General features: G+C 66.8%; 41 protein-coding genes, 1 tRNA gene and 1 other RNA gene (1 of these 43 running past the window's edge). 9 read left to right on the top strand and 34 right to left on the bottom strand.

What is annotated here, in order from left to right:
- Together BMW72_RS00005 and BMW72_RS00010 are read left to right on the top strand one after the other, a co-directional pair.
- Positions 1-538, top strand: a 538-nt coding sequence (locus tag BMW72_RS00005) for a copper amine oxidase (protein WP_482764167.1), incomplete at its 5' end; no start/stop codon positions are given.
- A gap of 204 nt (positions 539-742) precedes the next feature.
- On the top strand, positions 743-1,411 hold the full coding sequence (locus BMW72_RS00010; RefSeq protein ID WP_166787751.1) for a DUF5134 domain-containing protein: 669 nt from the start codon (positions 743-745) through the stop codon (positions 1,409-1,411).
- Between the two features lie 211 nt (positions 1,412-1,622).
- On the opposite strand, the gene hisD is transcribed toward BMW72_RS00010, so the two are convergent.
- The 9 genes from hisD to BMW72_RS00055 form a co-directional block, all read right to left on the bottom strand.
- Positions 1,623-2,972, bottom strand: a complete 1,350-nt coding sequence (gene hisD / locus BMW72_RS00015; RefSeq protein ID WP_092106010.1) for a histidinol dehydrogenase — start codon at positions 2,970-2,972, stop codon at positions 1,623-1,625.
- A 172-nt stretch (positions 2,973-3,144) separates the two neighbouring features.
- Positions 3,145-4,047 (bottom strand): LysR family transcriptional regulator, encoded by a 903-nt coding sequence (locus BMW72_RS00020; RefSeq protein ID WP_092106012.1) that lies wholly within the window; start codon positions 4,045-4,047, stop codon positions 3,145-3,147.
- Between the two features lie 212 nt (positions 4,048-4,259).
- Positions 4,260-4,580, bottom strand: a complete 321-nt coding sequence (locus BMW72_RS00025) for a hypothetical protein (RefSeq protein ID WP_092106014.1) — start codon at positions 4,578-4,580, stop codon at positions 4,260-4,262.
- Between the two features lie 317 nt (positions 4,581-4,897).
- Entirely contained in the window at positions 4,898-5,923 is a 1,026-nt protein-coding gene (locus BMW72_RS00030) for a hypothetical protein (protein WP_134361496.1), read from the bottom strand.
- Positions 5,923-6,753, bottom strand: a complete 831-nt coding sequence (locus BMW72_RS00035) for an arsenate reductase/protein-tyrosine-phosphatase family protein (RefSeq protein ID WP_092106018.1) — start codon at positions 6,751-6,753, stop codon at positions 5,923-5,925. The genes BMW72_RS00030 and BMW72_RS00035 overlap by 1 nt, the downstream gene beginning before the upstream one ends.
- Positions 6,750-8,186: a tyrosine-protein kinase domain-containing protein gene (locus BMW72_RS00040; protein WP_092106020.1), complete on the bottom strand. Its 1,437-nt coding sequence runs from the start codon at positions 8,184-8,186 to the stop codon at positions 6,750-6,752. Before BMW72_RS00040 ends, BMW72_RS00035 begins: the two co-directional genes overlap by 4 nt.
- A gap of 107 nt (positions 8,187-8,293) precedes the next feature.
- A complete protein-coding gene (locus BMW72_RS00045; RefSeq protein WP_092106022.1) occupies positions 8,294-8,818 on the bottom strand; it encodes a hypothetical protein in 525 nt (174 codons plus the stop codon).
- 92 nt (positions 8,819-8,910) lie between these two features.
- A complete protein-coding gene (locus tag BMW72_RS00050; protein ID WP_092106024.1) occupies positions 8,911-10,701 on the bottom strand; it encodes a DUF4012 domain-containing protein in 1,791 nt (596 codons plus the stop codon).
- Between the two features lie 29 nt (positions 10,702-10,730).
- Complete coding sequence (locus tag BMW72_RS00055; protein WP_092106026.1) at positions 10,731-12,176, bottom strand: tyrosine-protein kinase domain-containing protein; 1,446 nt, start codon at positions 12,174-12,176, stop codon at positions 10,731-10,733.
- A 150-nt stretch (positions 12,177-12,326) separates the two neighbouring features.
- Between BMW72_RS00055 and BMW72_RS00060 the strand changes: the two genes are divergently transcribed.
- Entirely contained in the window at positions 12,327-13,196 is an 870-nt protein-coding gene (locus tag BMW72_RS00060) for a CPBP family glutamic-type intramembrane protease (RefSeq protein ID WP_166787752.1), read from the top strand.
- A gap of 210 nt (positions 13,197-13,406) precedes the next feature.
- Entirely contained in the window at positions 13,407-13,715 is a 309-nt protein-coding gene (locus BMW72_RS00065; protein WP_092106030.1) for a DUF7882 family protein, read from the top strand.
- A 215-nt stretch (positions 13,716-13,930) separates the two neighbouring features.
- On the opposite strand, the gene BMW72_RS00070 is transcribed toward BMW72_RS00065, so the two are convergent.
- The 6 genes from BMW72_RS00070 to BMW72_RS00095 form a co-directional block, all read right to left on the bottom strand.
- On the bottom strand, positions 13,931-14,470 hold the full coding sequence (locus BMW72_RS00070; protein ID WP_134450395.1) for an LPXTG cell wall anchor domain-containing protein: 540 nt from the start codon (positions 14,468-14,470) through the stop codon (positions 13,931-13,933).
- 208 nt (positions 14,471-14,678) lie between these two features.
- Positions 14,679-15,308 carry a thymidine kinase gene (locus BMW72_RS00075; protein WP_092106034.1) on the bottom strand — a complete coding sequence of 210 codons (630 nt, stop codon included), beginning with the start codon at positions 15,306-15,308 and terminating at the stop codon, positions 14,679-14,681.
- The gene (locus BMW72_RS00080) at positions 15,308-16,720 is read right to left on the bottom strand and encodes a hypothetical protein (protein WP_092106036.1); all 1,413 of its coding nucleotides are present in this window, start codon (positions 16,718-16,720) and stop codon (positions 15,308-15,310) included. Before BMW72_RS00080 ends, BMW72_RS00075 begins: the two co-directional genes overlap by 1 nt.
- Positions 16,717-17,970, bottom strand: a complete 1,254-nt coding sequence (locus tag BMW72_RS00085) for a sensor histidine kinase (RefSeq protein ID WP_134450396.1) — start codon at positions 17,968-17,970, stop codon at positions 16,717-16,719. Before BMW72_RS00085 ends, BMW72_RS00080 begins: the two co-directional genes overlap by 4 nt.
- Positions 17,971-18,191: 221 nt before the next feature.
- Positions 18,192-19,397: an Rv2578c family radical SAM protein gene (locus tag BMW72_RS00090; protein WP_092106041.1), complete on the bottom strand. Its 1,206-nt coding sequence runs from the start codon at positions 19,395-19,397 to the stop codon at positions 18,192-18,194.
- Between the two features lie 344 nt (positions 19,398-19,741).
- Positions 19,742-27,010 carry a fibronectin type III domain-containing protein gene (locus BMW72_RS00095; protein ID WP_134450397.1) on the bottom strand — a complete coding sequence of 2,423 codons (7,269 nt, stop codon included), beginning with the start codon at positions 27,008-27,010 and terminating at the stop codon, positions 19,742-19,744.
- Positions 27,011-27,257: 247 nt separating this feature from the next.
- On the opposite strand from BMW72_RS00095, the gene BMW72_RS00105 reads away from it, so the two are divergent.
- The 3 genes from BMW72_RS00105 to BMW72_RS00115 all read left to right on the top strand — a co-directional run bounded on the left by BMW72_RS00105 (position 27,258) and on the right by BMW72_RS00115 (position 28,253).
- Positions 27,258-27,503, top strand: a complete 246-nt coding sequence (locus BMW72_RS00105) for a hypothetical protein (protein WP_092106045.1) — start codon at positions 27,258-27,260, stop codon at positions 27,501-27,503.
- Between the two features lie 78 nt (positions 27,504-27,581).
- A complete protein-coding gene (locus BMW72_RS00110) occupies positions 27,582-27,956 on the top strand; it encodes a hypothetical protein (protein ID WP_134450398.1) in 375 nt (124 codons plus the stop codon).
- Positions 27,957-27,971: 15 nt separating this feature from the next.
- Complete coding sequence (locus BMW72_RS00115; protein ID WP_092106049.1) at positions 27,972-28,253, top strand: hypothetical protein; 282 nt, start codon at positions 27,972-27,974, stop codon at positions 28,251-28,253.
- Between the two features lie 57 nt (positions 28,254-28,310).
- Here BMW72_RS00115 and BMW72_RS00120 read toward each other — a convergent pair whose 3' ends face one another.
- Together BMW72_RS00120 and BMW72_RS00125 are read right to left on the bottom strand one after the other, a co-directional pair.
- Positions 28,311-28,619: a hypothetical protein gene (locus BMW72_RS00120; protein WP_092106051.1), complete on the bottom strand. Its 309-nt coding sequence runs from the start codon at positions 28,617-28,619 to the stop codon at positions 28,311-28,313.
- A 383-nt stretch (positions 28,620-29,002) separates the two neighbouring features.
- Complete coding sequence (locus tag BMW72_RS00125) at positions 29,003-30,481, bottom strand: malate:quinone oxidoreductase (RefSeq protein WP_092106053.1); 1,479 nt, start codon at positions 30,479-30,481, stop codon at positions 29,003-29,005.
- Between the two features lie 95 nt (positions 30,482-30,576).
- Between BMW72_RS00125 and BMW72_RS19445 the strand changes: the two genes are divergently transcribed.
- Entirely contained in the window at positions 30,577-31,290 is a 714-nt protein-coding gene (locus tag BMW72_RS19445) for a response regulator transcription factor (RefSeq protein ID WP_092106055.1), read from the top strand.
- A 71-nt stretch (positions 31,291-31,361) separates the two neighbouring features.
- Here BMW72_RS19445 and BMW72_RS00135 read toward each other — a convergent pair whose 3' ends face one another.
- The 11 genes from BMW72_RS00135 to ffs form a co-directional block, all read right to left on the bottom strand.
- The gene (locus tag BMW72_RS00135) at positions 31,362-32,531 is read right to left on the bottom strand and encodes a GGDEF domain-containing protein (protein ID WP_166787753.1); all 1,170 of its coding nucleotides are present in this window, start codon (positions 32,529-32,531) and stop codon (positions 31,362-31,364) included.
- A gap of 22 nt (positions 32,532-32,553) precedes the next feature.
- Positions 32,554-34,185, bottom strand: a complete 1,632-nt coding sequence (locus tag BMW72_RS00140; RefSeq protein ID WP_092106059.1) for a sensor histidine kinase — start codon at positions 34,183-34,185, stop codon at positions 32,554-32,556.
- Complete coding sequence (locus BMW72_RS00145) at positions 34,185-36,554, bottom strand: putative bifunctional diguanylate cyclase/phosphodiesterase (RefSeq protein WP_166787754.1); 2,370 nt, start codon at positions 36,552-36,554, stop codon at positions 34,185-34,187. Before BMW72_RS00145 ends, BMW72_RS00140 begins: the two co-directional genes overlap by 1 nt.
- 276 nt (positions 36,555-36,830) lie before the next feature.
- On the bottom strand, positions 36,831-37,901 hold the full coding sequence (locus tag BMW72_RS00150; RefSeq protein WP_092106064.1) for an aspartate-semialdehyde dehydrogenase: 1,071 nt from the start codon (positions 37,899-37,901) through the stop codon (positions 36,831-36,833).
- A 367-nt stretch (positions 37,902-38,268) separates the two neighbouring features.
- Entirely contained in the window at positions 38,269-39,546 is a 1,278-nt protein-coding gene (locus BMW72_RS00155; protein ID WP_092106066.1) for an aspartate kinase, read from the bottom strand.
- A 230-nt stretch (positions 39,547-39,776) separates the two neighbouring features.
- Entirely contained in the window at positions 39,777-40,376 is a 600-nt protein-coding gene (recR, locus tag BMW72_RS00160) for a recombination mediator RecR (protein ID WP_092106068.1), read from the bottom strand.
- 3 nt (positions 40,377-40,379) lie between these two features.
- Complete coding sequence (locus tag BMW72_RS00165; protein WP_092106767.1) at positions 40,380-43,076, bottom strand: DNA polymerase III subunit gamma and tau; 2,697 nt, start codon at positions 43,074-43,076, stop codon at positions 40,380-40,382.
- A gap of 248 nt (positions 43,077-43,324) precedes the next feature.
- Positions 43,325-44,575, bottom strand: a complete 1,251-nt coding sequence (locus BMW72_RS00170; protein ID WP_092106070.1) for an acetate/propionate family kinase — start codon at positions 44,573-44,575, stop codon at positions 43,325-43,327.
- On the bottom strand, positions 44,572-46,782 hold the full coding sequence (gene pta / locus BMW72_RS00175; RefSeq protein WP_092106770.1) for a phosphate acetyltransferase: 2,211 nt from the start codon (positions 46,780-46,782) through the stop codon (positions 44,572-44,574). The genes BMW72_RS00170 and pta overlap by 4 nt, the downstream gene beginning before the upstream one ends.
- A 71-nt stretch (positions 46,783-46,853) precedes the next feature.
- Positions 46,854-49,304 carry a phosphoketolase family protein gene (locus BMW72_RS00180; RefSeq protein ID WP_241983987.1) on the bottom strand — a complete coding sequence of 817 codons (2,451 nt, stop codon included), beginning with the start codon at positions 49,302-49,304 and terminating at the stop codon, positions 46,854-46,856.
- A gap of 359 nt (positions 49,305-49,663) precedes the next feature.
- An RNA gene (gene ffs / locus BMW72_RS00185) (signal recognition particle sRNA small type) lies at positions 49,664-49,760 on the bottom strand.
- 121 nt (positions 49,761-49,881) lie between these two features.
- On the opposite strand from ffs, the gene BMW72_RS00190 reads away from it, so the two are divergent.
- A tRNA-Ser gene (locus tag BMW72_RS00190) sits at positions 49,882-49,969 on the top strand.
- Between the two features lie 160 nt (positions 49,970-50,129).
- Here the strand turns inward: BMW72_RS00190 and BMW72_RS00195 are convergent.
- The 6 genes from BMW72_RS00195 to BMW72_RS00220 all read right to left on the bottom strand — a co-directional run.
- Positions 50,130-50,477, bottom strand: a complete 348-nt coding sequence (locus BMW72_RS00195; RefSeq protein WP_092106074.1) for a hypothetical protein — start codon at positions 50,475-50,477, stop codon at positions 50,130-50,132.
- Positions 50,477-51,523 carry a DUF6177 family protein gene (locus BMW72_RS00200; protein WP_092106076.1) on the bottom strand — a complete coding sequence of 349 codons (1,047 nt, stop codon included), beginning with the start codon at positions 51,521-51,523 and terminating at the stop codon, positions 50,477-50,479. Before BMW72_RS00200 ends, BMW72_RS00195 begins: the two co-directional genes overlap by 1 nt.
- Positions 51,524-51,648: 125 nt before the next feature.
- The gene (locus BMW72_RS00205) at positions 51,649-53,328 is read right to left on the bottom strand and encodes an ADP-ribosylglycohydrolase family protein (RefSeq protein ID WP_198411000.1); all 1,680 of its coding nucleotides are present in this window, start codon (positions 53,326-53,328) and stop codon (positions 51,649-51,651) included.
- Positions 53,328-54,227: a hypothetical protein gene (locus BMW72_RS00210; protein WP_092106078.1), complete on the bottom strand. Its 900-nt coding sequence runs from the start codon at positions 54,225-54,227 to the stop codon at positions 53,328-53,330. Before BMW72_RS00210 ends, BMW72_RS00205 begins: the two co-directional genes overlap by 1 nt.
- 63 nt (positions 54,228-54,290) lie before the next feature.
- On the bottom strand, positions 54,291-55,463 hold the full coding sequence (locus BMW72_RS00215) for a hypothetical protein (protein WP_092106080.1): 1,173 nt from the start codon (positions 55,461-55,463) through the stop codon (positions 54,291-54,293).
- Positions 55,464-55,556: 93 nt separating this feature from the next.
- Positions 55,557-57,671, bottom strand: partial view of a hypothetical protein gene (locus BMW72_RS00220; protein ID WP_092106082.1) — the 3' portion only. The gene runs 435 nt beyond the window's last position; the window shows 2,115 of its 2,550 coding nt (coding positions 436-2,550); the start codon falls outside the window, past its right edge; it ends in the stop codon at positions 55,557-55,559.

Genomic DNA, 57,671 nt, shown 5'->3' on the forward strand with positions numbered 1-57,671 from the left:
CCCCACCCTCACCGCGTTCCGTGCGGTTGATCGACTGCTCGAAACCGAGCAGGCGGCAATCCGCAAGGCCGACAGCTCCAAGCACCGCTTCTGGAAGGTCGCCAACCGCGACAGCAAGAACCTGGTCAACGAGCCGGTGGCCTACCGCCTCATCCCCACGAATGCGATCACCCTGGCCGCCGACGAGCGTTCCCACGTGAGTCAGCGCGCTCAGTTTGCTCGCAACAACCTGTGGGTGACCGCTTACGACCGGGCCGAGCGTTTTCCGGCTGGCGAGTTCCCGAACCAGAGCACCGGCGGCGATGGCCTGCCCACGTGGACCCTCGCCGACCGGAACATCGTCGACCAGGATCTCGTCGTCTGGTACACCTTCGGAATGCACCACGTCGTGCGCCTCGAAGACTGGCCCGTCATGCCCCGCCAAAACATCGGCTTCATGATCGAACCCCACGGCTTCTTCGACGAAAACCCCACCCTCAACCTCCCCGAGTCCGAGCCGGTCACGTCCGACGCGGCGCAGTGCTGCAGCGGACACTGACCTGATCACGCTTCGGGGGGAACCCACTGTGCAGGCGGCAGTGCTACCGAATTCCCCTCGAACTGATCAGATTTCGGGAACTGAATCAGGCTCCGGGTGATGACCCGGAGCTGGTATGGGAACAGCGCAAGACAAGCGGTCCCCAGTGCGGTTGCAGCCGCACTGGGGACCGAACCCGCATCTCGGCACAACCCAGTAGAAAGCGTGATTCGCGTGTTCGATCTCCCCGCAATTACCTGGACCCTCACAGCCGTCTTGTTGCTCAGCGCGTGCTTCTATGTGGTGCAAGCAACCCGGTCTCACCAGATCACGAACCGGGTCAACCACGCTCTCAGCGCCCTCATGAATGTCGTGATGGCGTCAATGCTGTGGCCCCTGGGTGCAACGACGATGCTGGTTCAGATCGCGGTTCTCGCCGGCGCGGCACTGTGGTTTGTGCTTCAGGCGGTCGCCAGACCCGAACTCAGATCCCTCTGCCCCAGCAGTCAGGACCGGTTGAAATGCGTTTACCACAGCATCTCCATGGCCAGCGCCGCACTCATGGTCGCAATGATGATGGGGCATGTCGCATCCGCTGGCCAAGGAATTCTGACCCAGAGTCACACTGCCCTGGCCAGCGCCCACCACGCGATGGCGACCGCAGCGCCCAGTACCGGCGGATTGAAGCTGGAAGCCGCCCCCCTTGTGGCGATTGCGCTGACAACACTCTTTGGAACAGCGGCCGTGGTTTTCATCGTCCTTCAGGTGCGGCGGCAGCTATCGAAAACCCCCCGCCGCAATTCGGCGCATCGAAGTCATTCCGTGCCAGCAGAACACGGGTTTGAAGCTCTCGGCGCGGCCGCCATGGCCGTGATGTTTGCCGCTATGGCCTAGTCCTCTGTGTATAGCTGGCTCGTGGCCCGAGCCCTCTGCCAGCGACACCGGCATGATGAGCGAAAGTGCTTCTCTCTGACTGTTCACCCGAGCCTGATTGACGTGCGAACGTTGAGCATATGTATGCGAACGAGAACGAGTCACTTAACGCCGATTAGCCGTGGTTAGTGAAACTAACCACGGCTAATGACCTGAACGAATATTGCTTGAATTACAGGCTGAGTGCGAGCAGCTCAGCCTCGGGCAGCTCGTAGCGAGCCAGGCGCATCGTGGCCGTGGCGCTGTGGGCGCTCATGCCCTCGGAGTCGCTGATCACCTGAACGGCAACGGCGAGTTCAGGGGTTGCCTCCTTCGAGATGCGCTGGTAGGTCAGCGGCTTCACGAACCGGGCAGCCGACAGACCGGCGCTGTGCTTGGCACCACCGGCAGTGGGCAGCGTGTGGTTCGTGCCCGCCATCCCCTTATCGGAGTACGCCACGGTGCTCCACGCACCGATGAAGAGGGAGCCGTAGTTGCGCAGGTTCTCGTGGTACCAGTCATCATCGCTCGTGATGATTTCGAGGTGCTCGGGGGCCAGATCGTCCATGAGGGTGACCGCGGTCTCGCGGTCCTTGGCGACGGTGATCGAACCGAAGTCGCGCCAGGCCGCCGAGAGGATCTCGACGGTGGAGAGACCGGCGATCTGACGCAGGATGGCTTCGTTGACCGCGTCGGCCAGGGCCTGCGAGGTGGTGACGAGCGCGGCCGGCGAGTTGGGGCCGTGTTCGGCCTGGCCGAGCAGGTCGGCAGCGACGATCTCGGGGTCGGCGGTTTCGTCGGCGAGTACGGCCACCTCGGACGGACCGGCGAGCAGGTCGATCGCAGCGGTGCCGAAGAGCTGGCGCTTGGCCTCGGCGACGAAGGCGTTGCCGGCTCCGACGAGCATGTCAACGGGCAGCTCACCGAGCAGGCCGAAGGCCATGGCGGCGAGGGCCTGCACGCCGCCGAGCACGAAGATGCGGTCGACGCCGCTCACGTAGGCGGCGTAGACGACGGCGTCATTGGCGCCGCCGTCGGGCTGCGGCGGGCTGCAGGCCAGAACGGTGTCGACACCGGCGGCCTTGGCCACCCCGACGGTCATGAAGGCGCTCGCGGTGAGCGGAAAGCGTCCGGCCGGCAGGTAGGCGCCGACGCGGGTCACCGGAACGTACTTGACGCCGGTGACCAGGCCCGGGATCGGCTCGGTCTCGAAGTCGACCAGGCGGCGACGCTGCTCGAGGGCGAAGGCCCGGGTGCGCTCAGAGCCCAGGTCGATGGCCGCGCGCAGGTCGGGGGCCAGTCGGTCACCGCTCGTGCGGATGGTCTGGGCGTCGAGCTCGAAGGAGCGGCCGTCCCAGCGATCGAGCTTGCGGGCGTAGTCGCCGATGGCGTCGAGGCCGCGCTTTTCGATGTCGAGCAGCATGCGGCTGACGGTTTCGGCCACGGCCGGGTCGCGCTGGGCAGCAGGTGCGTTGACGGCGGGTACCTTCACGGTGGTGAACGAGCCGGCCAGGGACTGGAGAACTGAGGGTGTGAAGAGCATGGTTCGGAGTCTAGAAGAATCGGTATCAAAGGACAATGCCGCATAACACGTACCTGACATAGGGTCAGGCTATACGCAGGCATTGGACGGGTGGCTGTCGGTGATGAACTTCGGGACGGTGGCCCTTGCGCTGCTGGCCGGTCGCGTGCGGTTGTCGTCGGGGAGCGTGTGGCTAGAGGTTGGCGGAGTCGGAGAGCATCAGCTGGGCCAGGCGCGCGAGCTCGGCGGTGGCCGGCGAGAGCACGGTGTCCTCCCGCTGCACCAGGGCCACCGTCTCGAAGAACGGGTCGGCGAAGGACGTATAGAAGATTTCGGGCGGGCAGGTGCCGCTGTCGACGATGGTTTTGGAGACGAAGGTGTCGCCGGCGCCGGCCGCGACCAGGTTGAGGGCCGAGCTGGTCTGCTCGACCTCGATGCGCGCCTCGAGCGTGATGCCCTCGATCTGAGCCCGGTCGGCCAGCTGACGCCGGGTCGGGTCGCGCCAGCCGTAGTGAGCGTCGTAGAGAATGAGGTTGCGGGCGGCGAGGTCGGCGAGCGTGACCGGGCTTTTGACGTGGTCGGGATTCGCGCTGGCGTAGAGCACCTCGTCGCGCCGCAGCGGCAGAACCTTGAGTTCGGTGGTGTCGACCGGAAGCACGACGAGGCCAGCCTCGAGCTCGCCGACCTGCACCATGTGGGCGACCTCGACCGAGTTCACACCGAGCACCCGCAGCCGCACGCTCGGGTGGGCGGCATGAAACTGGGTCAGCAGATTGCTGAGCGAGTAGTAGTTGGCGTTGCGCAGCAGACCGAACGAGGCCACTCCCCCGGTGAGGGCGTTCACGGCCCGCAGGGCCCGGTCGGCCGCGGCGGCGCTGGCGACGGTCTGTTCGGCTAGCGGCAGCAGCTCGCGGCCGGCCGAGGTGAGGATGAGGCGGCGGCCCCCGCGCACGAACAAGCGGGTGCCGTAGGTCTCCTCGAGACGCTTGACCAGCTCCGAGACCGAGGGTTGGGCCATCTCCAGCGATTCGGCGGCCGCGGTGAACGACCCGAGACGGGCCGCGGCGAGGAACACGCGGAGTTGGTTCAATGTCATAGGTTCACTCTATGGAAGAGGGGCGGGGTGGGGCTAGTTGGCGTTGGCTCGCGGTGGCCTCCGCTGCGCCGGCCCATGTTGCGCAACCGGGCCCACGATCTATCATGGGCCCACTTGCCGGGCCCGGGTCCGGAAAGGAAAGAGACGGGAAGAGGCCGGAGGGTTCGGGCCGGAGGGTTCGGGCCGGAGGGTTCGGGCCGGCGGGGGCTGGGTCAGGAGTCGGCGGGGGGCCAGGTGCCGTCGCATCCGCTTTGCTGGCAGGCGAACTGCCAGTCATCACCGTCGGGGACGATGTTCATGGGCATGAGGCAGCGTGGGCAATTGGGCGTGCGCACCCCGGACGGAACACTGGTGGCCAGCTCGGCCTCGGTGTACGGCGGACCGAAGTAGAGCTTCGTGCAGGCGAGGTTCGTGCAGCCGTAGTCGTAGCCGGTGCCCTGCCAGATGACCTCCATGGGGTCGCCGCACTGCGGGCAGTGGCGCGGTTGATGCACGTCTTTCTTCTGGAACAGCCAGGAGACGTTATCGTCCATGGGCTGAGACTAGTCCCGCGGGCGACCATGCGTCAGGAATTCGCTGCCTTGTGGACAAATCGCGCGGCGGGGGCCTCGCCGCACGCTATGCCGGTAGATTTCGCGACACGCCGTGAATTGGGTGCAGATGGCTCGGCGTGTCGCAGTTTTACCGGCATAACGTACACGGCGACGGATGCTTGACGCGCTGCGGCCACGCACGGGGACCGGCGGGCGCGAGCTGGGGCTGTGGAGGGCACGGGGCGACCAGAGCCGGGGCACCGGGACGGCCAGCGCCGGAGGGCACGGGGTGGCCAGCGCCGGAGGGCGCAGGGCGGCTAAAGCCAGCTGCGGCCGGCGTCGGCGGAACGAGCGGTGGCGTCGCCGATCCACAGCCACAGGGTGTCGTCGGCGACCGCGACGGCAACATTGCCGGCCAGGGCGGTTGGCGTCTCCTCGGTCTCGTAGCAGCCGGTGACCGTGGGTACGAGGTCGACGCTGAGCGCGACGAGGTTCACTCCGGCGCAGGTCGCCGGGTCGGCGGTGGCTGATCGGGCCGTGACGGTGGTGGTGACCGCGAGGTATCCGGTGGGTGTGCCGGTGAGGGTGACCATTCCAGCCACGGTGACGGGCGGTGACCAGGTGGCGGCGGCATCCGTTGTGGCGAAGAGGCGACCGTCGGTGCAGAGCACGGCGGCGGAGTCGGCATCGTCCGAGCTCGCGGCCAGGGTGACGACGGCGTCGCAGGGAGCCGGGGCGAGCCCGTCGGGGCCGTGTACGGTGGCCCGGTCGGCGGGGTCGACGTACCAGGCGGCGTCGAGCTGGTCGGGGTAGCTGGAATAGTTGTCGCCACCGATGAAGGTCTTCACGAACTGCGGAGCGCAGTCTGCGTCGTCGAGGCCGATGAATTCTGCGACCGACTCGCTCTGGGCGGTGATCGATTGCAGGCCGGTGACGCCGGTCGGTGCGGTGGCGTTGCTGGCGGTCCAGCTGGCACCGGAGTCGGTGCTCAGTTCGGGCGACGCCGGGGTGGCCGGGCAGGGTCCGGTCGTGGCGCGCCAGGCCGCGGTGTTCGACACGGCGGAGAGCAGGCGGGAGGCCGGTACCGGGGCGACGGTGGGTGCCGCCGTGCGCGTGGGGGTGGGGGTGGGCGACGGGGTGGGACTTGCCGTGGGGAAAGCGGATGCCGCCGGCGTCGACGACGCGTCGACGGCTGCGTCGACGGAGGTGGAGGTGAGCGCGCTCATGATGAGCACCGCGTCGATGAGCAGGAACAAGCCGACTGCGGCATAAGCGATCAGGCGGCGGCGACGGGACTGCTGGGGCATCAGGCTCCGGCGACGACGACGGGACTGCTGGGACATCAGGCTCCGGCCGCGACGAGGGCGGCCGTGATTGTGGTGACGGAGGCGTTGATGGCCGCGGCCGCGCGAGCGTAAACGGCAGCCGACTGGCGGTAGGGGTCATCGACGTCGTCGAGGGTCGGCGGGTTGGGCGAGGGGTGGAGTCCGCGTGTCGAGGCTACCTCGGCGATGAAGGCGGTGAAGTCGAGGGATGGCCGGGATGCTGAGGCGGCGTGCGGCAGTCCGATGGCGGTCTCGGCAGGCTCGACCAACGGATTTGTCCCGACAGGCTCAACCTGCGGGTCGGTGTTGACCGGCTCGACGAACGGATGGGTGGCGATCGACTGGGCGGAGTCGGTGCCGGAGGTCGGGTTCGCGGCGACCAGGCGGGCGAACTGGTTGAGGGTGAAGGTGTAGCGGGTGGCTTTGGGCAGCAGCGTGACGACCTCGCGGCGATGGTCGCGGGTGGCGGTGAGCACGAGGTCGGCGTCAGCGATGAGCTGCTCGGTGAGCTGGCGAGCAACGTGCTGGGTGCTGGAGGCTCCGTATTGCGACGACAGCGCGGCAGCCTCGGGGGTCATGGCGCTGCCGATCATGGCGTGGGTTCCGGCGCTCGAGACGACGGCGTCAATGCCGGCGGCCCGCAGGTTCTCACGCAGCAGCTGTTCGGCGAGCGGCGACCGGCAGATGTTGCCGGTGCAGACGATAAGAATGCGCGGGGTATGGAGAGCGGGGCGCTGGGACGCCGCGGCAGCACCAGGCTCAGAGCGGGCACCAGACACCGCACTGGCGCCAGACTCAGAGCGGGCACGGGCGGCGGCCGGACGGTCGGGGTGCAGGGGCGCGATCATGCTTTGGACCTCAATCGACGGGAGTAGTTGGGGGCGACGATCTCGGGAGCCGGGCCGACGTCGCCGTAGGTCTGGCCGTACCCATACTGGCCGTAGTTGCCGTAACCGTAGGCATCCGGTCCCTTGGTGGGCAGCATGGTCATGACCACCCCGCTGATTGGGGCGCCGACCTTGTCGAGCGCGGCGATGGCGCCGGTCAGCTGGTTCTTCTGCGTGCGCCCGGCCGCGACAATGAGAATGGCACCGCCGACGCTCTTCGCGAGGATGGCGGCATCCGTTACGGGAAGCAGCGGCGGGCAGTCGAAGATGACGACGTCGAAGGTGCGGTTGAAGTCCTCGATGATCTGCGCCATGCGCGACGATCCGAGCAGCTCGCTCGGGTTCGGCGGAATGTGGCCGGCGGGCAGCACGAACAGCTGGCCGCGACCCCAGGGCTGGATGACGTCTTCGAGTTCGGCCCGCCCGACGAGCACGTCGGTGAGACCGACAGCGCCCTCGATGTTCATGTACTCGGCGATGCGCGGTCTGCGCAGGTCCGCGTCGACGAGCAGAACGCGGGCACCGGCATCCGCCAGGGAGATGGCGAGATTGGCGCTCGTGGTGCTCTTGCCCTCGCCGCCGATCGACGAGGTCACCACGAACGAGCGGTCGGCGCGCTCCACGTCGAGGTACTGCAGGTTGGTGCGCAGCGTGCGAAAGGACTCCGCTCGGGGGCTGCGCGGGTCGGCGTGCACGATGAGCGGTCGCTCGGTGGCCTTCGGGTCGAACACGATGCCGCCGATGATGGGCAGGTCGGTGACCTGTTCCACATCGCGCTGGCTGCGAATGCGGGTGTCGAGGGTTTCGCGCAGAACCGCGAGGCCGACGCCGAGGGCCAGGCCCACGAGCGCGCCGAGCGCAATGTTGAGCGGAACGTTCGGAGCCACCGGCGACGACGGCACGCTCGCCACCTGCACCCGGGTGAGTTTCACGGCCGGTGCCCCGGTGACCGCATCGGGTTGCTCGATCTGCTGCACATTGCGGGCGAGGCTCTGCGAGATGGCGTTGGCGATGTCGGCGGCGCGCCTCGGGTCGGCGTCGGTGACGGCAATATCAATGATCGAGGTGTCCAGCGGCGCCGATACGGCCACGCTGTCGGCCAGTTCCGCCGCCGACACGTCGAGCTTCAGGCTCTCGATGACCGGCAGCAGCACGAGCGGCGTGACGGCGATACCGGAATAGGACTTGACCCGGGCCACGGTGAAACTCGCCCCCTGCACGAGGTCGCTCGTGGTGCCGCTCGACTGCGTCGACACGAACACCTTCGAGGTGGCGCTGAAGGTCGGCGTCTGCAGAATCGAGAAAACGGATGCCGCGGCGACGGCCACGAGGGTCAGCGCCACGATGAGCATCCAACTCTTCTGCAGGATACGGATGTAGTCGCGGAGTTCCACGCTGCTACCTTTCGTTGCGATACAAAGCTGCCAACCCGTAGCTTGACACAGGTGACGGGGCCGTCTGGGTGCGTCTGCGGCCCGCAATCAGGGGGTGAGCCGTTGAACTAGACGGTGGCGGCGCGGCGGCGCAGGGTGAGACGCAGCGCAATGACGAGGCCGACGCCGAGCAGCAGCGCGCCGGCGGCACTGAAGATGAGCACGATCGGGAGGTCGAAACCCGCCGCGGCGAGGTCGGTGCCATCGGCGGCGGCAACCGTGATTGTGGCCGTACCGACGTTCTGTGAGCTGAGCCCGGTGGCGGTGAGCGTGTAGGAACCGGTCGCCCCCGTGGGCAGGGTGACCTTGAGGTCGAGGGCGCCGGCGCCGGTGGCCGTCTTCCGAGTGTCGACGGTGGTGGCGCGCAGGGCGGCCAGGGTGACCGACCCCTCGCCGGAGACGGCGACGGCGACCTTTTCGGCAGCGGTGAAGGCGCCGTCGTTGAACGCCACGGTGACCGTGCTGCCGGCGCTCTGGCTGCCGGAGACGGTGATGAGATCGGCGGCAACGTAGCCGGCGGCGTGCGCGGCGACCGGGCCAGCCAGCAGGGCAACGCCCACGAGCGCGAGTGTGGCCAGAAGTTTTTTGATCAAGGTGAATCCCCCGTAGTGCGTTGGTGCCGGATCACCGTGGTTGCCCGGATCTCTCTGAGTGTGCGATCGCCGTGGTCACCCCGTGGCGAACCCTAACAACTGAAGTCTAGTGATGCCGTCTCGTTCAGCGCGATCAGCGGAGTGCTGCGCAGCTCGAGGTTGCCGCTGAAGGGCTTGGGGCCGAGCCAGTTGAAGCGCAGCACGGTGCTTTCGCCGGGCGCGAGCTCGATACCGATGGTGCTCACCGCGTAGCCGGCGTCGATCGCCGGGTGATACGGCACCTCGGCGCCGTCCCGGGTGAGGCCGAGGTTTTGTACCTCGGGAGTGCCGTAGCCCGACACCATGGTTTTGATGTTGCCGAGCGGTACCCCGAAGGCGCCGCCGCCGGTGACATACGCGGGGAGGGTGGTGGCGGCATCCGCTGGGGCCGTGTTGGTGAGGGTGACCTCGAGCGCGTACTGCGGGCGCAGGTCCTTGCGGCAGGTCTGCTGGCCGATCGCGGTCTGCACATCGAGGTAGAGGTCCATCTTGGCGCCGGTGCCGTCGTTGAGGTAGAGCCCGAAGCGGTTGGTCATGTCGTCGCTGATCGGGCGAGCTCCGGCCAGGGTGGTGCCGTGGAGGATGGCCTGCTCGGCCGGGTCGGCGTTGTAGACCAGCACCCGGTTCTCGGTGGCAGCGCGGGCCAGCGCCGCGATGAGCTTGGTGGGGTCGGCGTTGCCGCTCTTGACGGCGTCGAACACGGCACCGGCGGCGGCGGCGAAGAAGATGTCCTGCTGCTGGGGGTCTTCGTAACGGGCGTAGACCTCGCTCAGCAGCAGTTGCACGGCATTGTCGGCGGTGAGTTCGTCGCCCGTGGCGAGGGTGATCGGGCCGGTGGCGTCGAGCAGGTAGCTCAGCGCGACCGGGTCGACCGAGAGCACCCCGTTGGCTTCGGTGCCGAATTCGAGACGCCACATTTCACGCGCGAGCGCGCCGGTCTGCGCGAAGTCGGGCGTCATCGTGACGTTCTGAATGAACTGGCCAGTGATATCGCCGTAGATGCTGCGGGTTTCGTCGCTGAGCGGCAGCACCGGATCGGGATACTGGGGGAACGAGGTGGAGCTGGCCTGCTGGGTGAGTTCGATGCTGCCGTTGTCGGTGTGCAACAGGGCGAGCGCGCCGGGAATGCCGCCGGTCGAGCGCAGCTCGGCCGGGTTTTGGAACAGCAGAATATAGTCGCGCGGTGCCGTGGCGCCGAGCATGGCCGGCAGCAGGGTGACGGCGCGGTTCATGCCGTCGAGGGTGGCGGAGGTCTCGACCGTGACGGTCTGCAGCCGCGTGACGGCGGTGCGCACGACATCGAGCACGGTGTCGGTCTCGATGGCGCTCACGTCGGTCGCGGCGCGCTCTAAAGCGGTGTTGGCCGCCGTCACCGCGGGCTGGGCATCGAGCAGCGGCTGCAGCGCGATGGCGCCGTCGACCGGCTTGAAATCGGCCAGGTTGAGGGTGCCGGCCAGGGCCGCGAGCGGGGTGACGGCGTTTTGGGCGACATCGTCGACCACGGCGGCGAGCTGGCTCACGGCCGTGAGGTTCGGGCCGAGCAACGGCAGCAGTTCGTAGGTGCGCCAGATCGGATCGCTCGTGCGGTCCTGGGCGGTGGCGGCGAAGTCGGCCAGCTCGGCCGCGGTCACGGCCGCGGCAGCGCCGTCACCGGCGGTGATCTGGTTTTTGATGTTCTCGGCCAGCGGTACAGCGGCTTCGAGGGCGTCCTTGGCCTGCAGCCCGCGAATGCCGACCCAGGCGGTGGCCGCTACCACGATGACGAGCAGGCCGAGCACGACCAGCCCCACGATGGTGCGCGTGCGCTTCGGGGGTGCTGCCGGTGCCGAGGGGGAGGAAGACATTGCCCTATTCAAGCAGAGCGCGCGGCCGGTTACGGCTTGACGCGAGCGCCGCGGGCGCGGGCCGGCGCGGCATCCGCTGTGGGAATCGACGCGGGGGCGACCGGGTCGGTTTCGCCGTAGCTATAGCCGTAGCCGTAATGCCCGTAGCCGTAGGCGTCGGGGCCGCTCGTGGGCAGCATGGTGAGCACGAGACCCGAAATGGGGGCGCCCACATTGCCCAGCGCGGCAATGGCACCGGTGAGCTGGTTCTTGTGGGTGCGTCCGGCCGCGACGACGACCAGAGCGCCGCCGACGTTCTTGGCGAGCACCGCGGCATCCGTCACCGGAAGCAACGGCGGGGCGTCGAACAGCACAACGTCGAAGGCCCGGTTGAATTCGACGATCAGCTGGGTCATGCGGGTGGAGCCGAGCAGCTCGCTCGGATTGGGCGGAACGTGGCCGGCCGGCAGCACGAACAGCTGCCCCTTACCCCAGGGCTGAATGACGTCGGCCAGGTCGGCGCGGCCGATGAGCACGTCGGTGAGACCGACGGCGCCCTCGATGTCCATATAGTCGGCGACCTTGGGGCGGCGCAGGTCGGCGTCGACGAGCAGCACGCGGGAACCGGCGTCGGCCAGGGCGATGGCCAGGTTGGCGCCGGTCGTGCTCTTACCCTCGCTCTCGATCGAGGAGGTGATGACGAAGGAGCGCTCGACCCGGCCCACATCGAGAAACTGCAGGTTGGTGCGCAGCGTGCGAAAAGACTCGGCGCGGGGGCTGCGCGGGTCGACGTGCACGATGAGGGGCCGGTCTTTGGCCTTGGGATCGAAGACGATGCCGCCGAGAATGGGCAGGTCGGTGAGCTGTTCCACGTCGCGGGTGTTGCGGATGCGGGTTTCGAGGGTTTCGCGCAGCACGGCGATGCCCACGCCGAGGGCCAGGCCCACGAGCGCGCCGAGGGCGATGTTGAGCGGCACGTTGGGGCTCACCGGAACGGTGGCGACGCTGGCCTCCTGCGCGCGGGTGAGCTTGACCGGGGAGGCCGCGTCGGCGGTGTCGGGCGTCTCAATGTCTTCGACGACCAGGGTGAGGCTAGCCGAAACGGCGTTGGCCGTGTCGGCGGCGCGCACCGGGTCGGTGTCGGTGACCGTGATTTCAATGATCGACGTGTCGAGCTGGGCGCTGGCGACGACCTTCTCGGCCAGGGCATCGGCCGGCACAGCGAGGCCCTGGCTGGCGATGACCGGCAGCAGCACGATGGGCGTGGTCACCAGCGCGGAATAGGTTTTGACCCGGGCCACCGAGAAGTTATTGCCCTGGGCCAGGTCGGCGGTCGAGCCGCTGGACTGGGTGGAAACGAACACCTTGGAGGTCGCGCTGTACTGCGGCGTCTGCAGAATCGAATAAGCGGATGCCGCACCCACGGCCACCAGCGTGCACAGCACGATGAGCACCCAGCTCTTGCGCAGAATGCGAATGTAGTCGCGAAGTTCCATGCGGCGGCGATCCCCTCTTAAACGAGGAATGCAGCCCCCGATTCGGCGCGTACTTCACCGCACGAACGTGCGGCTCCCCTCTTCCGAGGGTATCGAACTTTAGCGGGCACGCAGACCGGTAGTTTTGTGGTGATGGGGAGGGTGCATTTTATGGGGGCAATCGTTCACCCGGAGGCCCGGCGTCTGCTCGTGCCCGCCGGCATCGGGGTTGTGGTGGCCATGGTGCTGCTGGTGTTCGTGGGCGCCACAACGTTCTCCGACCCTCATCTGGCCACGCTGCTGGGCTATCTGTGCGTCTGGGTGCCGCTGCTCGCGGCGATCGGGGTGGCTGGCGCTTCTATTGGGCGAGCCGGCCCGGCCGGCGCGGGTGGCCCGGGGCCGGGTGGGAGGCTCGCGGCCGACTCGAGGGGCGGCATCCGCTCGATACTGCGGCTGTTCTTTCGCCCGATCGACCTGATCTGGGGGCTCGCGATCGGGCTGCTGGCTCGCACCCTGGCCAGCCTGATCGAGATCTGGGGCTACGGCAGCATCGGCACGGCCGGCGCCACGTTCGGTGAAACCGTCTACGACCTCTGGTGGCTGTTCGGCGCTCTGCTGGCCCCCGTGCTGCTCGCCCCGCTCGTGGAGGAACTCTTCTTTCGCGGGCTCGTGCTGCGGGCGGTTTATGGGCAGGTGGCGGCGAGTCGGGTACGCAATGCCGGTGAAAATCACGACACGCCGGATTCGGCGCCCGTTGTGCCCGGCGTGTCTCAGATTTACCGGCATAACGCACTGGCCTCGTCCGGAGGGTGGGCCGCTTCGATCGCGATCGGGGTCAGCGGGCTGACGTTCGCGCTCATGCACCTCGTGACCATCGACCCCGCGAGCACCGATGCCATCGTGGTGGTCGGAGTCTCGACGCTGCTTTTCGGGCTGGCCGCGGCATCCGTTTCGCTGGCGACCGGCCGAATCGGCGGCGCGGTCATTGCGCACATCACCTTCAACGGGCTTGTGATCGTGCCGGCTGTGCTGAGTCTCTGACACCGGCCGGTGCCAGGGTGCAGACCGGTCCGATTGTCCCCATCTTTGGGGCTGAGCTTTGGCTAACCTGGCGAGCTTTTTGAAGAACGGCTTCACTAGGATCAAAATCGCAGTGCAATTACCGCTCTCCAAGCGGGAACGAAACCTGTGGTTGTATGCGGCGCGGCTACCCCGTTCGCGTGCGCCCTTGAACCGACGCGAGGCACGCTTATGGGCAAGTTCACGTACGACTCAAGTCTCGCCGTCGACTTTGACGACCGCGTGCTCGCGCACATTCAAGTCGTGATCGGCGCCAAGCTGCGTCGTGGTGAATCGTTCTACTTCTCCTGGCGTGACGACCCGCTCGTCGGCGGAGGACGGAGCACCGTCTGGGTGCATCCGGGTATCTCCCTGTCGTTCAAATTCTTCGGCAGCAAGACGCCCGTTCTCAATCGGGACTGGGTCGATGCGCTGTCGCTGTCGGCCAACTCGGCGACCGGTCTGCAGGTTGTGATCGAGCCACTGCAGCGCGTGCTGTAACTGGTGCGAAACGGATGCCCCGGCCCGGCCAGATTTCTGGTCGGGCTTTCTTGCGCCCTGGCGTGGGCCGGCGGTGGTGGTGTTGGTGGTGGTGTACGGATCGGGGCGCGTTGGAGGCGGCTCTTGAGGGCAGGGCGCGGCCGGCACGCAAAACGCCTCGACTCCGGCTGGAGTCGAGGCGTTCAGGTGCAGCGGGGGCTACGCGGTACAGCTAATTACGCGGCAGCGTGCTGACGACGAACCGAGATGCGCACGGCGACGAGAGCGGCACCGAGGATGAGGAGGCCAGCGGCACCCCAGATGACGAGGACCGGAGCGTTGTAACCGGTGGAGGGAAGGGCCTTGCCCGTGGCAGTGCCGACTCCGGCGTCGCCTGCGACGACTGTCAGGGTCGCGGTGTAGGACTTAGTCGCGGACTTTGCAAGGACGGTGTAGTCGCCGGTGGCATTGCTCGGAATAGCGACATTGACGAACGAAGAACCGTTCAACTCCGCGTTCTTGGTGAGAGACGAGGTGACGGCGGTCTTGATGACGGTCAGTACGGCGGTGTGCGATCCCGACACCGTGTAGGTGACGCTCTCCTCGCTGCCGAAGGCGCTGGCTGCAAACCCGACGACGGCGGTCTCGCCGGCGACGGGAGCAGAGACAATGCTCACCTTGGCGTCGGAGACGTAGTCGACAGCGTTGGCGGCCGGAGCGAAGGCGAAGATGGCGACGACGGCGAGTGCCGCTGTAGCGAGGCTTTTCTTGAACATAGTGAGGGTCCCCCCGGGTAAGTGAATGGCTGATGCGCCGAAGTCGGCGCCTCCCGGCATATCGTCGTGAAATACCTAGGCGACTTTCAGGTTAGCGGGCTGGTTGGTGCAATACACAATTGTTTTGTCATCTTGTGCGCAAAATATGCGAAGAAACGCGGTTAAGCACCCGTAGTGGGGGTGTTTAATTCAGTCGTGTTCGCTCCAGCTAGGCGGGGGTCGGCCGGCTGCGGTTGTTGAGCACGCCGTGGCTCTCTTCGAGATAGCAGCTGCCGCAGAGCGACTCGTAGGTGACCTCTTCGCCGTCGATGGCCACCTGGTCGCCGTCGAAAACGTAGACGCCGCCAATCTTGCGACCGTTGAAAACGGCCTTGCGCCCGCATCGGCAGATAGTCTTGAGCTCTTCGAGGCTGTGCGACACCTCGAGCAGGCGGCGGCTGCCGGGAAAGGCGACGGTCTGAAAGTCCGTGCGAATGCCGTAAGCCAACACGGGCACGTTCTCGAGAATGGCGATGCGCAGCAGATCGTCGACCTGGGTCTCGGTGAGAAACTGGGCCTCGTCGAGCAAGAGGGCGCTCACATCGCGGCCGGACTGTTTCAGCACCTGCGCGCGGTGCTGCTGGAAGGCGGCGTAGGCATCCGTTTCGGGGGTCAGCAGAAAATCGACGGCCCGTGTGACGCCGAGGCGGGAGAGAATGCCGCGGTCGCCCTTGGTGTCGACGGACGGTTTGGCGAGCAGGACGTGGTGCCCGCGCTCCTCATAGTTGTATGCCGCTTGCAGCATAGACGTACTTTTGCCGCTGTTCATGGCGCCGTAGCGAAAGTACAGTTTGGCCATTATCGGGTGCCTTTGGTCTGGAAGCGTTCAGCGTCAAATTCTAGCGTGAGCAGCGGATGCCGGCTGGTCACGCGCACCCGGGTGAACACGGACCGCAGCACGCTGAGGTACGGGCGCAGGGCCCGGCGCCGCTGAAACGGCGGCAGGGAGATGCCGGCCTGGATGGTGATCGTGTCGCGCGGGGCGGCGGTGCCGGGGGTTCGGGGCGTGGTCGCGGCGTGCACCTGGGCCTGCGCGAGGGCCTGGGCCCTGGCCTGCGCGGCCGCCTGCGTCTGCGCGGCGGTGACGATGGCCATGGTCGTCGTGTCGGTGGCCGGGGTGGGGCGGGCTCCGCGCTGGCCGAAGGCCTGGGTGATCTGGTCGGTGTCGGCGGGGGCGGCGCCGGATCCGTCGATCTGCACGACGAGGCTCGTGGGGTCGAAGCCTTTCAGCCGGCAGAGAGCCACGATCAGGGCTGCGACGGCGGCGCGCTGGTCGGAGTCGAAACCGGTCGCGCGACGCTCGGGGTCGGCGATGACGCAGAGCGGGGTGAGGCCGCGGGCGGTCAGGGCTGCGCGTTCGCGGTCGATGAGGTCGTCGAGCCAGGTGTGGTCGACCTCCGCGACGAGCACCCGACGCACCTGAAAAGCGAGGGAGCGCGCGCGTTTGATGTCGGCCGCTGTCAGGGTCTGTCGCTCAAGAACGTCAGCCAGAAAGGGCAGCACATCGGCCCCGAGGTTCTTGAGCCGATGGTCGACCACTTCGGTGGCGAGGAGGCCGCGACTGGCTTCCGTGCGCGCGCGGATGGCGCGGCGGGCATCCGTTTGCCAGCGGTGAATGGAGTTGACGACCTGACGCGAATACGCAGCGGAGGCGAGGGTGGGGGCGAGCACCTGGGTCATGGCAATGATGGCGAACAGCATGGGCGGGGTCTGAATGCCGAGGAACGGCGATTGGGCGAGGGCGGTGATGCCAACGGTGAGCGCTGAGCCGGTTCCGAGGACGAGGATTTCTTTCCAGGGCCGGAAGGGCGCGAGGGCGAGCATCAGCAGGCCGAGGCCGATCGGGGCGAAATCGTCTTGCACCGTGCCGTTGAGTTGCCAGGTGCTGGCCGCAGCGAGCAGGTGCGCTGTGAGGCCGAGGGCCACGATCATGACGGCTCGGGTGCGGGTGAAGGGAGCCAGGTCGGGCCTGGCCGACCAGACCAGCACGGCAGCCGCGATGATGAGCACGGCAACGGCGGCCGCGGCGAACTCTTCGAGCTGAATCTCGTGCTGGCGGCTGGTGGTGGCGACGACGGCGTAGGTCACGACGATGACGGCCACGACGGGGGCCAGAGGCCAGGCAGCAAGGCCGCCAATCGGGTCGAGGCGCTGCTGTGAAGCGGATGCCGGCGCGCGCGGCCGTCGGGGAGTGGGGGTCGCGCGAGTCATGAGTCCTTCTGAGCCGCGGGTACGGTCAGACGAATACTCGTTCCGGCGCCGGGGCGGCTCCAGATCAGCACGGATCCGCCGAGCTGTTCGATGCGGCGCCGCACGGACTGCCGGAGTCCGAGGCGGTCGGAAGCGGATTCGGATTCGGTGAAGCCGCGCCCGGCATCCGTTATGCGCAGGGAAATCGTGGTCAGGTCTTGTTCGATGGCCACCTCGGCCGAGGCGATTCCGGCGTGGAGGATGACGTTGACCAGGCACTGCTGCACGGCGAGGCCGACCGCGCGGTCGCTGCCGGCATCGAGGCGGGCGAGGGCGTCGACGTCGCCGGTGACGTCGATCTTCAGCCCGCGGTCGCGGCCCCGTTCGATGGCAGCGGTGACGGCGCTGGTCACGGTTTGCTGGGTCGGTTCGGGCGTGTGCTGGTGCGATGGTGCGGGTGTTTGAGCCTTAACGGGCGACGTTGGTTGCGGGCCGGTGTTGCCGCGGGCGTCGATGTCGGTGAGCCAGTCGGTGTCGTGCAGGGTGGTCAGGGTGTAGCGGAGGCTGGCCTGGAGGGCCGGAGAGAGAGCGCCGGGTTCGGCGAGGGAGAGCGCGACGAGCTGGGCCACCGTCGTGTCGTTGAGCAGGGCGATGGCGCGCGTGTCGAGGGCGTCGCGCAGCTGCCGGTTGGCGCCGTCCTGCACCGCGCGGTGAATGGCGGGCTGGGCGGCGTTGCTCAAGCGGCGGTCGATTCCGGCGAGCACCATGACGCCGACGAGCACGAGGTAGGTCGAGAGGGTGAACAGGTCGGGGCGGTAGGGCACCACGGTGCCGAGGATGGCGAGAAGGGCGGCGAACTCCGCCAAGAGGAACGCCGCGGTGCTCCAGAGCACGCCGGCGAGGGCGGTGGATCCGGCGCCGCCGACCATGACGAGCGCCATCTTCGGCAGGGCCACGAGGAACATATTCGAGGCGGGGAATACGTCGGGAACGCCGAGCACGGCCTGGGTGAAGACGTAGACGCCGAGGGTGCCCACGACGAGATAGGCGACCGCGAACCCAATGCGACGGTGCCGGGTGAAGAGCACCAGCAGGGCGCCCATGGCAACGACGGCTACGACGGTGATCCAGAGCTCGGGCCGGTTCAGGCTGAGGATGGAGACCGACACGGCCCCCGCCATGAGGCAAGTCAGCGCAAACCAGTGAGCAGCCCGAGCGAGGGCGCGCGCCAGCGTCAGCTGCACCAGGTGGCCGGGTAATCCTAGAGACATTTTTCCCCCTCGGTAAGTATGGCATTGGGGTGGGTGTGGGTTTGGTGGGGTGGGCAGTGGGAGTGGTTGTCTGTGCTTCCGTTCGTGGGTGTGCACCCTGGGCAGGGCGCCCAGCCGTGAGTTTCGGGAGTCATCGACGCTTCGGGCCCACCTTATGGCCGTAGGCCCAGTTTCTAAACTGGGCCCCTGGACGGGGCCCGGGCCCCGTCCGTAAGTCAGGGTCAGAACAGGGTGGGGGCCAAGTCGGGCGGCAGCTCGGCGGCGATCAGCGATCCGGGCGCCTCCGCGGTCTGGGCCCACCTTATGGCCACGGGCCCAGTTTCTAAACTGGGCCCGTGGACGGGGCCCGGGCCCCGTCCAGAATTTGGGGCGGTACCGAGGGCCGGAGCGAGAGGTCGGGTGGCGGGCGCGGGCATCCGCTCTGGCGACGACGGCAGAGCACTCGAGCAGATGCCGCCGGTCGCGGGGTCGACGACGCCACGCTCGAGGCCGTGCGCGCGAATGAGCGGGCGAATGCGGGCGGCGAGCCAGGTGCGGTACTCCTTGGGGGCGTATTGTCCGCGGGCGTAGAGCTCCTGGTAGCGGCCGACGAGTTCGGGGTGCTCGCGATCAAGCCAGCGCAGGTACCAGTCCTTGACGGCGGGCTTGAGGTTGAGCCCCGAGTAGAGCACGCTCGTGGCGCCGGCCGCTTTGGCCTGCCGCAGGGCTTCGTCGAGGTGGGCGCGGGTGTCGGTGAGAAAGGGCAGAATCGGCATGAGAAAGATGCCGCAGTCGAGTCCGCGCTCGCGTACCGCGGTGACCGTGGCGAGGCGCGCCTTGGTGGTGGGAGTTCCGGGCTCGACCGACTGCTGCAGTTCGTCGTCGTAAATGGCGATGGACATGGCGAGGTCGACCGGAACGTGCTCACTCGCCTCGACCAGCAGGTCGAGATCGCGCCGCAGCAGGGTGCCCTTGGTGAGAATGGAAATGGGCGTGCCACTGTGGGCGAGCGCCGCGATGATGCCGGGCATGAGCCGGTAGCGTCCCTCGGCACGCTGATACGGGTCGGTGTTGGTGCCGAGCGCCACCGGATGCCGGCCCCAGGTGGGTTTGGCGAGTTCTTTTCGCAAGACCTCGGCCACATTGACCTTGACGATGATCTCGCTGTCGAAGTCCGTGCCGGCATCAAGGTCGAGGTACTGGTGCGTGGGCCGCGCGAAGCAGTAGGTGCAGGCGTGGGAGCAGCCGCGATAGGGATTGATCGTGTAGCCGAACGGCAGCGCGCTCTGCCCGGGCACATGGTTGAGCGCCGACTTACAGAGGATCTCGTGGAACGTGATTTTGGCGAACTCGGGCGTCTGAACGCTGCGCACGAGGTTGTTCAAGCGGGCAAGGCCCGGCAGCGCGCCGACCTGCTCGGTCTGTAGTTCTTGTCCGCTCCACCTCATGCATCAAGTCGAACACAAGTTCTAGTGATGTGCAAGTGTGCCCGGCAAAACCCGCACCCAAGCGGATGCCGCGGGCCGCGCGCGCGTCGCTCCCCCGCGTCGCGGCCTCGCGGCACGTGTTTGAGAGGTTGGCACTGGTTTGAACGCGGGCAGGCTTCCTAAACACGTGCCGTGAGGGCACAAGGGGTTCGCGACGCACCTTAGGGTTCGGGGCGCCCCGGGGGTAGGAGTGCCCCGAGCTTGTACAGGTGCCGCGAGCACGAACGACAGAGAACGGGCAGCGCGCGCAACCCGCGGAGCGGCATCCGTCGGCCACCGGGGGGATGACCAACGGATGCCGCGCCTCAGCGCACCAGCCCGGCCCGACCCCGGCGACGCCCGACAGTGAGCACCGCAGCGCCGAGCGCCAGCATCACGCCGGCCAGCAGGGTGAACGGCAGCGGGTCGATTCCGGTGCTGGCCAGGGCCTTCTTCGTAGCAGCGGTAGCCGCCACAGCCGGTGCCACCGGAGTGCCAGTACCGGTACCAGCGGGAGCGGGGTTGATCGTCACGTTCGCCCAGCCGATGATGACGCCGGCCGCGTTCGAGACCGCGATGCGGTGGGCCGTCGTGGTAAACGACGTGGGCACCTGCACCGTGATGGTTCCCGTCGACGAAGCGGTCTGCCAGGAGGTCCCGATCGGGATCGACATGAAGAACGCGTAGTACTGCTCGCCCGGCGTCAGCCCGCTGATCGTGACCGATTCACCCTGAATGAGAACAACGGAGTCGGGCACGATCACGTTCTTGATGACCTCGGTCAGGTCGACGTCGGCGGGATCCGCCGGCTTGGTGCGCACCGTTGCAGAATCGGCCGAGTGCGCGCTGCTGCCCACGGCATTCGTCGCCCGCACGGTGGCCGAGTAATCGGTGGCGGGGTCGAGGCCGGCGAACGTGGCGGTCGTGGTGGCGGCATCCGTTGTCTGTTCAGCGATCAGTACTTCGCCCTCCCAAACACTCACGGCGTATCCAGTGAGAGCCGACCCTCCGTTGGCTGCGGGAGCCGACCACGTGACGCTCGCCCCGGTCGCTGAAACCGTGGTGACGGTTGGCGCAGCGGGAGCGTCGGGGGTCGTCGCCGGAATGGTGACGGCCGTCGAGGGAGCGGATACCGATCCCGACCCAATCGCGTTGACGGCTGCGACGTCGGCCGTGTAGGCGATTCCCCGTGCGAGGCCGGTGAAGGTGACCGTGGTCGTCGCCGTGGACTTCGTGTCGACCAGCGTGCTGCCGGTGAACAGTCGCACGGTGTAGCCGGTCAGTGCTGCGCCGCCGTTACTCGGCGCCGTCCAGGTGACGCTCATCGTCGAAGCGGATGCCGCCGCCAGCGACGGCGCAGCGCCCGCGTCGGGCACGGTGGCCTTCGTCGTGGCCGCGGCCGAGCGATCGGAGATGGGCCCCGCGCCGACGGCGTTCACAGCGAAGACCTCGGCCGTGTAGGCCGTCGCCCGGGTGAGGCCGGTGAAGGTAAACGACAGGTCGCCGGTTTCTACGGTGCTCACCAGGGTCGAGCCCTGGAACAGCTTCACGGTGTAACCCGTGACCGCGCTGCCGCCGTCGTCGGCCGGAGCCGACCAGCTTGCCGCGATCTCGGTGGCCGAGGCGGCCGTGAGGGCCAGCGCATCGGGTAGGCCGGGGATCGTCGTGGAAGTTGACACGGCAGTCGAGCGATCCGAGACCGCATCGCCACCGATCGCGTTCACGGCGATGACTGCGGCCGTGTAGGCCGTGGCCCGGGTGAGGCCGGAGAAGGTGACGGTGAGAGCATCCGTTGTGGCGGTCTTGACCAGTTCAGCGCCCTGATAGAGGTTCACCCGGTAACCGGTGATCGAGGATCCGCCGTCGTCGACGGGGGCCGACCATGCCACGGCGATCGCGGTGGCCGAGGACGCCGTGATCGTCGGAGCGTCGGGAACGCCCGGCACCGCCAGCGCAATGGTGAGCGCCTCCGAGACAGCGGATGCTGCTCCCGAACCGATGGTGCTGGCCGCCGAGACGTCAGCGGTGTAGGCGATGCCGCGGGTGAGACCGGCGAAGGTGACCGCGGTTTGGTCGGTGGTCTTCGTCTCGACCAGCGTGCTGCCGTTGAACAGTCGCACGGTGTTACCGGTGATCGCCGCTCCGCCGTTGTGCGGCGCGGTCCAGCTGACCGTGATCTCCGAAACGGATGCCCGCACCAGCGTCGGCGCAGCCGGCGCGTCGGGCACGGTGGCCGGCGTCGTCACCTCAGCCGAGCGCTCGGAGGCAGGGCCGTCGCCGACCGCGTTGGTCGCGAAGACCTCGAAGGTGTACGTGGTGGCCCGGGTGAGGCCGGTGAAGGTTAAGCCGCTGTCGATCGCTCGTGCGGTCTGCGTGTCAACCAGGTCGGGGCCCTGATACAGCTTAAGCGTGTAGCCGGTGATCGGCGTTCCGCCGTTATCGGGCGCCGCCCAGGCCACGGCAATCTGAGTGGAGGACGTGGCTCCAGCGCTTACCTGGCCGGGACGTGCGGGCACCGTCGCTGGAGTAGAGACCGCCGCTGAACGCTCGGAGGCCCAACCGCTGCCGATAGCGTTCTCGGCGCTGACCTCGGCGGTGTACGCCGTGGCCTTGGCCAGATCGGTGAAGGTTACGGTGAGGGCATCCGTTGTAGTCGTGCGTACCAGGTCGGAACCGCGGTAGAGGTTCACCGCGTAGCGGGTGATCGCTGTCCCGCCATTGTCCGGCGCCGTCCACGCCACAGCGATTTCGGTGGCCGAAAGAGCAGCCTCGGTCGGCGCAGCCGGGATGCCGGGGATCGTCACCGGAATGGTGAGCGAACCGGAGACAGCGGATGCTGCTGCCGCTCCGACACTGTTCGACGCCGAGACATCAGCCGTGTAGGCGATTCCCCTCGTCAAGCCGGCGAAGGTGACCGTGGTCGCCGTCGGGGTCTTCGTCTCGACCAACTCGCTGCCATTGAACAGCCGCACGGTGTAGCCGGTGATGTCGGAACCGCCATTGTTCGGCGGCGTCCAGGCGGCGCTGATCGTCGAAGCGGATGCGGACGCCAGCGTCGGCGGGCCCGCCGGGTCGGGCACGGTGGCCTTCGTCTTCACCGGTTCAGAGCGCTGAGTGACAGGACTGCTGCCTACCGCGTTCGTCGCCATGACCTCGACCGTGTAGGCCGTGGCACGGGTGAGGCCTTCAAAGGTGAGGCTGAGGGCATCCGTTGTCTCGGTCTGAACCAGGTCGACGCCCTGGTATAGGTTCACGACATATCCGGTCACGGCGGTACCGCCGTCATCGGTCGGCGCGACCCAAGTTGCCGTGACGTGGGTGCTGTCGACGGAGGTGAGAGCGGGAGTGGCCGGGGCGTTCGGCACGGTGAAGGCCACCGTGCTGAGCGTGGCCCGGTCGGATTCCGCGCTCGCACCCTCGCTGTTGGTCGCGGTGACGGTGACCTCGTAGGCGGTGCCGTCGGTGAGGCCGCCGATCGGAGAGGTGAGCACCACGCCGGTAGGAATGGTGCGCACCAGGGTGGCACCGTCGTAAACGTTGATGGTGTAGCCGGTGATGGCAGCTCCGTTGCTCGCCGGAGCGGTCCAGGAGACCGTGCCGCCGGTGTAATTCTGGTCGGTGATCGTCGGCAGGGCCGGCGCGTCCGGGGCGGTGATCGGGGCCAGAACGGTCAGGGCCGCCGGTTCAGAGGTGCGGGTGTCGCCGTTCTGGGTGAACACGGCGCGGTAGTTCACCGCGGGGTCGCCGTAGGCCGGTGCTGTGACGTTGAGGGTCGTCGAGGTTTGCCAGAACAGGTCAGACCAGTCACCGTTTGCGTCGCTCTGCCACTGAATGCTCGGCAGCGGGGTACCGGAGGCGTACGCGGTGAACGTGGCGCTGTTGCCACTCTCGGTTGACCGGTCGATCGGCTGCTGAGTGACCGTGAAGTCGTTGCTCAGCGTTTGTTCGGGCTCAAGGGCCGCTTCGTTTTCGGCGAGCGGTTGAACGTCGGTGAAGGGCACGGTCTGCGTCTGGCCGGCTTCGACGGTGATGACGTCGGCGTCTTCGAGAGTGGATTTGCCGTTATACCAGGTGGTTTTGTGATTTTGGTCGTAGACGTAGAGCACGTACCGGCCCGGTTCGACAGGGGGCATGGTGAAGCTGCCGTCGGAGCCGGTGTAGGTTTCGATGCCGAGCAGTTGACCACCGGCAACCCGTGCACCCAACATGCGCGCGGCGGGCTGCGATGGTGCGGTGGCGAGGCCGACGCGCGCATTGGGGAGCGGCTGACCGTCGCTGCCGGTGATCGTGCCCACGATTCCACCACCGAGCGTGAGTTGGGCGTCGATGTCGGTGACGGGTTCGATGCCGACCTCGACGGGAGTGGACTGGGCACCGGTGGCGGAGTTATCAAACCACTGGGTGACGTACTGGCCCTGGTTATTGGCGTAGCGCACGTAGTAGCTGCCCGGAAGCAGCGGCTGCGAGGTGAAATATCCGTTGGCATCCGTGGAGGTCTGGTTGTACCACGACCAATTTTGCTGGTCGGTCGAGATATAGACGTTGACGAATGACAAGGGCACACCGTTGTTCGCGGCCGTGACAGTTCCCGAGATGACGCTTCCCGCCACCAGTTGCACGTCGGCGTTGGTCAGCCCCTCGGCAGGCACATCGATGGAGACGCTCTGCCGAACGTAGGTGTTGGTGCTGACGGTGATTTGATGCGTACCCGGGGCACTGAGCGTTGCCTCGTAGTGTCCGTTGGCATCGGTGCTCGCGCTGTAACCGGACCACCCGGAAACCGATGCGTTGGCAACCGGAGCGCCGGTGGCGGCATCCGTTATAGTGCCTGAGATAGCGATGCCGGGTTGCAAGGCCACGTTGATGTCGCTTGTGGCGACACCGTCGACGACCGTGACCGGTGTGGCCGAGGCTTGGTCAGCGGCGCCTAGATACCACTGCGTGTGAAACGAGCTTGACGGAGAGTTGTTGTTGTTGTAGCTGTAGCCTTCGAATTGCAGCAGGTAGTCGCCAGCCGGCAGGTCGGTGAATGCGTAGCTTCCGTCTGGGCCGGGATAGGCGTAGTAGCTGCGGTAGTTTTCGCCGGCCGGGTAGGCGTAAACGGTGCCGTTCGTGACGGGGCTGCCGTCGACAGCGGATGTCACGGTGCCGCTGATCGAGACACCCGGCGCGAAGTCGATGTTCTCGTTCCATTCACCGGCGGTCACCGTGATCAGCGTGCCGGTTTCGAAGGAGGCGCCGTTCTGCCACCAGGACGAGGTGCCGGAGCTCTGAAGTTGAACCTTGTATTCGCCAGCGGGTATCCCCGACATGCTCCAGGTGCGCTGATTGGTTCCACTGGTGGAATTGGCGTAGACACTTGCTACCGACTGGTTGTCAGTGTTGGAGAGGTACACATAGGCAGAATTGGAGTTCGTCAGCCCGGTGATCGTGCCGCGAAGGCCGCCACCCTTCGTGAGAGCGACGTCCGCACTGTTGTACTCGGCATTCGCCTTGAGATCGATGGCAGTCGCATCCGCTATTTTGCCCGAGGGACCGAACCATCGCTCCGCGAAAAATGTGTCTTTCGTCGCGATTTTGATCATGTAATTGTTCGGGGTGAGCCCCTCGAAGGCATACACCCCGGTGTCGTCGAGGGTCACGGTCCTCATCGAGTTGACGGTGTCGTTAGCCCGGTAGAGCGTTGCAACAGTGCCGGCCACCGATGTAGCGGCCGTCACGGTTCCGGAGATGGTGCCACCGACGACGCCGAAGTCGGCGGTGAAGGTCTCGCCGTCGGCGACGACGATGGTTTCGGCGTCGGCGAGCGTGTACACGCCGTTGTAGTACTGGCTGATCGAGTTGCCCTCGAGAACGCGGGCCTTGTAGCTACCGGGCTCGAGTGTGACGTAATACGAGCCGTTATAGGCAGAGGCGCTCGCAACGAATTTGCCATCAAGCGACAGAATTTCGACTTGTTGATAAGAATTCGACGAACTCGCCACGGTTCCCGAAATCGTCGCGGCCGAGATCGACCCGTTGATGCCGACCAGATCGGTGGAATCTCCGCCGGGCACGGTGAGAACGGTCGCTTCGGCCAGGGTCTCACCGCCGTAATACTGGGTGACACTGCCGACGCTGAACTTGACGGTGTATTTGCCCGCAGCGAGGTCGGGGATGGTGTACCGGGAATCGTCACTGTTCCACGACCCGTACTTGCTGACCGTTCCATCCACTGATTCAGCCACAACCGTGACGTAGGCATCGAGACTGGGAGCAATGTGTACCGTGCCGCTGATGCTGTAGCCGCGCTCAATCGTGGCGTCGACGTTCTCGTATGCATGGGCGGTGCCGGCGGTGAACGCCAAGCGAGTCGCGTCATCGAAGGTCGCTGCGTTGTCGTAGTACTTGCTGATGCCGTCCCCTGACCGCGGGGTGAATTGCACGACGTACTCTCCAGCAACCACATTGCCGATGACGTATTTACCATTTTCGTCCGTGGAGACGTAGGAATAACCGCCATTCGACGCTGCGGGCCGGGCACTGACGCTCACATTTCTCAAGGGAATGCCGTCAGCATCGCGCACCGTGCCGCTGATGGTGTGATCGCTGTACCTAAGCGCGCCGTTAATGCCCGAAAATGTGTCGCCGACCTGGACAGTGACGGCCTCGGCCTCAGCCTTGGTACCGACGTTGCCGTTGCTGTTCCACCACAGTTCGGTGGTGGGACCGTAGGAGTTCGCGAGCTGAACGTGGTACGTGCCCGGGGCTACAGCGAGATCCCAGTCGGTCGTTGTTCCCTGCTTGAGCTCGACGGAAACCGAGCTGGTGCCCGAGCCGTTCGTAGAACCCGATACCGGTACGGCCATGACATAGGTGCTGAGCAGGGCGGTGAGATCTGCGGGCGGGGTCAGCGTGCCGCTAATCGTGCCACCGCGCACGACCTTGGTGTCGCCGAGCGGGTAGTTTTCCCCGATCGAGACAGTCATGCTCCCGACATACGTAGACACGTAGCCGAGCGCATTGTTGGTGGTCTCGACGTAATACCAGTTCTCAGACGTGACCGAAAATGTGAACGTGCCGGCGCTGTCGGTGGTGGCCGTCTGCCAGAATTCAGTATTATCGTTGCCGGTGTCCGGCCGGAGGTCAACGGCCAGCCCCGCAAGCGGCTCCGACGTGACGGAGTCAATCAGGCGACCGGAGACGGTCGCGGTGCCCTCGGCCAGAGCAGCTTCCATGCCGCGGGCGGCGGGGCTCGGGGCTTCGGTGGGCTCGGCGGCTTCGGTGGGCTCGGCGGTCGGCTCGACCGTCGGGGCCGTGGTTGGAGCGGTGGATGGGGCCGTGGTTGGAGCGGTGGACGGGGCGGCACTCGGGTCGGTCGTCGACTCGCCTGTCGGCTCGGCAGCGTCCGTGGACGCGCCCGCGGGGGCATCCGTGGTGTCGGGAGCGGGGGCATCCGTCACAACCGAGTCGACCGTGGTGATCGTGTCGGCGGGCGCCTCGGTGGCGGAGGCTGAACCTACCGCGGCGAAGCCGAGTCCGAAGAGGAGTGCAATCGTCGTGCTGAGGGCAACGGCCCTCGAACGCGCGCCACGAATTGACCGATGTTTAACCACGAAAATCCCCCGATAAGCACCTACAAGTCATAGATGTTTCCAAGGGTTCACTCTGGTGCACCGAGAGACCCGCGGATCAGCCCCAGTAGTGAGGGCACCCGAACGGGCGCTCGGCCGGTGTCGCGTGATGCCGCGGCGCGCTTCGCACCTGCGCGGCGCCCAGCGCCTGTGGGGGCCGCGGTGCGGCATCCGCTCGCGAGCGTTTCGCAGTACTGTGCCGGCATGTGCGACGACTGGCAACACAAGCATGACCCAGCTGCGACGCAGCGACCCGACGCGGCCGAGCTACTCCCGGCGAGGCTCCGGCCGGGGGTTCAGCTACCGCGACCCGGCGGGCGAGAAAGTCACCGAGAAGGAGTTGCGTGAGCGGTTCGCGGCGCTCGCGATTCCGCTGGCGTGGACCGACGTGTGGATCTGCCCACACCCGAACGGTCATATCCAGGCGATCGGACTCGATGCCACCGGGCGCCGCCCGGCGCGACGGCAACTTTAAGTGAATGTCACCCGTTCGGGGTATAACTTGAATGTCGCCCGACAGGGCGTCGTTGTGACCGTCGAGAAAGGTATGCCCGTGACCCACGATTCTGATCCCGTCGAACCGCCGCTCGATATTCCGGAGCCACCGAGCACACCGAGCAATCCCGAACAACTCGTGGGGCCGGACGGCCCCGACGGGCCGGAAGCGGAACACGCCGGCTCGGCCGAGACACCCGGCGGTTCTGGCGATGAAGGCACCGAACCGCCTGTTCCCGTCGCGAGCGAGAGCACCGGCCCCGACGGACCTGCACCGAGCGCCGACGGATCGATAGCCGGAGAAGCCGCCGCCGCGACCCCGGTCGAACCGCACGGCGATGCCAAACCCGACAGCGAACCCGGCACGGCCGCCGATCCGAACGCCGACGCCGAACGCGAAGAAGACCCCACCCTCGCTGAACCCACCGCCTAACCACAAGGAGCCCCCATGAAAGGAAAATTTCTGTTCCTCGCCGGCACCGCGACCGGCTTCGTGCTCGGATCCAAAGCCGGCCGTCAGGCTTACGACCGACTCAGCGCCAAGGCGCACGAGTTGTGGGGCGACCCCACCACCCAGAAGGTCATCTCACAGGCCGAGACCATCGCGCGCGACGCGGCATCCGTAGCGCAGACCAAGGTGAGTGATCTGCTCGACCGCACCGAGGCATCCGTCGAGAAAGAAGAACGTAAGGCAACCCCCTCAGCGGATGACGGCAGTCACGAAATCTAGACCCGCTGCGGCGCAGACACCCCGGCTGGTACGCCGGGCCGGGGTGTCCGCGCCCGACTAGTCCGTTCGGCGCAAGGCGAGCGGTTGGATCGACCGCGTAGCCGGCCGCTTCGCGGGAGCGCCCCGCACCAGAAAGCTGGCCTGAGCCCGGTCGAACGAGGAGTAGAACCACCTCGTTGTGAGAATGCCGAGCTTGGTCACCTCGTAGGCGTCCCCGCTTTGCTGGATGACCCCGAGGAGGGCGGCCGGGTCGCCATCAAGAATTTGCGGATCTCGCACCAACCATTCGGTCGGGGTGAGCTGGAGAATGCCGAGCTGCGATACGCGCAGGTTTTCCGCATCCGAAACGCCATTGTTCGGGTTCACTTGCCGCCTCCGGGCCGGTTGGGCCTTAAGTAGACATCCGCTGGCCACCCGATTCAAGGGGTTGACAGCACCCTCCTACCCAATTCCCACGACGCTCCAAGGTGCCCGCCCCGCCCCGCGAGAGTTAACACCCGGCCACCCCGCTCGGTGCGCATAACTCCTGCAATTCGTTCTGGGCGCGCCGGCCGACCCGCGGAATCACGCGGAAGCTCACTTCGCGGCGCGCAGATTGCAGGAGTTATGCCCCGCGCAAGCCGACCGTACCCCGCCCACGGGGGCTAATTCAGGAAAACCAGCATCCGAACGGGCCGGAGAAGCCCAACGCCGGGCGGCCGAAGCCCACCTGCCGCAGATTTCCTGAATTCGCCACCAGGCGCTTGAACCTAGTTGCTGAGGTGCAGTACCTCAGCGGTCGCGGCGAGTGACGCGGCGGCCGCGGCGGGATCGTCGGAAAGTCTGGTGCCGTAGCTCGGGATCATCTGGCGGATCCGCGGCTTCCAACCCTCAATGCGGTCGGGGAAGCAGCGGGCCAGGAGATCCACCATGATCGGCGCGGCCGTCGAGGCTCCCGGCGAGGCGCCGAGCAGACCGGCGATCGATCCGTCACTGGAGGTGATGACCTCGGTACCGAACTGCAGCACTCCGCCGAGCTTGGCGTCTTTCTTCATGACCTGCACGCGCTGGCCGGCCGTGATGAGTTCCCAGTCCTCAGAGACCGCGGCGGGAATGAACTCGCGCAGGGCTTTGAGCTTGGCCGCCCTCGACGCGAACACCTCGCCGATCAGGTATTTCATGAGGTCAAAGTTGTGGCGGGCCACGGCGAGCATCGGCCCGAGGTTGTGCGTACGAATGGAGAACGGCAGGTCAAACCAGGTGCTGGTCTTCAAGAATTTGGGGCTGAACCCGGCATACGGGCCGAAGAGCAGCGACATTTCGCCGTCGACGACGCGGGTGTCCAGGTGCGGTACCGACATGGGCGGAGCGCCCTTGGCCGCCTTGCCGTACACCTTGGCCTGGTGTTGAGCGACGAGCTTCGGGTTGGTGGTGCGCAAAAATTGGCCGCTGATCGGGAAGCCACCGAAACCCTTGATTTCGGGGATCCCGCTCTGCTGCAGCAGCGCGAGGGCGCCACCGCCGGCGCCGACGAAGACGAAGCGGGCGTCGATGGTACTGCGGGTCTGTCCGACCTGGCGCAGAAGCTTGAGATTCCAGGTGCCGTCCGCTTTGTGCTTGAGGCCGACGACCTGCTCGTTCATGTGCATCGTGACCCCCTGATTCTCGAGGTTTTCGAACAGCAGACGGGTGAGGGCGCCGAAGTCCACGTCGGTGCCGCTCACGATGCGGGTGGCGGCGATCTTCTGGCCGGCCGCACGCTTGCGGGTGAGCAGCGGGGTCCAGGTACCGATCTTTTCGACGTTGTCGCTGAACTCCATACCGGCGAACAGCGGCTGGGTCGCCAGAACGGCGTGACGCTTGCGCAGGTACTCCACGTTGGCTTTGCCGTGCACGAAGGTCATGTGCGGGGTGGAGTTGATGAACTTGTTCGGCTCCGGCAGGGCCCCACTCGTAACGAGGTGCGCCCACAGCTGCCGGCTGATCTGGAACTGCTCGTTGATGACGACGGCTTTGTCGGCGGTGACCGAACCGTCTGCGGCCTGCGGCATGTAGTTGAGCTCGCACAATCCGGCGTGGCCGGTGCCAGCGTTGTTCCACGGGTTCGAGCTCTCCTGGGCCAGTTCACCGAGGCGCTCATACACCTCGATCCGCCAATCGGGCTGCAGCTCCTTCAAGAGCGTGCCGAGGGTGGCACTCATGATGCCGCCACCAATGAGGACTACGTCAACGGTTCCCTGAGAATTCACACCTTCGAGTGTATCGCTGCGAGTGGATGCGCCCGACCGCACCCGGGCCTGCACTCGCCTGTCGCCCGCTCCCCGGAGTAGGGGATACTTAGGTCATGGGGCCAGAACGTACCGATCGTCGCATCGCCGTTGTCATCGAGGATGACGCTGACATTCGCAGCCTGCTGGAGGCCGTGCTGACCCAGGCCGGGTTTGACGTCGTCGCCACGAGCAACGGCCTTGACGGCCTCGCTGCGGTGCGCGCCTACGATCCGGTCGTGACCACTCTCGACGTGAGCATGCCCGGCATCGACGGCTTCGAAACCGCCAAGCGCATTCGGGCTTTCAGCCCCACCTACCTCGTGATGCTCACCGCCCGCGACGACGAGATCGACACCCTGCAGGGCCTCGAAGCCGGCGCCGACGACTACCTGACCAAGCCGTTTCGACCGCGCGAACTGCGCGCGCGCATCGAAGCTATGCTGCGACGTCCCCGTCACTCCCTCACAGCGGATGCCGCCATCCCGTCGGCGCCGCTGGCTGTGCCGGCCGCGTCCTCCACGGCAATGACCAGCGCGAGCGCCGTCACCGGTCCCCCGAGCCTTGATGCGGCGGCCGAACGGCGCGTCGCCGCGCCGATCAGCCCTTTCGTGCGCACCGCTTCTGATGGGGCGGTTGCGACCCCCCTCGCCACGATGTCGTCACCGGCATTTCGACCGACTCCCGTGGCTTCCGCTCCGACTTTCGTGCCGGCCGTCGACGCCGCCCGTGCGGTACTCGATCCTGCACCGCACGAAATGGGCGATTCGAACACAACGACCTGCGACTGAACCCGTCGGAGCGCCTGATGCAACTCGCCGCGACCAGCGATCAGCCGTAAATCTGCTGCGCCGCCAAATAATCAGGATGCGAGCGGCGCGAGCTGCACGGCGATGTCGTTGCCGCCGCGCACCGTGACGGTGCCGATGGCGGTGTTCACCGCGTCACCGAGCGCGGTCAGGCTGTAGCCGTGGTCGAAGGTGTCGGCGATGCCGAAACTCGCCGTCAGCCGAATCAGGGAGGCCTCCGTCATCGGCTCCTCGACGAGCGCGGTCTGGATGCGCTCCGCGAGTGCGCGGGCTTCAGCCGCCGAGTCTGCTGCAGCGAGAACCAAGAACCGTCCGCTGGCCCGATGTCCGATGATCGAGAGCACCGGGGCGCTCTCACGCAGTTTCGCGGCAAACCGGGCGATCGCCTCATCGCCGGCGACCCGGCCGAAGGCGGTATTGATCTCCGGAAGGTTATCGATGTCGGCCCCGATCAGGGCGAGTCCGACCCGCGCGGTGTGCGCACGGTCCAGATGGTCCGTGGCCGCCTGCACGAACGCTGCCGCTGACAACACCCCGGCCGCCGAGTGGATGCCGTCGGTCAGGTCTCCGACGGCGCTCGTCGTCCCCTGTTCGGCACGGAGGACCGAAGCGGCTATGGTCACGACCACGACGAGACACAGGCCGAGAGCGGCCATATTGGCCGTGTTGAAGTAGGTCAGGAACATTTCCCCGGTAACGCCGTCGACCGTGAAGACGATGGCACGCACCAGGGCGGTCAGCGCCGCGACCCACAGGGCGACCGCCAGGATGCGACCGCTCAGGTTGCGACGCAACCGCCCGCGCACGGCTTCGAGCGCGCCGAGCGCCAGCATCACCGCGAGGCCGATCCACATTTCGGCAGCGCCAGCCCAACGACCGGCCGATTCGCCGTGCAGCAGCGTTGCGGCCAGCACAGCCACACTGATCGTGGCGATCACCCAGGAGCCGCGGCGGCGCCGGTTGTAACGGCGAAGTCCCAGCCAGACCGCGCCGACGGCGATGGTCAGGGCCACGTTGGCCACGACGATGGCCCACCAGATAAGCTGCCCGGTCACGGAGGCGCCGTGCGCGACGGTCACCGTCATGGCAGCGATAAAGGCCATGCTCCAGATACGGCCGACGGCATCGTTGCGGTTGAACGCGGTGTTCAGTACGAACGACACCCCGCACAGGGCGACGACCACACCGTTGAGCAGGAGCAGGGTCAGAGTGTCCAGGTGCATGCGCCTATTCCTTGATGGCCGTTCATGAGGTGCGCGGAAGCGTCGCGATGGCGGTGGTGCCCTTGCCGGGAGCCGATTCGAGTCTGAGGTCTCCCCCATGCTGGCGGCAGATGTCCCGGCTGATGTTTAAACCGAGGCCCGTTCCGTGAATGCTCGAGCCGCGCACCGAGTCGGCCCGGTAGAACCGGTCGAACAGGTGCACTTGCTCGCCGGGCGTCATACCGCGACCGGTATCAGCCACGCGCAGCTCGACCTCGGTGCGGGAATCGAGCAGCGTCACCTCAATCCGGCCCGAGGCGATGTTGTACTTGATCGCGTTGGAGAACAGATTGTCGACGACCTGGCGCAGGCGGAGGGCATCCGCTTGCAGGCGCAGGGTCGGCATCGCCGTAAGAACGAACGTGATACCCCGTTCGGCCGCGACCGGCCGGAGTGATTCGATCGCGTCGGTGACGATCACCGACAGGTCGCACGGAGCCAGGGTGATGGCGAGCTCGTGTTTGGTCGCGGCCGCGGTGCTGAGCAGGTCGGCGACCAGCGCCAGCAACCGGTCGGAGTTTTTGGACGCGACCTGGAGCATGCGCCGGGTCGACGGGTCGAGGGTGTCGTCATCGAGGGCCAGCTCCAGATACCCCATGATCGAGGTGAGCGGGGTGCGCAATTCGTGCGAAACGGATGCGACCAGGTCGTCCCGCGCCTTGACCGCGCGCAGTTCGGCGGTGACGTCCCGGGCAACCATGACGCCGCCGTCGTAGTTGTCGTTTTCGTCGAGGATGGGCCGGGCGGAGATGAGCACGGCGGCCTTCCGTTGGCCCTGCTCCCCCACCCAGATGGTCGTGTGGTCGACCGTTTCGCCGCGCATTGCGCGCTGGAACGGCCGATCTGCTTCGGCATACGGCGTCACCTGGTCTTCGTGATAGACGACGGTGGGGGAGAGCTCGCCGTCTTTCACTCCAAAGCGGGCGAACATCTCCCGCTGGGCGCGGTTGATGAAGTTCGGTTTGGCCTCACGGCTGAACCCGACGACGCCGAAGTCGACGGTGTTGAAGATCTCGTCGAGGGTGCGTTCCTCACGGCGGGAACGGCGCAGGGCTCCCTCGAACAGAACCGATTGTTGGGTGAGCAGCACCCGCTGCGCCGCTGCACGCTTGGTGGTGGTGTAGGTCGTGGTAGCGACAAAGGCCAGCACGATGGGCACGATGGCCAGTCGCGGAATCTCATTGCCCGTCGCCGGCTCTGCGCCCAGCAGCCCGCCGGTCCAGAGCAGCACCGACGTGAGCACCACCCCGCCGATAGCACCGCGGCCGCCGAAGTGCGCCGACAGCCAGATGATGGGGAAAACGAGCAGAATCGTCGTACCGAGCAACGGCTCACCCTCGCGCACGATCACCAGCCCGACCAGGTCGACGATCGGCAGCACGACGATCCACTTCTTGTCGAGGTGACGCCAGGGCACTCCCGCCGCAGCTGCGGTGGTGACGAGGATGATGAGGATGCCGGCCAGAAACAGCTGGTTGGTGAGGAGCTGTGGATCAAGCAGCCCCGAAACGGCCACCAGCAAAAGGGTCGCTGCCCCGACCAACAGCTGGGAGAGAAAGACGGAACGTTCCACCCGGTAGCGGTGGGCTCGGTCGGGTCGCGGGCGGCGCTGCATCACTGAGGCGGCACCGTGACAGTCTGCGTCGGCAGCACGGCCTTGGCCCCGAATTCATCGAGCCGGTCAATGGTCTCGGCGAACCCCTGCGGCACACCGAAGTGGAACCCCTGGGCGCTGCGAATGCCGAGCCGGGCCAGGTGCTCGGCCATCGCTTCGTTCTCCACGCCCTCAACGATCATCGAATACTCAAGCTTGTCGCCGAAACTCTGCAGCGCCGTGAGTACCTCGCGCTGGCGGATATCGTCGAGGTCATCGACGAGGCTGCGGTCGATCTTGAGAATGTCCATCGGCACGCGCACGAGCGAATCGACCGAGGAATCTTCCGAGCCGTAGTCGTCGAGGGCGATGAGAATTCCCAGGTCGCGCAGCCGGTCGGCCTGCTCACGAATCTGCGTCGATACCCGCGCAACCGAACGCTCATTGAGCTCGAGGCAGAGCGAGATCTCGGGGTACCGCGTGTTCAAATCTTCCACGAACCGGCCGAGCCGTTCCGGTGCCAGCTGGCCGGCTTCGACGTTGATGGTCATGCAGACGATGCCCGGTTCAGCCAGCCGAAACTCCGCAGCGGCGGCCAGGGCGGTCTCGGCAATCTGCCGGGTCAGCTGGTCGAACCGACCCAGGCTCTTCGCCTTTTCGATCAGCGACGGCGGTGAGATCGAACCGAGTTCCGGGTGCACATAGCGCAGCAGCGCCTCGAAGGCCCAGATGCGGCCGGTGACCAGGCTGACGATCGGCTGATACGCCAGCGGCAGCTGGTTCTCGTCGATGGCTTCGGCGACCGTGTCATTGAACTGCGAGGAGCGATGACCAGACACGTTGATGCTCGACTGGCAGTCGCCCCGACGTCGGTTTTTCTTGACCAGCAGCATGCTGTGGTCGGCGTCGTGAACGAGGGAGGCGACATCCGTTTCAACCAGAGCGGAGTAGGCGAGGCCGATACTGAGGCTGGGCGTGACGGTGACGGCACCGACGACGAGCGGTGTGACGCAGGCGTCCAGCATCGTTTCGGCAATGATTTTCGCTTCGGCGAGTGTGGCCAGGCGGGTCAGGATGATGACGAATTCGTCGCCGCCGACCCGCGCGACGACGTCGTGCGGACGCACCGACTGGCGCAGGCGCTGGCCGAGGACCCGCAGCACTTCGTCACCGGTCTGGTGCCCGTGGGTATCGTTGAGCCGTTTGAAACCGTCGAGGTCCACGAACAGCACGGCGATGCTTTCGGCGTCGCTGCGGGTGGTGTTGATGGTATCGAGGGCCTCCTGGAAGGCACCGTAGTTGGGCAGGCCGGTGAGCGAGTCGGTGTTGGCCTTGGCCGTGAGCCCGGCCACATTCTGCCGGGCCTGCACGGCCAGTTCCGCGGTGGCCGCGAGGGCCTGCAACGCCCGCCGGTCGAGGGAGGAGAAGGCGCCGTCCATCGGGTCACGGCGGGCTACGAGAAATTGCCGCACGCCGGGCGTGAGCGTGACCGGCACCCCGATGGCCCCGGGTTCGGCGGGGCCGGCCTGCACGGCGATGGACTGCACGCCGACGGCCGTGGCTGCCGCCGTGCACAGTGCCTCGCTGAGTGCATCGCCGACGCTGTCCACACTTCGCATGGTGCTCAGCATGCTGCTGCCGACGACGAGGCCGCTCAGCCGACGCCGCATGTCCCAGACGGAGCGCAGAACGATGAGCACCAGCGCCACCCCGACACTGCCCAGCAGCGTGCCGACGGCGGTTTCGATCGGGACGCGGCCGACTCCCGGTGTGGGCAGGCCGACCACGGCCCAGTGCGCCGAGAACACGGTCAACGCCGCGACACCGCCCAGCAAGGCGCTCAGCCGCACGGCGGAGATAAGCGGCTGGCGGCCCCGCTCAGCGGGAGCGTTGATCAGGCGCAGGCGCAGAACTTCGAGCCCCAGCACCAACAGCACATACCCGACGGATGCCGCGGCGACGGCTGGCAGCGTGGCCACCCCCATCCCGGTCAGCAGCCCATCGATGAGGAAATAGACCATGCAGCCGAGGCCCGCGAGGCCAGCGCTGTAGACGGAGACGCCGATGCGGCGGGATTCCAGGAGCAGGGCAACCAGAATACCGAGCATGAGCACGCCGATGATGGCCTGCGCCGGCAGCACCGGGGCCAACGCCGGAACGGCAAGAACCGGCACGCTGATGGCCGGGGTGCGATGGGGCACACTACCGACGCGAATCCAGGCTATTTCGAGGGCGGCCACGCAGACGGCGCCGAAGAGCGCAACGACGATTCTGGTGGCCGGCTCAGCGAGAACAATGGCGAAGGCACCGGGAATGAACACCAGCCCCAGGGCCGTGAACACGCCAAAGGCGACGCGCTGCAGCACGCCCGACACCCCAATTCGGCTCACACAGTCAGAGCCTACGCGAGTTGACCTCGGATGAGGACGCGCGGGTGGGATTTGGTGGGGTTGGTCGGGGCCGTCGGTGCCGGGCGCACCTTGTGAAAGCGGGGCCATGAACTATCGTGCTCCCGCTTTCCGGGCCCGGGCCCGGGAAGATGGGGTCACGGTGTGGCCGTGCTCGTGGCCCGCGTCCGAGCTCAGGGGCCCACCGAATTTGGGACGGGGCCCGGGCCCCGTCCGCCAGAGCGAGCGGGGAAAGCCCCAGCAGCAGGCGGGCTCAACTCAGGCGACGACTCGCGCGGCGGCGATGAGTTCGGCGATCTGTACGGCGTTCAGCGCGGCCCCCTTGCGCAGATTGTCATTGCTGATGAAGAGGGCGAGGCCGCGGCCATCCGCTACGCCTTCGTCCTGCCGGATGCGACCGACAAAGCTGGCGTCCTGTCCGGCCGCCTGCAGGGGTGTCGGAATGTCAGTCAGTTCAACGCCGGGGGCGGTTTTTAGCAGTTCCTGGGCGCGGGCGACGCTGATCGGCTTGGCGAACTCCACGTTGATCGACAGGGAATGGCCGGTGAAGACGGGCACGCGCACGCAGGTTCCGCTGACCAGCAGCTCGGGCAGGCCGAGAATCTTGCGGCTCTCGTTGCGCAACTTCTTCTCTTCGTCGGTTTCGAACTGGCCGTCGTCGACGATGCTGCCGGCGAGCGGGATCACATCGAACGCGATCGGACGGGCGTAGATGGTGGGCTCCGGCAGGGTTACGGCGCTGCCGTCGTGCACGAGCTGGAACAGGTTCTCATCCTGCGCTGCGACGCGCACCTGGCTGGCCAGTTCGAATGCGCCGGCCAGACCGCTGCCGGAGACCGCCTGGTAGGTGCTGACGATGAGCCGCTTCAGGCCAGCCTCATCGTGCAGCACCTTGAGCACGGGCATCGCGGCCATGGTGGTGCAGTTCGGATTGGCGATGATGCCCTTCACGGCCTGCTTGATGGCTTCAGGGTTGACCTCGCTGACGACGAGGGGAACGTCCGGGTCCATGCGCCAGCCGCTCGAGTTGTCGACGACGAGCACACCGGCCGCGGCGAAACGGGGCGCCTGCGCCTTGGAGAGGGTGGCGCCGGCCGAGAAGATGGCCACGTCCAGCCCGGTCGGGTCGGCAACGGAGGCATCTTCGACCGTGATCTGCTCGCCCTTGAAATCGAGGGTGGTACCGGCCGACCGAGCCGAAGCGAAGAAGCGGATGCTGTTGACCGGAAAATCGCGCTCCTCCAGCAGGCGACGCACCACGGCGCCAACTTGTCCGGTGGCTCCGACGACGCCGATGTTGATGCCGGGGGTGCTGGCTGAGGTGGTCACGTGTGTTTCCTAACGTCGTTGGGGCTGTCTCCCGTGGCTAATTCAGGAAACGTCAGCGATTCTGCCGATATTTCCTGCCCAGAGCGGATGCCGGGGCTCGTTTTCCTGAATTCGCCACCGAGAGTCGGCGTGGTGCGGTGTTGCGGATAGTTGGAGGGAGCTGATTTTCCCGGTGGCTAATTCAGGAAAAGTCGGCAGGTGGGCGAGCGTTTCGGCCCCAGAGCGGATGTTCGGGTTTGATTTCCTGAATTAGCCCCCGGGAGGAGCGGGTGACGTCGTGCGGGGGTGGGGGCATCCGCTTGGCGAGGTGTGAGTTTGCGGCCGTTGCGGGCCGCGAACGAGTCGAAACTCACACCTCGGCGACGGGTTAGCGGCCGGAGCCGCCGTGCACGACTGCTTCGATCTCGCCGTCGAGCCCGAACGCGGTGTGCACCACGCGCAGGGCCTCATTGATGGTGTCGGCGCGGGTGACGACCGAGATGCGGATCTCGCTCGTGGAGATCATCTCGATGTTGATGCCGGCCTCGTACAGCGCCTCGAACAGTTTGGCTGAGACGCCGGTGTTGGTGCGCATGCCACCGCCGACCAGGGCGAGCTTGGCGATTTGGTCGTCGTACTGCAGGCTTTTGAAGCCGATGAGTTCCTTCTCGTTGGTCAGGGCGGTGAGCACCTGCTGGCCCTCGGACTTGGGCAGCGTGAAGGAGATGTCGGTGAGCCCGGTCGAAGCGGCCGAGACGTTCTGCACGATCATGTCGACGTTGGCGTTGGTGCGCGCGACGATCTTGAAGATGAGCGCGGCCTTGCCGGGAATGTCGGGAACACCAACGACGGTGACCTTGGCCTCACTCAGGTCGGCGGCGATTCCGGCGATGATTGGTTCTTCCACAATTTCTCCATTTTCTCGCGCGGTCGCGGCGTTGTACACGATGGTGCCGGTGTTGTTGTTGAACGAGGAGCGCACGTGCAGCGTGACCCCGTGGCGGCGGGCATATTCCACAGCGCGAATATACAGAACTTTGGCCCCGGCAGCGGCCAGTTCGAGCATTTCTTCGCTCGTGACGCGCTCGAGTTTGCGGGCGCGGGGCACGACGCGCGGATCCGCGGTGAAGACGCCATCGACATCCGTGTAGATTTCGCAGATGTCGGCGCCGAGCGCGGCGGCGAGGGCTACGGCCGTGGTGTCGGAGCCACCGCGGCCGAGGGTGGTGATGTCCTTCGTGTCGCGGTTGAAGCCCTGGAACCCGGCGACGATGGCAACGGCGCCCTCGTCGAGGGCCGAGCGGATGCGCCCCGGCGTGACGTCGACGATGCGCGCGGAGCCGTGGCGGGCATCCGTGATCATGCCGGCCTGGCTGCCGGTGAAGGAGCGGGCGTCGTAGCCGAGGCTCTTGATGGCCATCGCGAGCAACGCCATGGAGATGCGTTCGCCCGCGGTGAGCAGCATATCGAGTTCGCGCGGGGCGGGCAGCGGGGTGACCTGGTGGGCGAGGTCGAGCAGTTCGTCGGTGCTGTCGCCCATTGCCGAAACGGCGACGACGACCTCGTTGCCGGCCTTGCGGGTATCGACGATGCGCTTGGCGACCCGCTTGATGCTTTCGGCATCGGCGACGGATGACCCGCCGAACTTCTGCACAATCAAGCTCATGTGACTCCTGAGATGGGGGTGCGCGGGCCTGTCGTTCGGGCTCGCGTCCAAGTTCCCATCCTAAATGCTGGTGCTCGGGGGTGGGTGCCATGTGACGCTGCGCGGCGGTGGCCACCTGCGGGCCCGGGCCCAGCAGGCCGGACCTGCGCGGCCGGGCCCACCTTCGGGAACCAGGCCCATGATCTATCGTGGGCCCAGTTTCCGGGCCCGGGCCCGGAAAGGGGTGAAGGCTAGTGGATGACCTCGCGGCGACCCTCGAAGGCGCGGCCGAGGGTGACCTCGTCGGCGTACTCGAGGTCGCCACCGACGGGGAGCCCGGAAGCGAGGCGGGTGACCTTGATTTCGAGGGTCGTCAGCAGGCGGGAGAGGTAGGTGGCCGTGGCCTCCCCCTCCAGGTTCGGGTCGGTCGCGATAATGACCTCCTGCACGGTGTTGTCGGCGAGGCGCTGCATCAGCTGGCGGATACGCAGGTCGTCGGGGCCGACACCGTCGATTGGGCTGATGGCTCCGCCGAGCACGTGATAGAGCCCCTTGAACTCGCGGGTGCGCTCGATCGCAACGACGTCCTTGGCCTCTTCGACCACGCAGATCGACGTGGGATCGCGGCGCGGGTCCCGGCAGATCAGACAGGTCGGCTGCTCGGAGACATTGCCGCAGATATCGCAGAACCGCACCTTGTCACGCACCTCGAGCAGCACGTTGGCGAGCCGGGTCACGTCGAATTTCTCGGTCTGCAGAATGTGAAACGCGATGCGCTGGGCCGACTTCGGGCCAATTCCGGGAAGCTGGCCGAGCTCGTCGATCAGTTCCTGAACGATGCCTTCATACATGGGTTAGTGGTCGTTTCTGGTTCGGGGCGCCGCGGAGTACGGCTGCTCTTCGATGAAGGTGGCGCCGAGAATTTCGCGCACGACGGCCTCGCCGTAGCGCTGTTTCTCGGCGAAGGACGGCGCCCGCGACGGGCTCTTCGTGCGCTGGCCGGAAGCGTTCGGATGCTGGCGCTGCGCGGAGTCGCGCTGGCCCGAGTCGCGCTGGCCCGAGTTCTGCTGGCCCGAGTTCTGCTGGCCCGAGTCGCGCTGGCCCGAGTTGTGCTGGCCCGAGTCGCGCTGGCCCGAGTTCTGCTGGCCTGAGTTCTGCTGGCCTGAGTTCTGCCCCGGTACACCCTGCTGCTGCCGCCGCTGATCGGGGCTCGCCGGCAGAGCGGATACCTCGGCGTGCGCCTCGTAGTCGGGTACGCGTTCGTCGGCGGGTGCGTCAATCTCGGGGGGAACCTCGTCGTCGAACGGCGGCGGCACGTCGTGGAACGGGGGTTCGTCGTCCCGAGACGGCGATGCAAACGACGCCGCGGGCCAGGGCTCGTCGGATGACGGGCCGCCGGGGGGCTCTGCGGCGCGAACGGATGGTGCTCGAACGGGCGGCGGGGAATCCGGGGCAGCTTGGACGTTCACTGGAGGTGCCGCGGACGTGTCGGGAGCATGCGCTGTGTCGTCGTCGGTGACGGGGAGCGCGGGGCCGTCGGGCGAGCCGGGGATGGCGACGGTGGCCCACCCGCTGGTGGACGCGGAGACGGGCGACGCGCCCTGTGTGGCCGGCACTCCAACCTCGCGCGCAGCGGAACGGGCCGGCGCAGTGCGGGGGCTTGCGCCGGCCTCGCCGGCGGGCGCTGCGGTTACCGTCGACGCGGTCGGCGCGGTCGCCTCGCGACTGGGCTCGACCGATCCGACAGCATCCGCTGTGGTCGCTGAGGCTCGAGGTGATTCGGGTGCGGGGGCCGCTGGCGCAGGCTCCGCGGCGACGGCCGGCGAGGAGCCGGACGACACGCTGGCTGAGGAGGTCTCCCGGCCAGCTTCGACCCGCGCGATGAACTTGACCCGCAGGCCCAGCACAGCCACGATCGCGGTGCGCAGAAAGTCACTGGTTCCCATGCCGGGAACCTTCTGCTGCTTGAAACTGTCGACATCGGCCTGGCTCGGGAATGAGAGCGCGAGCACGTCGCCGTTGAGACCGAGCACGTGCGCTGTGTAGACGACGAGCCAGGCGGTGGTCTTCTCGTTCTTGACGGCCTCGAGAATCTCGGGCCAGGCGTCCTTGAGCTGCTGCAGGGTGACGGGAGCTCCGGGGACGACGGCCGGGCGGACGGGCGGGCTCGCCGGGGATGGTTGGGTTGGTGAAGCAGCCGGCGTTCCCGGAACGGCGGTCTCGGCTACCGGTTGTCGTGCCTGTCGAGACTCGACCAGCGGATTGGACGCGGTCTCGGCTACCGGTTGTCGGGCCTCTCGAGACTCGACCAGCGGATTGGACGCGGAGCCCGCTGGCTGGCCAGCGCCACCGATTGGGGCCGCACCGGGCGCAGCCGCCACACCGTCGACTCCGATTCGTCGTTCGAGTCGCTCGACCCGGGCGAGGGCGCCGCGGGTCGTGTCGTCGGTCGCCGGGATGAGGGCGCGCGCGATCATGAGTTCGAGGTACAGGCGCGGAGAGGTGGCCCCGCTCATCTCGGTGAGCGCGGCGTTCAAAATATCGGCGGTACGCGAAAGTTCGGCCGGCCCGAAAGCTGCGGCCTGCACGTTCATACGCTCGAGCTCGTCTTGCGGTACCCCGCGCAGCACGGCCGCGGCGCCCGCCACACTGGTAGCCGCGACAATAATGAGGTCGCGCAGGCGCTCAAGCAGGTCTTCGACGAACCGGCGCGGATCTTGCCCGGTCTGAATGACCCGGTCGACCGCGTCGAACGCGGCGGCGGAATCGCGGGCGCCGATGGCGTCGACGGCCTCATCGAGCAGGGAGGCGCTCGTGTAGCCGAGCAGCGCGACGGCGCGCTCGTACTCGATGGACTGCCCGTCAGACCCGGCCATGAGCTGGTCGAGCAGCGACAGGGTGTCGCGCGGCGAGCCTCCGCCGGCACGCACCACGAGCGGCAGAACGCCGGGCGCGACGACCATCTTCTCGGTCTCGCACATCTGCTGCACGTATTCCAGCATCGGCCCCGGCGGCACGAGCCGGAACGGATAGTGATGGGTACGCGAGCGGATGGTGCCGATCACCTTTTCGGGTTCGGTGGTCGCGAAGATGAACTTCACGTGTTCCGGGGGCTCTTCGACGATCTTCAGCAGCGCGTTGAAGCCCTGCGGCGTGACCATATGGGCCTCATCGAGGATGAAGATCTTGTAGCGGTCGCGAGCGGGCGCGAAGATGGCGCGCTCGCGAATGTCGCGGGCGTCGTCGACACCATTGTGGCTGGCCGCGTCGATCTCGACGACGTCGAGCGAGCCGCCGCCGTCACGGGCCAGCTCGACACAGCTGGGGCAAACGCCACAGGGTGTGTCGGTCGGTCCCTCTGCACAGTTGAGGCAGCGGGCCAGGATGCGCGCCGACGTGGTCTTGCCACAGCCGCGCGGGCCGCTGAAGAGATAGGCGTGATTCACCCGGTTGGTGCGCAGCGCCGTCATCAACGGATCGGTCACTTGGGACTGGCCGATCATCTCGGCAAAGGTCTCTGGCCGGTAGCGGCGATACAGGGCGGTAACCACGTTCTCCATGGTACTTGCCCGCACCGACACTCGCCCCCGCGAAGCCTGACCAGGCGGAGCCAGGTACGCAACCACGCAGGATCGCTCGCCACGAGGCCGATTCAGAATGCGGTGAACCACATCTCCGCAATTACGTACGGGTCAGGGGTCAGCGATGCGTGCCTGACCACACCAGGAATCGCCCGGCCGAACGCGACGATCCTCGGCAGTTATGCACTGCACGGCTGGAAGGACTCGCGGGATGCCGCTTAACCCACCGTCGCCAGGGTCTGGCGGGCGATCTCCAGCTCCTCGTTGGTCGGAATCACCAGCACGGTCACCGCGGAGTCGTCGGCGCTGATGATGCGGGCGCCGCGGTCGGCCGCGGCGTTGCGCTCGGGGTCGATGCGAATGCCGAGCGCCTCCAAACCCGCGAGGGCGCGCTCACGCACGAGCGGCGCGTTCTCGCCGACACCGGCGGTGAAGGAGATCACGTCGACCCGGCCGAGCTGCGCGTAGTAAGCCCCCACGTAGCCCTTGACCCGGTGCACGTACACGTCGATCGCGAGCTGCGAGGGCCCGTCACCGGCGGCCGCCGCGATGATCACATCGCGCATGTCGCCGCGTCCGGTCAGGCCGAGCAGCCCGCTGCCCCGGTTGAGCAGCTTGTCGATTTCGGGAAAGTCGAGTCCGGCTCGGCGGTGCAGGTGGAACAGCACGCCCGGGTCGATGTCGCCGGACCGGGTGCCCATGACGAGCCCCTCGAGCGGCGTCATGCCCATGCTGGTCTCGACCGAACGCCCACCCTCGACCGCGCAGGCCGACCCGCCGTTGCCGAGGTGCAGCACGATCTGGTTTAGGTCTTCGACCGGGCGCTGCAGAAAGTTGGCCGCCTCGCGCGCGACGAAGCCGTGGCTGGTGCCGTGAAATCCGTAGCGTCGGATGCGAAACTTCTCCGCCAGGTCGGCGTTGATCGCGTAGGTGAACGCTTCGGGCGGCAGCGTTTGGTGAAAGGCGGTGTCGAAAATGGCCACGTGCGGCACGTCGGCGAACGCCTCAACGGCCGCGACGATGCCCTGCAGCGCGCCCGGATTGTGCAGCGGCGCGAGCCCCGACAACTCGTCGATGTCCCGCTCGACCTGCGGCGTGACCAGGGTGGGCTGGTGAAAGCGCGCCCCGCCGTGCACAACGCGGTGCCCGACAGCAACCGGCACGTGGATGGTGAGCGACGGCCCGTGGGTGGCGAAGGCTTCGAGCATCACGGCGAATCCGGCCGCGTGGTCGGGAATGGGCAGCTCGCGCTTCCATTTTCGATCAGCGGATGCCGGCACGTGCGTCTCCGCTGCTGCCTCCGCCGCCGACACGGTCGCCGCCACCCCCGCAATGGAGTGCACGGAATCGCCGATGACCTCGCCGATGCGCTCGACCAGCCCGCTGGCCAGGGTGGTCTCCGTGTCCATCTCGATGAGCTGGTATTTGAACGAGCTCGAGCCGGAGTTGACGACCAGAACCGCGGTCATCGGGTGGCTCCGGCCGGGGTCGCGACGAGAACCGGGGTCGCGGCATCCGCTAACCCGGCCGCCTGGATGGCGGTGATCGCGACGGTGTTCACGATGTCCTGCACCAGGGCGCCGCGCGAGAGGTCGTTGATGGCCTTGCGCAGCCCCTGAAGCACGGGTCCGATCGCGACGGCGCCGGCGCTGCGCTGCACCGCCTTGTAGGTGTTGTTGCCGGTGTTCAGGTCGGGGAAGATGAACACGGTGGCGCGGCCGGCCACGCTGGAACCGGGCATTTTGGTGGCGGCGACGGCGGCATCCGCTGCTGCGTCGTACTGGATCGGGCCCTCGACCAGCAGGTCGGGACGCCGCTCACGCACCAGGGCGGTGGCGGCGCGCACCTTCTCGACGTCGGCGCCCTCACCCGACGAGCCGGTGGAGTAGGAGAGCATGGCGATGCGCGGCTCGATGCCGAACTGCACCGCCGTCGCCGCAGCCGAGATGGCGATGTCGGCGAGCTGCTCGGCCGTCGGAACCGGGATGACGGCGCAGTCGCCGTACACGAGCACCCGATCGGCGAGGGCCATGAGGAACACGCTTGACACCACACCGACGCCGTCCTGCGTCTTGATGATCTCGAAGCTGGGCCGGATGGTGTGCGCGGTAGTGTGCGTGGCGCCGGAGACCATGCCGTCGGCAAGCCCCTGCTGCACCATCATGGTGCCGAAGTAGCTCACGTCGGTGACGGTCTCATTGGCCTGGTCAAGGGTGATGCCCTTGTGCGCACGCAGCTCCATGTATTCCTGCGCGAACCTGAGACGCAGCAAGTCGTCGTAGGGGCTCACGACGTGGGCCCGGGAGATGTCGAGGCCGAGGCCGATGGCGCGCGAACGCACCTCGAACTCCTCACCGAGAATGGTCAGCTCGACCACATCACGGGCCAGCAGGGTGGCGGCGGCGCGCAGCACGCGGTCGTCCTCACCCTCGGGCAGCACGATGTGCTTGCGGTGCTGGCGCGCTCGCTCGAGCAGCGCATACTCGAACATGAGCGGGGTGACGACCTCGGTCGGGCTGACTTCAAGCCGATCGAGCAAAGCGGATGCGTCGACGTGCGTCTCGAACAGAGCCAGCGCGGTGTCGTGCTTGCGCTGCGAATCCGCGGCGAGTCGCCCGCGGGTGCGAGTGATGCGCATGGTCGTGTCGTAGGAGCCGAGCGAGGTTCTGATGATCGGCAGCGACGGCGCGAGGCCCTCCATCAGCCGCTGGATCGCGTCGGGCAGCTCGAAACCCCCGTTGAGCACGATGCCGGCGATCGACGGGAACGTCGCGGAGGCATTGGCGAGCAGCACGGCCAGCAGCACGTCTTCCCGGTCGCCCGGAACCACGACGACGGCGCCCTCGATCAGGCGCGGCAGCACGTTGACCATCGACATGGCGGCCACGACGACGCCGAGCGCCTCGCGGGCCAGAAGCGCCGGGTCGCCCTTGATCAGGGTGCCCTCGGTCGCCTCCATAATGCTCTGCATGCTCGGGGCCACGAGGTAGGGGTCTTCCGGAATGGCCCAGATCGGCACGCCGAACGCTCCGCCCGAGCGCGCCGGCTGCGCGTTGGTCGTGGCCCGCACCGAGTCGATGATCTCGGTCAGGGCGAGTTCGTCGGCCCGGTTGACGATGATCGCCAAAATGGATGCGTGTTCGTCGCGTAATTCCGCGAGCGCCACGTCGGTCTGGTGCCCGATGTCCACGGCCGAGCGGGCGTCGCTCTGGCCGAGGCGTTCGCCCTCGCCGGGGCCGACGCGGCCGCCGAGCACGAGCAGCACGGGCGCGCCCAGGTTCGCGGCGATGCGGGCGTTGAAGGCGAGCTCGGTGGGACTGCCAACGTCGGTGTAGTCGCTGCCGATGACCACGACCGTGTCGCAGTTGGCCTCGACCGCCTTGTAGCGCGCCACGATGCGGGCCAGCGCGGCGTCGGGGTCGGTGTTGACGTCATCGTAACTGACACCGATGCTCTGCTCGTAGGTCTGCCCGGCTGCGGCGCCCGGACCGGCGTTGGCCTGCAGGTGACGCAACAGAAGGTCGACGACATAGTCCGGTTCGGTCGAGGTGCGGGCGACGGGGCGGAACACGCCGACCCGCTCCACCAGGTGGGTGAGCGTGTCGACCACGCCGAGCGCGATCGAGGATTTGCCGGTATTACCTTCGGCACTGGTGATATAGATGCTTCGAGCCACGATGTCCATTTCAAACGTATTCGGGTTGGGAGAGAGCCGGGCGGGCCCGGGATGTCAAAAAGTGTCAGGCGCTAGACATTGTCGCTGCCGGTCTCGGCGGCGGTCGGGGCGGCATCCGTTTGGGACGACCAGGACCATTCGGTGACCGCGGGGAGGTCTTCCCCATGGTCGCGGGTGTATTGGCGTGCGGCCAGGCGGGCATCCTGCATCTGCTGCCGGAGCAGCCCGGCACGCGCGGCAAGGCCGGGGGTGCGGTCGATGACGTCCATGACGAGGTGGTACCGGTCGAGGTCGTTGAGCATGACCATGTCGAACGGGGTCGTCGTGGTGCCGATCTCCTTGTAGCCGCGGGCGTGCAGGTTTTCGTGGCCGTGGCGCTTGTAAGTGAGCCGGTGGATCAGCCACGGATAGCCGTGATAAGCGAAAATGATGGGCTTGTCGGGCGTGAAGACGGCGTCGAAGGCGCTGTCGCTCAGGCCGTGCGGGTGGTCGTCCTCGGATTGCAGGCGCATGAGGTCGACCACGTTCACGACCCGCACCTTGAGATCGGGCAGGTTCTGGCGCAGAATCTCGGCGGCGGCGAGCACCTCGAGGGTCGGCACGTCGCCGGCAGCGGCAAGCACGACGTCGGGCGCGAGGCCGGGCACCTCGGTGCCGGCCCAGTCGAAGATGCCGAGCCCGCGGGTGCAGTGCGCGACGGCCTGTTCCATGGTGAGCAGGTTGGGCGCCGGCTGCTTGCCGGCCACGACGACGTTGACATAGTTGACGCTGCGCAGGCAGTGGTCGTAGGTGCTCAGCAGCGTGTTCGCGTCGAAGGGCAGGTAGACCCGCACGACGTCGGCGCTCTTGTTGACGACGTGGTCGATGAAACCGGGATCCTGATGGCTGAACCCGTTGTGATCCTGCCGCCAGACGTGCGAGCTGAGCAGGTAGTTCAGGCTCGCGATCGGCGCCCGCCAGGGAATGTCGGCGGTCACCTTGAGCCACTTGGCGTGCTGGTTGAACATCGAGTCGACAATGTGGATGAACGCTTCGTAGCAGTTGAACAGCCCGTGCCGCCCGGTGAGCAGGTAGCCCTCGAGCCAGCCCTGGCACTGATGCTCACTCAGCATCTCCATGACGCGGCCGGCCCGGGCGAGGTTGGTGTCGCCGGGCTTCATCTGTGCGTTCCACTGCTTGGCGGTGACCTCGTAGACCGGCGGGGCCAGCCGGTTGGAGGCGGTTTCGTCGGGTCCGAAGATGCGAAAGTTATCCGGGTTCAAGCGGATGACCTCGGCCAGGTAGCCGCCCAGCACCCGCGTGGCCTCATCCACCGTTGCGCCCGGCTCCGGCACGTCGACGGCGAAATCGCGAAAGTCGGGCAGGTGCAGGTCGCGGCGCAGCAGGCCGCCGTTGGCGATCGGGTTGGCACTCATGCGCAGGGCGCCCGCCGGGGCGAGATCCCGGATCTTTTGCACGGGGGCACCGTGTGAGTCGAACAGGTCTCGAGGACGGTAGGACAGCATCCACTGTTCGAGAATTTTCGTGTGGGACGGGGTGTCGCGGGCGTTGGCCAGCGGAACCTGATGCGCCCGCCAGGTGTTCTCGACCTGCACGCCATCGATCACGGCGGGGCAGGTCCAACCCTTGGGGGTGCGGAGGATGATCATGGGCCAGCGCGGGCGGGCGAAGTCTTCGTGGTTTTTGTCGGCCTCGGCGGCTGCGGCCTTGATCTCGGCGATCTGGTTGAGCACGGCGTCGAGGGTCTCGGCCATGCGCGCGTGCACGAGCATGGGGTCTTCGCCGTCGAAGCCGCCGGAGACTATATAAGGGGTGTGACCGTAGCCGCGCATGAGATCCTGCAGCTCGTCTTCGGGGATGCGCGCGAGCACGGTGGGGTTGGCGATCTTGTACCCGTTGAGGTGCAGGATGGGCAGCACGACGCCGTCCTGCAGCGGGTCGATGAACTTGTTGGAGTGCCAACTGGTGGCGAGCGGGCCGGTTTCGGCCTCACCGTCGCCGACGACCGCGGCCACGAGCAGGTTCGGGTTGTCGAATGCGGCCCCGTAGGCGTGGCTCAGGGCGTAGCCGAGCTCGCCGCCCTCGTGGATGGATCCGGGCAGCTCGGGCGAGGCGTGGCTGGGGATTCCGCCGGGAAAGGAGAACTGGCGAAACAGTTTCTGCACGCCGTGCGCGTTCTGCTCGATGTCGGCGTAGACCTCGGTGTAGGTGCCGTCGAGGTAGGCGTTGGCGACCATGCCGGGGCCGCCGTGGCCCGGTCCGGTGATGTAGATGGTGCTCTGGCTGCGTTCCTGAATGGCGCGGTTGAGGTGCGCGTAGAGAAAGTTGAGGCCGGGCGTGGTGCCCCAGTGGCCGAGCAGGCGCGGCTTGACGTGGTCGCGGGTGAGCGGCTCGGTGAGCAGGGCGTTGCCGAGCAGGTAGATCTGGCCGACGGCGAGGTAATTCGCGGCACGCCACCAGGCGTCGATGCTGTCGAGGGCCGCTGCGCTGAGCGGTTTCGGCGCGCGCGAAGGCCAGGTCATGGTGCCGGAATCGTCGATCATCGGTCCTCCGCGTTGTCGCGCGGCGACACAGCCGCGCTGCTTCCATACTATTGAGCCTCGGCGTCTACCCCAGTGCCAAAGGTCCCGACTCCCGCGTGTTCGGCTAAATGGGGGTCACGATTTCACGCAATCTTTATGTTCGGGGACAGAAAAGACGCCTCGCGCACCTCGGCGCAGCCCCGGTTACCCTTGCGGGTTTCGGGATGAAAAAGACTCCTCGCGTGCCTCGGCACAACGGCGCAGCCCCGGTTACCCTTGCGGGGCGGGGCATAGAAAAGACTCCTCGCGCACCTCGGCACAGTGGCGCAGCCCCGGTTACCCTTGCGGGTTTCGGCACGAAAAAAGACTCCTCGCGCACCCGCCAGAGCCCGGTTACCCTTGCTACGTTTCCGTCCTGGGGGAATTGGCCAAGGTGGCGCCACGCGAGGAGCCGAAGTTTAGTTTAGGGCACGAGGCCGAGCGGCACCAACCGGGCGTGGTCTGCGCGAGGTGGCGGCAGCATCCGCTGGAAACAGGTAAGATTCTGGGTGTCGTTGCTTTACTGCGACGGCGGCCAGGAGAATTCGCCTAGTGGCCTATGGCGCACGCTTGGAAAGCGTGTTGGGTGAAAGCCCTCGGGGGTTCGAATCCCCCATTCTCCGCCACAACATCAACGCAGCGTGTTGGGTGAAAGCACAACGCCCACTCGCGGGGTCCTAATCCCCCATTCTCCGCCACAGCATCAACGCAGCGTGTTGGGTGACGCACAAACCCCACTCGCGGGGTCCTAATCCCCCATTCTCCGCCAACGGAGGAAAAACAGCGTCAGGGGTCGGAACGCTGGAACAGGGTGCCGCCGACCGTAGCGGCGAGGGCCTGCGCGATCGTCGTGCCGACGGCGCCGGCGGGACCGCGCGGCGCATACAGCTCGGTCCAGAACACCTGGTCGGCGGCCAGGCTCGCGCCGAGCAAGCGTTCCACGTCGTCGGCAACGTCGAATCCCTTGGTACGCAGCACCGTGAGGAGCGCGGTGCCGTCGACCGCGCAAACCTGTGTGCCGCCGCCGTTCCACACCGTGCGCAGCCCCAGATTCGGGTCGATCTCGACCGCTGCCACGAGGTGATCGGCCAGGTCGACAGGTCGCCGCGAGATGATAACGAGTTCGCGAGGCATCAGAGTCCCTCCGTCACAGCGGGCAGGCCGAGCGCCTTCGCCAGGTCGATCACACTGAACTCGCGGGCAAGGTTCACGAACTGCGGCCAGCCGTCGCCCTCGGTGAACGGCACGACAAGCGCCGGAATGCGCGGCCGACCGGCGCGGAAGGCCCCGAAGCGAGTCTCGAGATCCGTCAGATCCAGATGGAGATCCTGCACGGCGCGCGGACCCAGCACAACCGCCACCGGAACCGGCGGAGCGGCGAGTACCGGGTCGATCGACAGATCGGCGCGACCGCGCAGCAGCACAGCGGATGCGACCAGCACCGTCTGCGCATCGGCCAGCCTCCCCAAAACGGCCGGGGCGTCCACAATCCGCTGCCGGGCGATACCCTCATCGCTGCCGAGGGCGACGAGCATCTTGGTCTCCTCGGTGACGCCCCTGGCGCTGCGGCTGACCCGCACCGTGGCCGTCATCGCCCGTTCGCCCCGCCCGGCCACGTAGATTTTGGAAACGCGCGGCATGCGGCCGCGCACGAACCGCGTCACATTGGCGCGATTCCAGTGCAGGCCTGCCGGTTCGTTCACGCCCCACCCCACCGGCGCCGCGTCGGCAAGCTGAGCGGTGAGCAGCTCAAGGGTGCCGCCCAGCGTGGTCTCGTCCCGGGCCTGGTGGGTGACGGATGCGGTGACCTGCAGCCAGGCCTCGACGGGCTCGAGCGGCAATACCGGGTCGGCTGCGGCACCCGTTGTGCCAGTCTCCCGGAACGCGTCGTCGAAGGAAGCCAGGGTGCGGCCGGTCAGGGCGTTGCGCAGTGCCCCGTCGGAGCTGCGCACTACCCACGCAGCCCCGGTCGCCGAAAGCAGCTGGAGCAGGCCGAATGTGACCCGCGACCCGCGCCCGGTGACCAGCAACACGCGCCGGCCGACCCCGGCGGCGTCGACCACGAGACTCGCGAAACCCTCGGTCGCTGCGATGAGCGACGCCGTGGTGATGGTCGCGACGAAGCCGTCGCCGACAAAATCGACCAGCGGATGCTCGACGCTCACCTTGCCCGTCACCACGTCCCCCGATCCGCCCGTCAGCTCAGGATATCGGGTCGGGCGAGGGCGCCGGCATCCGTTGGGATGGCGGCGATGTGGTGTTCCAGCAGCCTCTCGTCTCTCGCTACGGGCAGGTGCGTCTTCCATCATCGCGCTTCGGCGAGGGCATCGGCTACACCGCGCGTCGTGGCCAGACCCTCGACTCCGGCCACGAGCGCTGAGGGCAGCGCTGACTCTCCATGGAGAGCACCGAGGATGTTGCCGCAGATCGCGCCGGTCGAGTCGCTGTCACCGGAGTGCGTCACCGCGAGCGTCAGGGCTTCCATGACCTGGTGCGCAGCCGGAAACGCGAGCGCGCAATAGACCGCAATGCCGAGGGCCTCCTCCGCAATCCAACCAGCCCCGAGAGATTCCACTGTCGCCAGCGTCGGGGACGCCGTGTGGGAAAGCCGCAAAGCCTGGTCCAGCGATTCCGACGTTAGCGTGAGCCGGTACCCTTCCTGGGAAGCGGCGTAATCCCGGGCGGCCAGAACGCTCAGCTCGAGATCGCCGCCAGCAGCCAGCAGCCGCACCAGCAGCGCCAATGCCCCCGCAGCGACGTGCGCAACCGGATGGCCATGGGTGATCGCAGCAGCGGATGCCGCGGCCGCGAAGACCGTCTCGGGGCTCCACCGCAAAACCAACCCGAACGGCGCGCTGCGCATGACAGTGCCGCAGCCCTTGCTGTCATTCTGCGCGTCGGGCACCGACAGTGTGCGATCCGTGATTTGGGACAGCGCCCCCATAATCGTGTTTCCGGGAGCTCGTCGAACGTAGAGCCACCGTTCGCTCATCAACGCCGAAGTCGCGGCTTCGCGCATAGGGCGGTTTTCCCACCCGTTCTGGGTGTCATACCAGTCGAGATAGGCCCGCGCGAGCGCGTTTCGCGTGGCCGGCGGGTCGCTGGCTCGCGTCGAGTCGCGAGCGAGCGCATCCGCTGTGAACAGCGTCATCTGCGTATCGTCGCTGACCACACCGAGCGAGCGGTTCGGCAGGGCCAGATAGTGCAGCACGCCCGCCGCGCCGACCGAGGCGAGGATGCGTTCGGCCGACCAGAATTCCACCGGATAGCCGAGGGCATCGCCGATGGCACCGCCGACCAGGCAGCCACGCACCCGATCCCGATGCCGGACCTGTGCCGCAGTTTTTCGCTCGGCGAGGCCGACCGAGTCGGGCACGGCGAGCGTGGTCGCGGCAGTAATGAGGTGAGCGATCGGGTGGGCGCAGGCCCGCGACAGCGTGATCGCATCGAACTCCGCCGCGATCTCGGGCCACGCCCCGCCGGACTGATCCGGATCCTCGAGGCGATAGCCCCGACCATCGGCCGGAGGCAGGATCGACAGCGGTGCCGCGGGCGGGTCGATCCATCGGTCGCCCCACGCTGCGGCGCCGATCGACCAGACGACAGCCCGCAGGAGCAGATCGGGATTGGCGAAGACGCCGAGCTCTCGTTCCACGCCCGAGGCGAGGGCTGAAAGGCGACTCTGGTGGGCGTCGAAGGTCACCATCATCGCTGGTGCGCCGGGCACGTCGATGCAGACCGAATTGCGGGTCAGCTGCAACGCGGCACCGGGAATGAGGAGCGTCAGCTCGTGCAGGCAGCGCAGCGCAGATTTCAGCCGCTCCAGCAGGAGATCATTGCCCGATTTGGGCCCGCCCATCGTGTCGATCCACTTGGTGAAATTGATGGGGTGGCCGAGGTGACGCTCGGTCGCGGCGCGGATTCCTGACCGAAGGAGCAGCACCTCGGCCTGCAGCGGCCCTCCCATTTCAGTGAGTCGCCCCATTACGGCGAGGTCAGCTGAATGGTCTTTACGTCCTCCAAGGCGGCCTTGGGAAGCGTTATCTCATAGACTCCGGCCTCGAGTTTGATCAGGCGCAATCCCTCCGCGAGGTCCGCATTGTGGCCCACATATGAACCCCGCGACAGGACGACGCCGGTGTCGTCACTCCACTCGTCGACAATGCGCAAGCGAAGGCCATTCCAACTCGCCTCCACGTTGAGCTCGACAATATCTCCAGCTTCCGCCCGGGCAATCTCTCGTCGCCATTTGCCGGGAGCGGTCTGCGCGAACAACGGATCCGCGGGTTGCTCATCCATCGCGAGTGCAATGCGGGTTCCGCCATCCAACACGTCTGCGAGGTAATACGCCTGATTGAACGACGCGAGCGTTCCGACGAAGCGGGAGCGTGGCGACCGACGCGCAACTGCCAGGCCGTCGACCACCCAGCCATGGCCAACATCCGGATACCGCGCCAGTTCCTGACTCGACCCGTCGGTAAAAATCCGCACAAGCACCGAGTCGGGAGCGAGACGAGTATGGGTGAGCCACCACAGAGGTACGATTCGCTCACCGGCCGTCGCGAAACCGGTTCCCGTGAAAGGCGCCCGATCAACGAAGGGCCCGTCCGTCATCGACCGAGTCGCCTGGTCGATGCCGCCGATGGCGTTGACCAGTTGCTGGGTCGGAGTGGACGGAAAACGGAGCACGTCGAGGTATGGGTCGCTTGCCGAGAATGGCGACCCGGGATAGCCCAGGCCGTGGATCTCGAACAGTTGTGCAGGCGTTGTCGCGAAGGCCACGTCACCGGCTTGGACTGCGAAACCTGAGACGCGATCCCACCCGGACGTCAGATATGCGGCGCTGGCCTGCGGTGTGACAACTTTCTGCAGAACCGTATTCACTGTGTGATCTCCAACTTCGATGATTGTCTGGCTGTGAACGCGACGTATCGCAATGTGCGAGAACTAGTGACGGCGCCGATCGGGCATCTGCCAACCGAACCGAGGCAAGTCTGACAGCGCCACCGGGTGAATCGTGTAGCGCAGTTGAGAGACCTGCTCGAGCGGGGCTGAAACCGCGGACACGAATGCCACGTCGTTTGGCTCGTCGAGACCCTCCACCGCCCGCATTTCGCCCTGCCACTCAACAGCGGACTCTATTCGCCGAGCGCTGGTCACATCCTCTTCGGCATCGCCTGGCGCGACGATCGTGCGCCATTCCATGGGGGAATGTCGCTGGGTGCCGAGCGCGTAGAGCCCATAGTCTTCGGTCACGGTCTCACCGAGGTCCTTGCGCACGATGATTCCTTCGTCGTGCTCATCCCGGTCGCCGGGTAGCACCACGACGCCCGCTCGTCCGCGAACGTGTGCCACGCACCCGATGACCGTTCCCCGGCCGACGGGCCGTTCTGCACTTGACCACGAACGCAGGCTGAGCTCGGTGCGCGAGACGACTGCCGACCATCCGCTCTTCACGTTCGCCCCGTGCCGAATTTCGGGATGCTCGACCGCTGGCAGTCCTCCACGCTCAACGAAGATGTGCGCGCGGGTGCCTCGGATTCCCGCGACCTTCACCGTGATGTCACGCCACACCGCGGTCCATTCCACATACCGCAGTCCCGGCACCTGGTCGCGCGGCACCAGACGGGTGAACGACTGATACCCGTCCGGCTGCCACTCATCGCCCGGCGGCTCGCCATCGTCCAACCAGACCAGCTGAAGTTGCGGCACGCCGGCCAGGCTGACCGTGCCTGCGGAATCGGCAACGCCGAAGTCCGTACCGTCGATCGTCGTCAATAATCCGGGCAGGGGTGTCTCGTCGTCGATCACGTCGAAGACCGACGTGCGAGTCAACCAGAAGCGATCGAGATCAAGAAAACTCACCTCGCCAGACATCAACGGCAATCGCGAACCCGGGTAGCTCCCGTCGAGATACTTGAGGTTGTGCACACCGCTGAGGGGCAGTTCACCGTTCACGGCCACCAAACCCCGCGGGCTGACCGACTCCACGTGAACGCGAACCCCGTTGAACCGTGCCCACCCCTCTAGGTGCACGCGACCCCCCGGAATGGCTCGGTCGCGCAAGATACTCAGATCACGCGGATGAGTCAGGTCGCTCGGGTCATTGTCGAAAATCACGGCTGGACTCCTTCTCGAAATCGACCGCGCGCGCGCTGCCGGCAACCGCCGCAATCCCATCCAGTCTTCCAGAGGGGGCAGCACCTCGGGAACTCATCGAACGGGTGCGGCAAAACCTGATGGCGTGGCGTCCAAGAACGACCGTGGGTTCAGCGAATCGACGAGGACCCAGCTGCCAGCGATCGATGGGTTCGACCGGTCGAAGACGCCCACAAGCTCCCGAGTGCCATCGGGCAGCGTGCGCCACAACTCGCTGCCGTCCGGCAAGGCGATCCGATTGCGACCAAAGGTTGCCTCGGGTACGAAACCCGAGCCGGTTCCAGAGAAGCCCGAACCGCGGAACGGATTCTTCGGGTCGAGTGCCTGCGCGAGTTCTCGAACGAGGGAGGGGTGTCGTACCTCGAGGGCGGACTTCTCGGCCGGAAACAAATTGTCCCAAAAGGCCTGGACGGCGTCAGCACGCAGGATCGCATCTGAGATGCTGAAAATACTGTCCGGCAACTCGGCCTCCATCCACTGCACTGCTGAATCCGGTACGCGCGGGGCGGCAACGCCCGAGGTTTCGAAGCGCACGTCGAAGTACGGGCGCCCCGCGGCGATATCGCTGGTGTACTGGCTGCCGGGATAGTTGAGTCCCAGTGCATCGTGCATCTGTGTCGGCGTCATTCCAGCCGTGTCCGCCGGGCGAGCCACAAAACCTTGCAGGTCCTGCATCGTGACTGGCATTTGATCGATGATAATCTCGGCCTGTTCCCACGGAACCGTCTTCTGCAGGTGACCGGTGTTATCGGGAGAGGGCAGGGCATCCCGGATATCAATCAGGAGTGACATCTCGTGGCGCGTCAGGCCCGCCAGGGGCGTCTCGACGAGGCGTGTGAATTCCGGCATCGATACACCGGCACGATCGAGAACCACCGGCAGGCTGTCTTCAAAGGACGAATATCCGGCCGCTGCGATCCCGCTGTCGGAAAACGCGGGTGTGTACGAGGTTCCATTCTCCAAGGCCACCGGCGCGGATCCATTGAACACCGTTCCGGCGGGGCCAGCATCAGTTGATGGTGCATCGGACGACGTCGCGTGGGGCGTGACGTCGTCGATTGCGCCCGCGGGCGCATCCGCTGTGGGGCGGGGCGCGGCGTCAACGGGCACGTCGACGTGCGCAGCGACCGGAGGTGCGGCCGCTGCGGCGGAAGGCGTTACGCGGTCGGCGATGCTGTGCAGCGCGCTCCCGCCGCTGCCAGCCTCGCCAACGGCCAGGTGCGGCGGCGCGCCAAACCCGACAGCGCCGTCCGGAGTCACGGCCAGGTAGCCGGGCTCGATGTGCACCGCGGGAGTCTGGTCGGCGATGGAGTGCAACGCCTGGGCGAGCGCGGCGCGACCGGTCGAGACACCGGAGAACAGGCCGGTTTTGGCCAGGTCGGTGACAACCGTGAGACCCTGGCCGACGTGGAGTACTGCGCCGCCGGCCCGGGTGACTACCGTCACGCCCGGCAAGACGACGTCGATGGTGTGACCGATGATCGACGACACGCGCGCCGTGATCGTGCCGGCCTTCACCCCACCGACGACCGCGCCTCCGGGGATGAAGAAGGTGCCGATGTTGAGCAGTGCCGTTCCGGCCGCTTCAGCCGGGTTCTCGGCCCACTTGTCGGCCGCGACGATTCCCTTTGCCGCAGCGAACAGCGCCTCCTGCGAGCCGTTGACGAAGTTCTGGGTGCCGTGCAGCCAGCCAGGAACCGACGACTTCGGCACCGTCATCGACAGAATCGAGATCGGCCCGACCAGGGCGAGACCGGCCACGGTCATGCCTAGGCCAGACCACACCTGCCCGGCCAGCTGGCCGTCGCCCCACTGTCCGGTGTCCGAGTTGTAGCTCAGGAGTGCGCCGCCGCCCTCCCACATGCCCACGGCAGAATCGGCGATGCCGTCGCCGAACGACTCGGAACACGACCGGTCACCGTCAGTAGCCGCGCCCCACGGCAGGGACACGCCCTCACTGTCAAGGTCGGCGACGGTCAGCGCCATGGCGTCGACCACACACACGTCCCTGCGCAACGCATTGATCGCGTTCACGCAGTCGACCCGTACCGTGTCGAGCGCGGCGACCTCGACGTTCACCCGGTGGATCAGGTCTTTGTTCTCTTCCACGGATGGCTTGTGCTCACGCCAGTTGATCACCGTCGGTCCCATATCGGCGAAATCGGTCAC

The organism is Cryobacterium luteum, assembly GCF_900110125.1.
In the GTDB taxonomy this organism is placed as follows: Bacteria; Actinomycetota; Actinomycetes; order Actinomycetales; family Microbacteriaceae; genus Cryobacterium; species Cryobacterium luteum.

Bases quoted from the DNA above. Each gene is read 5' to 3' on its own strand.
- hisD (WP_092106010.1), bottom strand. From the start codon at position 2,972: ATGCTCTTCACACCCTCAGTTCTCCAGTCCCTGGCCGGCTCGTTCACC.
- BMW72_RS00020 (WP_092106012.1), bottom strand. From the start codon at position 4,047: ATGACATTGAACCAACTCCGCGTGTTCCTCGCCGCGGCCCGTCTCGGG.
- BMW72_RS00025 (WP_092106014.1), bottom strand. From the start codon at position 4,580: ATGGACGATAACGTCTCCTGGCTGTTCCAGAAGAAAGACGTGCATCAA.
- BMW72_RS00030 (WP_134361496.1), bottom strand. From the start codon at position 5,923: ATGTCCCAGCAGTCCCGTCGTCGTCGCCGGAGCCTGATGCCCCAGCAG.
- BMW72_RS00035 (WP_092106018.1), bottom strand. From the start codon at position 6,753: ATGATCGCGCCCCTGCACCCCGACCGTCCGGCCGCCGCCCGTGCCCGC.
- BMW72_RS00050 (WP_092106024.1), bottom strand. From the start codon at position 10,701: ATGTCTTCCTCCCCCTCGGCACCGGCAGCACCCCCGAAGCGCACGCGC.
- BMW72_RS00055 (WP_092106026.1), bottom strand. From the start codon at position 12,176: ATGGAACTTCGCGACTACATTCGCATTCTGCGCAAGAGCTGGGTGCTC.
- BMW72_RS00060 (WP_166787752.1), top strand. From the start codon at position 12,327: ATGGGGGCAATCGTTCACCCGGAGGCCCGGCGTCTGCTCGTGCCCGCC.
- BMW72_RS00065 (WP_092106030.1), top strand. From the start codon at position 13,407: ATGGGCAAGTTCACGTACGACTCAAGTCTCGCCGTCGACTTTGACGAC.
- BMW72_RS00070 (WP_134450395.1), bottom strand. From the start codon at position 14,470: ATGTTCAAGAAAAGCCTCGCTACAGCGGCACTCGCCGTCGTCGCCATC.
- BMW72_RS00075 (WP_092106034.1), bottom strand. From the start codon at position 15,308: ATGGCCAAACTGTACTTTCGCTACGGCGCCATGAACAGCGGCAAAAGT.
- BMW72_RS00080 (WP_092106036.1), bottom strand. From the start codon at position 16,720: ATGACTCGCGCGACCCCCACTCCCCGACGGCCGCGCGCGCCGGCATCC.
- BMW72_RS00085 (WP_134450396.1), bottom strand. From the start codon at position 17,970: ATGTCTCTAGGATTACCCGGCCACCTGGTGCAGCTGACGCTGGCGCGC.
- BMW72_RS00090 (WP_092106041.1), bottom strand. From the start codon at position 19,397: ATGAGGTGGAGCGGACAAGAACTACAGACCGAGCAGGTCGGCGCGCTG.
- BMW72_RS00105 (WP_092106045.1), top strand. From the start codon at position 27,258: ATGACCCAGCTGCGACGCAGCGACCCGACGCGGCCGAGCTACTCCCGG.
- BMW72_RS00115 (WP_092106049.1), top strand. From the start codon at position 27,972: ATGAAAGGAAAATTTCTGTTCCTCGCCGGCACCGCGACCGGCTTCGTG.
- BMW72_RS19445 (WP_092106055.1), top strand. From the start codon at position 30,577: ATGGGGCCAGAACGTACCGATCGTCGCATCGCCGTTGTCATCGAGGAT.
- BMW72_RS00135 (WP_166787753.1), bottom strand. From the start codon at position 32,531: ATGCACCTGGACACTCTGACCCTGCTCCTGCTCAACGGTGTGGTCGTC.
- BMW72_RS00140 (WP_092106059.1), bottom strand. From the start codon at position 34,185: ATGCAGCGCCGCCCGCGACCCGACCGAGCCCACCGCTACCGGGTGGAA.
- BMW72_RS00155 (WP_092106066.1), bottom strand. From the start codon at position 39,546: ATGAGCTTGATTGTGCAGAAGTTCGGCGGGTCATCCGTCGCCGATGCC.
- recR (WP_092106068.1), bottom strand. From the start codon at position 40,376: ATGTATGAAGGCATCGTTCAGGAACTGATCGACGAGCTCGGCCAGCTT.
- BMW72_RS00170 (WP_092106070.1), bottom strand. From the start codon at position 44,575: ATGACCGCGGTTCTGGTCGTCAACTCCGGCTCGAGCTCGTTCAAATAC.
- BMW72_RS00180 (WP_241983987.1), bottom strand. From the start codon at position 49,304: ATGACCTGGCCTTCGCGCGCGCCGAAACCGCTCAGCGCAGCGGCCCTC.
- BMW72_RS00195 (WP_092106074.1), bottom strand. From the start codon at position 50,477: ATGCCTCGCGAACTCGTTATCATCTCGCGGCGACCTGTCGACCTGGCC.
- BMW72_RS00205 (WP_198411000.1), bottom strand. From the start codon at position 53,328: ATGGGGCGACTCACTGAAATGGGAGGGCCGCTGCAGGCCGAGGTGCTG.